The organism is Pseudomonas sp. EA_65y_Pfl2_P78 (assembly GCF_963970495.1).
In the GTDB taxonomy this organism is placed as follows: domain Bacteria; phylum Pseudomonadota; class Gammaproteobacteria; order Pseudomonadales; family Pseudomonadaceae; genus Aquipseudomonas; species Aquipseudomonas baetica_A.
Genome location: NZ_CAXAON010000017.1, coordinates 57,672 through 107,495 on the forward strand (window position 1 = coordinate 57,672; position 49,824 = coordinate 107,495).

A 49,824-nucleotide genomic window follows, 5' to 3' on the forward strand; every position below is an offset into this window, starting at 1 on the left:
GACGATCTCGTCGAGGGTGGTGCCCGGGCCGAACTTGAACATTGGCTTGGCTTCTTGCTGGGCATTGACCCGCGAGCGCGGCACAACGGCAGTCTGGCCGTTGGACAACGGGCCCGGCTGGCTGACGATCGGGTCTTCGGTGATGGTCACGGTCAGGCTGCCGTGGGTGACGGCGGCTGGCGAGACTTTCACGTTCTGACCGATGACGATGGTGCCGGTACGCGAGTTGATGATGACTTTGGCCACCGCCTGACCGGGGTCGACTTCAAGGTTTTCCAGAATCGACAGATAGTCGACACGCTGGCTCGGGTCGAGCGGTGCGGTGACGCGAACCGATCCACCATCAACGGCCTGCGCCACACCAGGGCCGAGCATGTCGTTGATCTTGTCGACGATGCGCTTGGCAGTGGTGAAGTCAGAACGATTGAGGTTCAGCGTCAGGCTGTTGCCCTGGTTGAAACCACTCGGCACCGAACGCTCCACCGACGCACCGCCAGGAATACGACCGGCCGACGGAACGTTGACAGTGATCTTCGAACCGTCGCGACCTTCGGCATCAAAACCGCCCACCACCAGGTTGCCCTGAGCGATGGCGTAGACGTTACCGTCGATACCCTTGAGCGGCGTCAGCAGCAACGTGCCGCCGCGCAGGCTCTTGGAGTTACCGATGGACGAAACGGTGATGTCGACTTGTTGACCCGGTTTGGCAAACGCAGGCAAATCGGCACTCACCGACACCGCCGCGACGTTTTTCAACTGCACGTTGCCCGACCCTGCCGGCACCTTGATACCGAACTGCGAGAGCATGTTGTTGAAGGTCTGCAGGGTGAACGGCGTTTGCGTCGTCTGGTCACCGGTGCCATTCAGCCCGACCACTAGGCCATAGCCGATCAACTGGTTGGAACGCACGCCCGAAATACTGGCGATGTCCTTCAACCGTTCGGCTTGTGCATTGAAGGCCGCCGACAACAAAAACGCGGCCACCATAAAGCTTCTGAAATTCAACGTAGCCACCTAGAAAGGGAACAGCGGGCTGAGGAAGAAACGGTCGAACCAGCCTGGCTGACTCGCATCGGCAAACGAGCCAGTGCCCGAGTAGGTGATGCGCGCATCGGCGACACGGGTCGACGACACGGTGTTGTCAGTGGCGATGTCATCGGCACGTACCAGACCGGCGATCCGCACCAGCTCATCGCCGGTATTGAGGGTCATCCACTTCTCGCCGCGCACAGCGATGATGCCATTGGGCAGCACGTCGGCCACGGTCACGGTAATCGAACCGGTCAGGCTGTTGCTCTGGCCGGACTTGCTGTCGCCCTTGGTTGCGCGGTCGCCGCTGTAGCCGACGTCCAGGCTCAGATCAGTACTGCCCAACGGGTTGTTGAGGGTACCGCTGCCGCCAAACAACGAAGTCAGGCCGATGCCGGTCTTGCTGTTCTTGGCCACTTGCGAGTTGGCGTTTTTGCTCGCCTGGGTTCTCTCGTTCAGGGTGATGGTGATGATGTCACCGACCCGGAACGCCTTGCGGTCGCTGTACAGGTTCTGCTCGAAGCCGGCCTGATAGATCGAGCCGTTGTTGGCAGCCGCTGGCAACGGCGTGCGCGGCAACACCGGAGCGTAGTAAGGGTCATTGGGCTTGGGCGTCGGAGCGACGCAGCCCGCGAGCGAGACGACTCCACTCAATGCCAGAACAGATACGAAGCGATTCATGACCCTACCTCACGGTGTTGCAGGCGACCTCATGGCCGCCTCATAGACTTGATTACAGATTCTGCGTTACGAACGAGAGCATCTGGTCGGCGGTGGAGATCACCTTGGAGTTCATCTCGTAAGCGCGCTGAGTGGTGATCATGTTGACCATCTCTTCAACGGTGCTGACGTTGGAGGTTTCCAGGGTGTTCTGCAGCGTGGTGCCGAAACCGTTCAGGCCCGGCGTACCGACTTGCGGTGCACCCGACGCAGCGGTTTCCAGGAACAGGTTGTTACCCACCGCTTGCAGACCGGCCGGGTTGATGAAGTCGGCGGTTTGCAGGTTGCCGATCACCTGGGATGCCGGGTTACCGGCAACGGTGATCGAGACGGTGCCATCACGACCGACAGTGAAGGTCTGCGCATCGTTCGGGATGACGATGGCGGGTTCCAGGGCGAAACCGCTGGCATTGACGACCTGGCCATTGGAATCGAGGTGGAAAGTACCGTCACGGGTGTAGGACGTGGTGCCGTCCGGCTGCAGAATCTGGAAAAAACCGCGACCATCAACGGCCAGATCCAGCGGCTGCTCGGTGGTTTGCAGGCTACCGGCGGTGAAGTTTTTCTGCGTACCGACGATACGCACACCCGTACCCACTTGCAGACCCGACGGCAGCTCGCTGTCCTGAGTCGACTGGGCGCCTGGCTGACGCTTGATCTGATACAGCAAGTCCTGGAACTCGGCGCGATCACGTTTGAAACCCGTGGTCGAGACGTTCGCCAGGTTGTTGGAAATGGTCGTCAGGTTGGTGTCCTGGGCGGACAGACCTGTTTTGGCAACCCATAGAGCCGGAAGCATTCGATTCTCCTCGTGCGCCTGTTTTACGGCGCGACGTTCTGATAATTAGCTGATCTGCAAGACCCGAGCCATGGCCTGGTCGTCGTCTTTGGCGGTGTTCATCATCTTGACGTGCAACTCGAACTGCTTGGCCAGGGCCAGCACCGATGTCATCTCTTCCACGGCATTGACGTTGCTCGACTCCAGGAAACCCGACACCAGTTTGACATTGGCATCGGCCGGCGCAGGCTTGCCGTCCTTGGTGTAAATCGAGCCATCGAGGCCCTTATTCATGTTCTTGATGTCCGGGTTGACCAGTTTGATCCGGTCCACCTCTGCCATGACGCGCGGGCCTTCGCCCATCGCACGAATACTGATGGTGCCGTCTTCACCGACTTCGATCTTCTGCTCGGGCGGCACGGCGATCGGACCGCCATTGCCCATCACCGGCATGCCGTTGCCGGCGCGCAGTACGCCGAGGGCATCGACATTGAGGCTGCCGGTGCGCACGTAGCTTTCGCCACCGTTCGGGTTCTGCACGGCGATCCAGCCATTGCCGGCCACGGCGACGTCGAGGTCACGGCCGGTCTGCACCAGCGAGCCTGGGGTGAAATCAGTGGCGGGACGTTCGCTCATGGCATACGCACGCGCCGGAAAGCTGTCACCGAACACCGGCATCGAACGCGCCTGCTCCAGGTCGCGCTGAAAACCGTTGGTGGAGATGTTCGCCAGGTTGTTGGCATGCGCCTTTTGCGCCAGTGCGTTCTGGCTGGCGCCGGTCATTGCCACATAAAGGTACTTGTCCACACTCTTTCCTCTGCATGCCGGACGTTTGCCGCCCACCGCTGTACTGCTGAGCCATAAGCAATTTGCAGACCAACTTTTTTCTGGCGGCTTCAGGCCCGGCAAACAAAGGACTTGAGGGGTTTTGCGCGAACGGGAGAAATGTATCGAAGTCGAAAAACCGGCGGTGTTATGCCGGTAGGTGGCAAAGCCTGGCGCTGAGGTTGTCGGTACCAACGCCTTCGCGAGCAAGCTCGCGCCCACAGCGATTGCATTGCAAATGTGCAAGCAGGCTTGCTCGCGAAGAGGCCATCATTACCCACACATGTTTGGGCTATGAATCGGTTTTACCGACTTCATACTCCCGCAACTTATTGGCAATGGTCGTATGCGAAACCCCCAACCGCTTGCCTAATTGCCGACTGCTCGGATGCTCGGAATACAACCGCTCCAGCACTGCTTTCTCAAAGCGCCCGACAATCTCGTCCAAACCACCCTCCAGCGAAAAATCGCCAAGCGGCTGACGCACGCCGTAATCCGGCAGACGAATATGCTCAGCCTTGACCGTACCGCCATCACACAGCGAAACAGCCTGGAACAGCACGTTTTCCAACTGCCGCACATTGCCCGGCCAATGGTAATGACTGAGCCGGTCCATCGCCGCCGGTGCCAGTTTGGGCAGCGAACACCCGATCTGCCGACTGGCCTGATCGAGGAAGTGCTCCACCAGCGGCGTCAAGCCATCGAGGCATTCACGCAACGGTGGAATGTGCAGCGAAAGCACGTTCAAGCGGTGATACAAATCCTGGCGAAACTCACCGCGCGCGCACAGCTCCGACAAGTCGACCTGCGTGGCGCAGATCACCCGCACATCCAGATAAACCTCTTCGTCGCTGCCGACCCGACGGAAACAGCCATCCTGCAGAAAACGCAGCAACTTCACCTGCAAACGCGGGCTCATCTCACCGACGCCATCGAGAAACAAGGTGCCGCCCGCCGTCAGCTCCAGCAGCCCGAGTTTGCCTTCGGCGCGCGCACCTTCGAAAGCACCCGGGCCATAGCCAAACAGCTCGGTCTCAGCCATCGACTCCGGCAGCCCCGCACAATTGAGCGCCATCAACGGCGACTGCCCACGCGGACTGGCGAGGTGGCAGGCGCGCGCCAGCAACTCCTTGCCCGTGCCGGTCTCACCCTCTATCAATAAAGGTGCGTCCAATGGCGCCATGCGTCGCGCCTCGCGCACCACCGCGGCCATGACTTTCGAGCTTTGGAAGATGCTGTCGAACCCGCGCAACTCTTGTTTGCGCACGTTATAGATGCGCTCGCCGACGCGGTCGGCGCGATGCAACGTCAACACCGCACCAGCCATGGCTTCGCTGTCGTCGTGCTCTGATTGCAGCGGTGCGATGTCGGCCAGAAAGACGTCACCCTTGACCTTGACCCGCATACCGTTGATTCGCGATTTGTTGGCGCGCACCAGTTCCGGCAAATCGAAATCCTCGGCATAGCGCGAGAGCGGAATCCCCGGCACCTCATCAACCCGTACGCCCAGCAACTGTGCCGCCGCCCGGTTCGCCGCGACAATCGAGCCGCCCATGTCGATCGACAGCACCGGGAATTCCAAGGCGCCGAGCAAGGCATTCAACTCCATGTGCCGTCGCTCGCTGGGCATCAGCCCTACTCGCTTGACCCCGAACACCCCGGCAATCGCCTCGAACTTCGGCCGCAGCGCCTGGAACTGGATATTGATCAGGTTGGGACAATGCAGATAGATCGCGTTGCCGTGCTCACCACCGACCTCGCCGCGCGCGACGTTGATTCCGTAAGCCACCAGCAGGTTGAGGATGTCGCGCAAGATACCGATGCGGTTCTGGCAGTGGACTTTGATGCGCATAGAAAAGGCCTGACAAGGATGAGGTTGAACACAACCCCTGTGCAAGCAAGCGGCTCCCACAGGGTTTTGCGGCGCACCCTGGTCTCACTTTTCTGTCGAGGCGCGCAGATAGTCGTCAAGATTATGTGACACCCAATAGCCTTTTCAAACCTGAAAATCGCAGCAAACGCGAAGCAGACTACAATCCGTAACGAATACTTTACGAAAATCGACGATCTTTCCTACAAGGACGCCATTCAACCCGCTGCAAATCAACACGCTCTCGAGTCATTCTGAGTCCATCGCTGGACATAACAAGAACGAATTCCCCTAGCAGGAGAGCAGCATGAAGCAGACGCAATACGTGGCCCGCGAGCCCGATGCGCAAGGTTTTATCGACTACCCCGCCGAAGAACACGCGGTGTGGAACACGCTGATCACTCGCCAACTGAAAGTGATCGAAGGCCGTGCGTGCCAGGAATATCTGGACGGTATCGAACAACTCGGCCTGCCCCACGACCGCATTCCGCAACTGAGCGAAATCAACAAGGTGCTCGGTGAAACCACTGGCTGGCAGGTCGCTCGCGTCCCGGCACTGATTCCCTTCCAGACGTTCTTTGAACTGCTCGCCAGCAAGCAATTTCCGGTGGCCACGTTTATTCGTACCCGCGAAGAACTCGACTACCTGCAAGAGCCGGACATTTTCCACGAGATTTTTGGTCACTGCCCGCTGCTGACCAACCCGTGGTTCGCTGAATTCACCCACACCTACGGCAAACTCGGCCTGCAAGCGACCAAGGAAGAGCGCGTGTACCTGGCGCGCCTGTACTGGATGACCATCGAGTTCGGCCTGGTCGACACCCCGCAAGGCAAGCGGATCTACGGCGGCGGCATCCTGTCCTCACCGAAAGAAACCGTTTACTGCCTGTCGGACGAACCTGAGCATCAGACATTCGATCCGCTGGAAGCCATGCGCACGCCGTACCGCATCGACATTCTGCAACCACTGTACTTTGTCCTGCCAAACCTCAAGCGCCTGTTCGACGTGGCCCATGAAGACATCATGGCCATGGTCAGACAAGGCATGCAGTTGGGTCTGCATGCACCAAAATTTCCGCCGAAACCAAAAGCGGCGTGAACCGTGGCTTTTGCTTACAAGTGAGTCTGTCCGTTAGCGCCACTTTGGTTTAGCGTGGCGCAATTGACGACCGTTATAAAAAAAACACTCGATTCAGGAATCCAACCATGTCCACTTTGAACCAAGCCCACTGCGAAGCCTGCCGCGCCGATGCGCCACAAGTCAGCGACGAAGAACTGCCGATCCTGATCAAGCAGATCCCTGACTGGAACATCGAAGTACGCGACAGCATCATGCAGCTGGAGAAAGTCTTCCTGTTCAAGAACTTCAAACATGCACTGGCCTTCACCAACGCCGTCGGCGAAATCTCCGAGGCCGAAGGTCACCACCCGGGCCTGTTGACCGAGTGGGGCAAAGTCACCGTGACCTGGTGGAGCCACTCGATCAAAGGCCTGCACCGCAACGACTTCATCATGGCCGCACGCACCGACGAAGTGGCCAAGACCGCAGAAGGACGCAAGTAATGCACTTCGACGCCATTGGCCGGGTACCCGGCGACCCGATCCTCGGTTTGATGGAGGCGTATGCGCAGGACAGCAACCCGCGCAAATTCGACCTGGGTGTTGGCGTCTACAAGGATGCCCAAGGCCTCACGCCAATCCCCGAGGCAGTGAAGATCGCCGAGGCACGGCTGGTCGAAAGCCAGGACACCAAAACCTACATCGGCGGCCACGGCAATCCGTTGTTTGGCAAAGTCATCAATGAGCTGGTACTGGGTGCTGACTCGAAGTTGATCGCCGAACAACGCACCGGCGCTACTCAGACCCCGGGCGGCACCGGTGCCCTGCGTCTGGCCGCCGACTTCATCGCGCAGTGCTTGCCGGGCAAAGGCGTATGGCTGAGCAACCCGACCTGGCCGATCCACGAAACCATTTTCGCGGCGGCCGGCGTCAAGATCAGTCACTACCCGTATGTGGGCAGCGATAACCGTCTCGACGTCGAAGCCATGCTCGCAGTGCTCAATGAAGCACCGAAGGGCGATGTGGTGCTGTTGCATGCGTGCTGCCACAACCCGACCGGTTTCGACCTGAACCACGACGACTGGCAGCGCGTGCTGGACGTCGTGCGCCGTCGCGATTTGCTGCCGCTGATCGACTTTGCCTACCAGGGCTTTGGCGATGGTCTGGAGCAAGACGCGTGGTCGACCCGCTTGTTCGCCGCGCAACTGCCGGAGTTGCTGATCACCAGTTCCTGCTCGAAGAACTTCGGCCTGTATCGCGACCGCACCGGCGCGCTGATCGTCTGCGCGAACACCGCCGACAAGCTCCTCGACATTCGCAGCCAACTGGCCAACATCGCCCGCAACCTGTGGTCGACCCCACCGGATCACGGCGCAGCCGTTGTAGCGACCATCCTTGCCGATCCGGAGCTGAAAAGCCGCTGGGCCGACGAAGTGGAGGCCATGCGTTTGCGTATCGCGCAATTACGCAGTGGTTTGGTCGAGGCGCTGGAGCCCCATGGTCTGCGTGAGCGTTTTGCGCACATTGGCGTGCAGCGCGGGATGTTCTCTTACACCGGCCTGTCACCCGAGCAAGTGAAACAACTGCGCGAGCAACACAGCGTTTACATGGTCAGCTCAGGCCGGGCGAACGTGGCCGGTATCGACGCCACACGCCTCGCCTTGCTGGCACAAGCGATCGCTGACGTCAGCAAATAGATCCAGCCACACAAACCGCTGTGGGAGCGGGCTTGCTCGCGAAGGCGCAGTGTCAGTCGACAATTAAGTTGCCTGATACACCGCCTTCGCGAGCAAGCCCGCTCCCACATTTACGTTGCGGTGATCTTTGTTTTTGCTCCCCCTGCGGCCATTTGTCGCAATAATTCGAATTAAAAGTCTGATTGTCATTTTTCCTGCTGTATCCTGCTCAGGCTTTCAAAAAGCGCGGATCTACCAGATCTATCAACAGACTTAGCGAGGAGCGCAACCATGCACGAGATTCCTAATCTCCCCTTCCCAAGCCTGCACGTACCTGAGCAGACGACCACGCAACAAGCCGGCGCGGGGCAGCCCGAACCGAAAGAAGCCGTTGAGAGCCGTCCGGCCGACAGCGAAGAGTAACCCCGCCGTACAGACCGTGTGGAAAGCGCTAACATGCGCTTTCCACACTGCCTGAAACCCCGAGCCCGCCATGACCGACGAATTCTCCGAAAGCCAAGCCGCCGTTCTGATCGGTGCCACCGAGAAAATGATCGAGATCTGGAGTCGGCTCTCCCCCGAGAAGCAAGCCGCCCTGCTCGCCCGTTTCGGCAGCGAAGAGAACGCACTTGCCGCACTGGTCACCACGCAACTGGTCGCCCCCCGCCAAACCCTGAAACCGTCGACCGGCAAATAGTTTTACTTTTCCCCGCCCCTGAAACGTTCGCGCCGGTATCATGAGCAGCCTATCTAATCTGCTGCTCCCGTGGACCTTTACCCATGTCGTTCTCTATGTCAGAGCCCCAGCGCCCCCTGGCGGTCACGCTGCAAGTCGTTTCCATCGTCCTCTTCACCTTTATCGGCTATCTGAACATCGGCATTCCACTCGCTGTACTGCCGGGCTACGTCCACAGCGACCTCGGTTTCGGCGCGGTAATCGCTGGCCTGGTGATCAGCGTACAGTATCTGGCCACCCTGCTCAGCCGTCCGTATGCAGGCAAGATCATCGACAACAAGGGCAGCAAGCTGGCAGTGATGTATGGCTTGGCGGGCTGTGGTTTGAGCGGTGTGTTCATGCTGATTTCGGCATGGACACCGAACATGCCGATGCTCAGCCTGATCAGCCTGTTGATCGGCCGACTGGTGCTGGGCAGCGCGGAAAGTCTGGTCGGTTCCGGCTCGATCGGCTGGGGCATTGGTCGGGTTGGCGCGGCGAACACCGCCAAAGTGATCTCGTGGAACGGCATCGCCAGCTATGGCGCGCTGGCAATTGGCGCACCGTTCGGCGTGTGGCTGGTCAGCCGTCTGGGCTTGTGGAGCATGGGGGTGAGCATCATTCTGCTGGCCGCGTTGGGCCTGTTACTGGCCTGGCCAAAAACCGCCGCGCCGATTGTCGTCGGTGAACGTCTACCATTCATGCATGTGCTGGGCCGCGTTCTCCCTCACGGCTGCGGCCTGGCGCTGGGTTCAATCGGCTTCGGTACCATCGCCACCTTCATCACCCTCTATTACGCCACTCAGCACTGGGACAACGCGGTGCTCTGCCTGAGTCTGTTCGGCGCCAGTTTCATCGGTGCGCGCCTGCTGTTCGGCAACCTGATCAATCGTCTTGGAGGCTTTCGCGTGGCGATTGCCTGCCTGTCGGTGGAAACCCTTGGCCTATTGCTGTTGTGGCTGGCACCGGATGCCCATTGGGCATTGGCCGGCGCAGCGTTGAGCGGTTTTGGTTTCTCGCTGGTATTCCCGGCGCTGGGTGTGGAAGCGGTGAATCTGGTGCCCGCGTCCAGTCGCGGCGCGGCCGTCGGCGCTTACTCGCTGTTCATCGATTTGTCGCTGGGGATCACCGGGCCATTGGCCGGCGCGATTGCGGCAGGCTTCGGTTTTGCCTCGATCTTCCTGTTTGCCGCCCTCGCCTCTCTGAGTGGATTGGCGTTGAGCGTCTATCTGTACCGTCACACCGCCAAGTATCGCGAAGACTAGAAATCCACCTTGCCACGCCCGGCCTTGATGCTGCCGCGTTTGGTTTTCGACTCAAGCCGACGCTTCTTCGAGCCAAGGGTCGGCTTGGTCGGGCGGCGTTTCTTTTCGACTTTGGTGGCGCTCAGGATCAACTCGACCAGACGCTCCAGCGCATCGGCGCGGTTGGCTTCCTGCGTACGATATTGCTGGGCCTTGATGATCAACACGCCGTCGCTGGTGATGCGACTGTCCCGCAACGCGAGCAATCGCTCCTTGTAGAAATCAGGCAAGGACGAGGCCGGAATATCGAAGCGAAGGTGCATAGCGCTGGAGACTTTGTTGACATTCTGCCCGCCGGCGCCTTGGGCACGGATGGCCGTCAATTCGATCTCGGCATCCGGCAGATGCACGTTGTTGGAAATCACCAGCATGGAAAAGCGTCCGTATTCAGAGTGCGCAGGATACCGCGAAACAGATGCCGGGCCTGAGCGAGATACATGGACGAAGGCCTGCGCACTGGAGATAGCGCCAGCCAGCAGACACCAACATGCTTTTCAGAAACGCCCTACAGAACACCTCAAGTCCTTGTAATACAATTTCAGGTCGACTAAAGGAGTGTCAAGAAATGGCCAACCACGGATATATGTCCATCACCGGTAGAACTCAAGGTTTGATTTCAGCGGGCTGCTCAAGCCCAGACTCTATTGGCAATAAATATCAGGCAGGACATACAGACGAAGTTATGGTGTTGTCTTACAGCCACAACATGGCCAATATCGAAAACATTAATAAGCCGACACACAGCCCTCTCATCATAACTAAAAACGTCGACAATTCCTCACCACTTCTCGCTCATGCACTATCAACCAGAGAAAAAATAGACTGCACGATCAACTTTTATCGCGCGTCCTCCTTTGGCATACAGGAAAAGTTTTATTCCATCTCGATTACTGGCGGTGTTATTGCCGATCTGACGCTTGAGATGCCTCACTCTATTTTGCAAAACGATGCAGAGCCGCAGGAACACCTGGCTATTCGCTATAGGGAGATCACCTGGGTACACCACTCAGCTGGAACCAGCGGCCACAGCACCTGGGGAAACGAGGCGTGAAACCAATAAGTGAATGCAAACCCGGTAGTTGCGATTATTGGCTTGTCAGTGAAGCCGCAAGAAGACTTGGAAGCCAAGCCCGCACATTAGGTGCCAGGCACATTAAGGACGGCACGCTACGCTTGCAATTTGGTCGAGAGGTTTCTTACTACGCCAAAAGCATTGTTGATGCAGTTGCACAGGGTGAAAAAAATCCCGAGCAGGCTCTAAAGGATCTCAAGAATGAACAGAGCAGCCTTCTAAGCCAGTCACTGGAGGTTGCTCAAAAAGGCGTGGGAGCAATTGCTGGAGCGCTCCAATTTGCAGCAGGCGCGGGGATCTGTTACGGCTCCGCGGGCACACTTTGTCTACTCGCAGGTACCCCTTTGATGCTTCATGGGGCGAATAACGTATATGAGAATGGGCGAAATTTGTGGGAAGATCGCTCAGATACGCAGGGGCCAGTCAGAAAAGGTTACCAAGAGGCTGCAAAACTGGTAGGCACCGGAGAGCCTGAAGGAAATATGGCATATGGAGTCGTTGATTTAGGGCTTTCCGTATATGGAGTTGCCGGTCAAGTGTTAAAGCCTGATGCATGGCGATTGTTTAGATATGTACGAGCTGATTACGTGCGCGGGTATGAAAAAGCAAGTAAATCAGCACTGTCTTTTGAGGCCATCTCAAACTCAATAACAATAAACTCAATATACAAGGAGAAAAAAAATAGTGATGAGTAGCCAACCACTTACAACAACACTATACTCACTTGTTTCTTTAGTAGCATTTTGGCTTTTTTACTCAACAGCAAAAAAAATTTCAGGACCTAATCTTAAAGCCGGAATGTTTTGGTTTTTTTTTGCATTACTCATGCTTTGGGGGGCAATACAACTTAACGTTGCTCGCTATGGCTACATCTTGTTTATCCCTTCGTCCAAAGACACTATTGAAAACAACTACATGATTCGATGGATTGCCTTTGTAAGCGCCATACTTCAAACGCTTTGCACACCGAGCAAAAAAAATCAAAACCACTGATTCTCAAGCAGTTACATTAGAAACTAATCAATCTCGTCGATCATAATTCGACAACGCTCAGGCACCACCAGTGACAATCCATACCAAGAGACCAAGACCTGCCAGAAACACAGGCCCCCTCATTGGACCAGCCGCGGCGCTCCCACAGGATCTGGTTTCACTTCAGAGCCACACTTCCAAACGACAAACCCGGCACTTGGCCGGGTTTGTCGCCTCTGCGTCTTGCTTACTTCGCGGCCGAACCCGCCGCGTGCAACGCGTGCTGAGCACTGCGCTTGTTCTTGATCACATAGCAGACCCACATGAACACGACCCACACCGGAATCGCGTACACCGAGATCTGGATACCCGGGATCAGCAGCATCACGCCGAGGATGAACGCGACGAACGCCAGGCAGATGTAGTTGCCGTACGGATACCACAGTGCCTTGAACAGCGGCGTTTGCTTCGTCTTGTTCATGTGCTGACGGAACTTGAAGTGCGAGAAGCTGATCATTGCCCAGTTGATCACCAGCGTTGCCACAACGAGCGACATCAGCAGTTCCAGCGCATGCTGCGGGATCAGGTAGTTGAGCAACACCGCCACCAGCGTCACCGCCGCCGAGGCCAGGATCGAACGCACTGGCACGCCGCGCTTGTCGATCTTCGCCAGGGCTTTGGGCGCATCACCCTGCTCGGCCATGCCCAGGAGCATGCGGCTGTTGCAGTAGGTACCACTGTTGTAAACCGACAGCGCAGCGGTCAGCACGACAAAATTGAGGATGTGGGCGGCGGTGTTGCTGCCGAGCATCGAGAACACTTGTACGAACGGGCTTCCACTGTAGGAATCGCCGTTTGCGTTGAGGGTTTCCAGCAGGCTGTCCCACGGGGTCAGCGACAGCAGGATCACCAGAGCGCCGATGTAGAAAATCAGGATCCGGTAGATCACTTGGTTGATTGCTTTCGGGATCACGGTTTTCGGTTTATCGGCCTCGGCTGCGGTGAAACCGAGCATTTCCAGGCCGCCAAACGAGAACATGATGATCGCCATGGCCATCACCAGACCACTGACACCGTTGGCAAAGAAACCACCGTGGGACCACAGGTTGCTGACCGAGGCTTGCGGGCCGCCATTACCGCTGACCAGCAGGTAGCTGCCCAACGCAATCATGCCGACGATCGCCACGACCTTGATGATCGCGAACCAGAATTCGGCCTCCCCGAATACTTTGACGTTGGCCAGGTTGATGGCGTTGATCAGCACAAAGAATGCAGCAGCAGAAACCCACGTCGGGATGTCGGGCGCCCAGTAGTGGATGTACTTGCCGACCGCCGTCAGCTCCGACATGCCCACCAGAATGTACAGAATCCAGCAGTTCCAGCCCGACAGGAAACCGGCGAAACCGCCCCAGTATTTATGCGCGAAATGGCTGAAGGAACCGGCCACCGGCTCTTCGACAATCATCTCGCCAAGCTGGCGCATGATCATGAAGGCGATGAAGCCGCAGATGGCGTAGCCGAGGATCATCGACGGCCCGGCGGATTTCAGCACCCCGGCCGAGCCGAGGAACAATCCGGTACCGATCGCGCCACCGAGGGCGATCAGTTGAATGTGGCGATTTTTCAGGCCGCGTTTCAGCTCGCCTGATTGTGAGGGTTGTCCACTCATGAAAAAGGTCTCACGCAAGGTTTGATGATGTTCAGTAGACGTTGCTGCAAGGTTGCGATTTCAAGCAGCCCCGATCAAACCCCAGCGCAGGCACCAGGAGTTCAGCTTTTTTACAACGGTCATGCGTCACCTGTTTGTTTTTATCTGTGACGAAATCGAACCCGACACGCTTGTGACGCGGCGGAGTGAACAAGGCAGATAGCCTTGAGATTTGCGCGATTACGCAGAGGGTCACAGTTAAAACGCGGCGCATTGTACACCGCTAACCCCCTGCTGCCAGACTCCGCTGGATCAGCGTGTCGGTTGCCGGGATTGCACGTGTCCGCCTCGAGTCGCAAGGGCGGCTGCAAAAAATGAGTCAGGCCGTTGCAGGCCATCGACGGGGACGAGTGGAAAACCGTCCCACGGTGAGAGGTGGAAATCAGTCACGGCGTTCATTGCGCCTCCTTGTTGTTATGCGCCTGCACGACAGGCATGGAGCGCATCTCACCCTTCAAACGCCGCTGAAACAAGCGGGCCAGAGCCTTGTGCAACACCTGACCGGGCAACGTCCGGCAGCTTTTCCTTACACGAGCGACGTGGGGGGACTTTCACTGGGTTTGGGCGCCCTTTTCGTAAATATTTCCTTACAAGGCGTAACGTAAAATTTCCAATTCAGACAATTCCGTAGGTCGCCTGCAAATTGACGGTGGCTCGCTCACTCTTGAAAAAAGCCATCTAGTTTTTTGTTTTGAAATAAGAAAAACCTCATTCAAAAACAGAATAAAAAGTTTATTTAAAAATTAAATAGATGATTTTTTGCATTACAAAAAACCCTGAACTAGGTTCTTCACGTCTTGTCGGCCAACTTGACCGGCCAGTCACAACCATGAAAGTCATCTAGGAGATCGACCATGCAAGCACTGGAAAAAGACTTGGATACCGAACTGCAACTGGACGAATGGTTTGAAGCCCCCACTCACGAAGCGGCCGTGGAAATGATGCAAGCCGACGCGGTCGTGCCGTTCGGCACGGCGATGTGGCCTCTGTAACACATCATTGGGCAGACACGATCCGGCCGATCGTGCCTGCCGCTTTTTTCACGGTCAGTCAGGGAGGACTCATGGATAAGCCACGCGCGATCTCGCATTTCCTTTACTACCTAGAACATCACCCGGCCCTCGCCGACCTCGACTCGGCGCAGATTCTGCTCGGGCACACTGCCGATTACCAAGCCCTCACCGGCGCCATCGCCGAACAGGCCGGCGAACATTCACGCTTCAGGTTCAGCGCCCGACGTCTGGACCTGGAAAGTAGCGCAGCGCTGAGTTCGGCGATTGCCGACAGCGATCTGTACATTTTCTTCTACGACTCTTCCACCCTGCCCAACCCGCGCCCCGACGGTCCGGAGTTTGTTCGCGCCCTGCAAGCGGTGATGGCGCAGAACTGGAAGAAGTCGCTGCTGTTCAAGGATTACGGCGATTATTTCTACGACACATTCAGTGTCACGCCACGGCGCATTGCCGGGCTCAATAGCCACTTGATCCAACGCATGTCCCAAGCGACGACGCTGAGTTTCAAAGACGATGAAGGCTCATGGTTCGAAGCGCCCATGAGCAGTATCAAGAAGTGGACCGACATCAACGGCGTCGGCAACTTCGATCTGGCGCCTGGCGAGATCGCCACCCACAGCGAAGCCATTAACGGTCATGTGAAGTTCAAGGGCACCTTCCTCAGCACCATTCCGTTTGCGCGCAAGTACGGGGTACTGGAATCACCGCTGGAACTGTGGATCGAGAATTCGACCATCAGCCGCATCGCCACCGATGTGCCGGGGCTGGAGCATGATTTCAACAAGTACCTGGACGCGAACCCGTCGAACCGGCGCATCGAGGAGCTGGGGATTGGCACCAACGAAGGCGTGAAAACACTGTATGCGCGCAATGCCGGGTTTGAAGAACGGCATTGTGGATTGCACCTTGGGCTTGGGGGTGGAGCCAAGGGCAGTCATCACCTGGACCTGATCTTCTCCGGTGGCGTGTTGGCGCTGGATGACAAGCCAGTGTTTGATGGACGGTTTGTGTTTTAGCCTGAAATTGATGGCACTGCTAGCGGTCTCTTCGCGGGGCAGGCACCACAACACTTTCGCCAGACAAAAAAAAACGCCAACCCTGCGGTTGGCGTTTTTCATTCAGGCGCTAAACCCGGTCACTCAGGCTTCTTGCGCCCGAAACCCGGACGCTGGCCAGAGCCGGCCGGTGCGCCGCGACGCTTGCCCGACGGCTTGTCACCGTCGACCAGTTTGATCCCTGGGCGCTTCGGCGCAGGCTTGGCCGGACGCTTGTTGGTGGTGTCCGCCGGACGATCCGCTACCGGTGTACCGCGACCGGCCGGTGCGCCACGCTCACCACGCTCGGTGCGACCGTTGGCCGGACGCGGAGCGCGCTCGCCGTCACGGGCGACTGGCTTGCGCCCCGGACGCTCGCCTTCGATCTGCGGCTCGCGGCCTGGACGCGGGCCGGTCGGCGCGCCAGCGGCTGGACGCAGGGTACGCACGCGCTCGGTCTTGGCCATCGGCCGCGACGATTTGCGCTGCATGCGTTCCAGCTTGTCTTTGCTCTTGGCATTGAGCTGTGGCATCGCTACCGGCGTCAGACCCACTTCAGCACTCAGAATGTCGACTTCGTACTGGCTCATTTCGCGCCAGCGGCCCATCGGCAGGTCGGAGTTGAGGAACACCGGGCCGAAACGCACGCGCTTCAGACGGCTGACCACCAGACCTTGCGATTCCCACAGACGACGAACCTCACGGTTACGACCTTCCATCACCACGCAGTGATACCAGTGGTTGAAGCCTTCGCCGCCTGGTGCCTGCTTGATGTCGGTGAACTTGGCAGGACCGTCTTCCAGCACCACGCCGGCCTTCAGGCGCTCGATCATTTCGTCATCGACTTCACCGCGTACACGCACGGCGTACTCACGGTCCATCTCATAGGATGGGTGCATCAGGCGGTTGGCCAGCTCACCGTCAGTGGTGAACATCAGCAGCCCGGTGGTGTTGATGTCGAGACGACCGATGTTGATCCAGCGACCTTCTTTCGGACGCGGCAGCTTGTCGAACACGGTCGGACGGCCTTCCGGGTCGTCACGGGTGCAGATCTCGCCATCGGGTTTGTTGTACATGATCACGCGGCGTACCGATTCGGCAGCCTCTTCACGCTTGATCACCTTGCCATCAATGGTGATGGCGTCGTGCATGTCGACGCGCAGGCCGAGGGTGGCGTCTTTGCCATTGACCTTGATCCGGCCCTGGCTGATCCAGGCTTCCACGTCACGGCGCGAGCCGACGCCGATACGGGCGAGGACTTTCTGCAGCTTTTCGCCTGCTGGGCCGATTTCCTGGTCGTCTTTCTGATTGATGTCACTCATCTGGGCACCTCCCGGTGTGGTCTGTTCAGGCGGCGCCTGAAGCATTGAAATCTGGGTACTTGGCCGAAGGGATCGGCGAAGGGTCGCGAATCATACGCGGATGTGGGCCATCGCGCATCAGAGACTAGCTGATCAATGCACAGTTATTTCTTTTTCCGCCGACCGGCTCCGCCAAGCTTGATCAGCCGCAGCGCGGCTTCGGCCAGGACAGCGCGTTTGTCGTCCTTGTCGAGTTTCTTCCAGGCTTTGATTTCGCGCTTGCTGCGACCGCACCCCTGACAAACATCATCGGTGAACTTGCAGAGGCTGATGCACGGGTCTTTGGTTGAGCTCATCAATCTCTCCGGGCTGAACATAGAGCCAATGGGGGAGCGGCCGTGTTCAATCCTCAAATTCGCGGCGTTCGGCTTCGATGGCTTCAGCCAAGGCTCGGGCTTCGGCTTCCTCTTCGCTCAACTCGGGTGGCGGTGCGCACTGCTCAAGGGCTGCAACGGCAGCGAGAAGTTTTTCCCGTGCTTGCGCAACACCCAGCACGTCCTCTTCAGGTACGGCTTCAGGCTCGGCTTCAAGTTCAACCTCGATAACCGGCTCGGTGATTTGCGTCTCAGGCTCAACCGGCGGCGCTTCGAAATCGGCGCCATCACGCAACAAATCATCGAAATCGGTCTTGATCCCCTCCTCCATACCGTCCAGCTCCAGCAGCAAGGTGTGGAAACTGGTTTCCTCCTTCTCCTCTTCGGGCTCGGCACTGGCGTCGGCCAGCTCCTGCAAACCCTGAGGCACCGGCGCGTCGTCAAAATCGAGTACCGGGTCGGCCTCCATCTCGCGCAGTTCGGCCAGCGGCGGCAAGTCTTCGAGGTTTTTCAGATTGAAGTGATCGAGAAACGCCTTGGTAGTGGCGAACATCGCCGGTTTGCCCGGCACGTCGCGGTAACCGACGATGCGGATCCACTCGCGTTCGATCAGGGTTTTGACGATGTTGCTGTTGACCGCCACACCGCGCACATCCTCGATCTCGCCCCGGGTGATCGGCTGGCGATAGGCAATCAGCGCGATGGTTTCCAGCAAGGCACGGGAATAACGCTGCGGGCGCTCCTCCCACAGACGGCCAACCCATGGCGAAAACTTCTCGCGGATCTGCAAGCGATAGCCCGAGGAGACTTCTTTGAGTTCGAAGGCTCGGCCATCGCAGGACTTGGCGAGCAACGCCAGGGCTTTCTTGAAGACCGGCGGCTCGGGCCGTTCGCCGTCTTCGAACAGTTCGTAGAGACGTTCAAGCGATTGCGGCTTTCCCGAGGCCAGCAGAAAGGCTTCAAGCAGGGGGGCCAGCTCGCGGGGTTCAGTCAGGTTCATGTTTGGACTCGTTATTCGGCTCGGGCTCGCACGTGGATCGCGGCGAACGGCTCATTCTGCACCAGCTCGACCAAGGATTCCTTGACCAGTTCAAGGATCGCCATAAAGGTCACCACCACACCGAGGCGACCCTCTTCGGCGGTGAACAGCTCGACAAACGGCACAAAACCGCCGCCCTTGAGCCGCTCAAGCACATCACTCATGCGTTCGCGGGTCGACAGGGCCTCGCGGCTGACCTGATGGCTTTCAAACATGTCGCCACGGCGCAAGACTTCGGCCATGCACATGAGAATTTCTTCCAGCGCCACATCAGGCAACAGCTTGCGCGCCCGAGCCTGCGGGGCGTCGAGCTTGGGCACCACAACATCACGGCCAACCCGGCTCAAGCCGTCGATGCCTTCGGCGGCAGCCTTGAAGCGCTCGTACTCCTGCAAGCGGCGGATCAGTTCGGCACGCGGATCGTCTTCTTCGTCTTCGACGGTCTCGGCCCGCGGCAGGAGCATGCGCGACTTGATCTCGGCGAGCATCGCGGCCATCACCAGATACTCGGCGGCCAGTTCCAGGCGCACCGACTGCATCAGCTCGACATAGCCCATGTACTGCCGGGTGATTTCCGCCACCGGGATGTCGAGGATGTTGATGTTCTGTTTGCGGATCAGGTACAGCAGCAGGTCGAGTGGGCCTTCAAAGGCTTCAAGGAACACTTCCAGCGCATCTGGCGGGATGTAAAGGTCCAGCGGCATTTCCATGACCGCCTGGCCATAGACCATCGCAAACGGCAGTTCCTGCTGGGCGCCGGCCTGGGGATCGACAACGGTTTGCACTGCGGACATTCAGGCCTCGACCATGAACGGCGCGGGATCGCCGCAACCGACGCGGATCACTTCCGGATCGTCGCCGGTCAGGTCGATCACGGTGGAGGCCTTGATGCCGCCGAAACCACCGTCGATGATCAGGTCCACTTGATGTTCGAGTAACTGGCGCATTTCGTAAGGATCGCTGAGCGGATCTTCATCGCCCGGCATGATCAGGGTCACGCTCATCAACGGCTCGCCCAGTTCGGCCAGCAGTGCCAACGCAATCGGTTGGCTCGGTACGCGCAGGCCGATGGTGCGTTTCTTCGGATGCAGCAGCAGCCGGGGCACTTCCCGGGTGGCGTTGAGAATAAAGGTGTAGGGGCCCGGCAGGTGCGCCTTGAGAATACGGAAAATGCCAGTGTCGATCTTGGCATAGTTGCCCAATTGCGACAGATCGCTGCAGATCAGTGCGAAGTTGTGCTTTTCGTCAAGCTGGCGCAGGCGTCGAACGCGCTCAATGGCGGTTTTGTCGCCAATTCGGCAACCGATCGCGTAGGAAGAATCCGTGGGATAAATCACCACCCCGCCTTTGCGGATGATCTCGACCGCCTGTTTGATCAGGCGCGCTTGCGGGTTTTCCGGATGTATCTGGAAAAATTGACTCACATTCTCTACCTGTTCAGACGGCGGCAATAGCTGTGTCATGTTTGAACCGACACCACAGGGGTGGAAGGTCCTCGGGAACCGGCCGGTACTGGCCGATCTCGGACCAGCCACCAGGGCCATGGAAGTCACTGCCAGCGCTGACCAGCAGACCGAACTCACGGGCAAGGATTGCCAGGCTGCCCACCTGTTCCGCAGGCTGATGGCCATTGACCACCTCGATCGCATGCCCGCCTGCTTGAATATAGTCGGCAATCAGCTTTCGGCGCTTGCTGCGGGTGAAATCGTAGTGCCACGGATGCGCCAGGCTGACCCAGGCATTGGCGGCGCGCAACGTGTCGACAGTGTCTTCCAGCGTCGGCCAGTGCAACTTGACGTCACCCAACTTGCCAGCGCCGAGCCACTTGCGAAATGCTTCGGCGCGATCCTTTACAAACCCTTCACGCACCATCCAGTCAGCAAAATGCGGACGAGCCGGCGCGTTCCCGCTATCGCCCAGCTCCTGCTGGATCTGTCGGGCACCATCGAGGGCGCCAGGCATCCCCTTGAGCGCGAGCTTGCGGCTTATTTCTTCCGACCGCAGCCAGCGGCCATCGTGCAATTTGGCGATGGCCTCGACCAGTGGAGCGGCGTTGACGTCGAAACCGTAGCCCAACACATGGATGGTCGCGCCGCCCCAGGTGCAGGAGAGTTCGACGCCGTTGACCAGTTGCATGCCCAATTCATTGGCGGCCGCGCGCGCTTCGGCGAGGCCTTCAAGGGTGTCGTGGTCGGTCAACGCCAGGACTCGCACGCCGTTTTCGAACGCACGTGCAACCAGAACCGCTGGCGCCAATGCGCCATCGGAGGCCGTGCTATGGCAGTGCAAATCAACATTCACGGGGAGTTGTAACCTCAAATCAGCTGGCGCTATCGCGCGCCCATATGTTTGTTATTATGCCGCCACATCCAGCTTCTGGCTCTCACTGTGAAACAATTCATCGATTTCATCCCGCTTCTGCTGTTCTTCATCGTTTACAAACTCGATCCGCGGGTCGTCGACCTCGCTGGCCATGAAGTGACTGTAGGCGGTATTTACAGCGCCACCGCCATGCTGATCATCAGCTCCCTGGTGGTATACGGTGTGCTTTTCATCAAACAGCGCAAGCTGGAAAAGAGCCAATGGCTGACCCTGATCGCCTGCCTCGTGTTCGGCAGCCTGACCCTGGCCTTCCACAGCGAAACCGTCCTCAAATGGAAAGCCCCGGTGGTCAACTGGCTGTTCGCCGCGGCCTTCATCGGTAGCCATTTCATCGGCGACCGTTTGCTGATCAAACGCATCATGGGTCACGCGCTGACCTTGCCGGAACCGATCTGGACCCGCCTGAACATCGCATGGATCGTCTTTTTACTGTTCTGCGGGGCCGCCAACCTGTTCGTCGCCTTTACCTTCCAGAGCATCTGGGTGGACTTCAAGGTGTTCGGCAGCCTGGGCATGACCTTGGTGTTCCTGCTCGCACAATTTATTTACCTGTCCCGTCATATGCACGACGCCGATACCAAAACACCAAAAACCGAGGACTGACATGCTCTACGCAATCATTGCCACCGACGTCGCCAACTCTCTTGAAGCTCGCCTGGCCGCGCGCCCTGCACACCTGGAGCGCCTGCAAGTGCTCAAGGGCGAAGGCCGTATCGTACTGGCCGGCCCGCACCCGGCCGTCGACAGCAATGATCCGGGCGCAGCGGGTTTCACTGGCAGCCTGATCGTCGCGGAATTCGACTCCCTGAGCGCCGCGCAAGCCTGGGCCGATGCCGATCCGTATATCGCCGCCGGCGTCTACGCCAGTGTGATCGTCAAGCCGTTCAAGCAAGTCCTCCCGTAGTTCTTCCCCCCCACGCGATGAACCTTGTCGGTTCATCGCGTTCTCAATCGCTCATTATTCTCGTTCGTCTGCCGACAACCTGCCCAATATCCATTTGGAAACAGGTGTCGCGATGCGCAAGGGTCCGTTGTGTCTGATGTGGGTCACGTTGTCGATCATGGCGCCCGCCCACGGTGAGGAAACCACCGAAGGCGGCAGCTCCACGCCATTGTCGTTAAGTGCTGGCAGCCAGATCACCGAGTTGCAACAGCGCCTCAAGGCCAGCGAGCAACAGCGAGAAATACTGAGCAAACAACTGCAAAATGCCGACAACGAACGCGAAAGCGCTCAGCTCGCCCGGTTGCGCCAGGAGAATCAGCGTCTCAAGCTGCAACTCAGGGAAGCCCAGGCCAGTCCGCTGCCGCGGATGCTGACCGAGCAGCAGCAGTGGTTCATTACCGGAGGTGGGGTAGCGCTATTGGCACTGCTCTGCGGTATCTTTGCCAGTGGTGCAAGCCGAAAACGTCGGCAATGGCTAAATTGAGTGAGTCATGAGCGAGCTGTTACTTATTGATGATGATCAGGAGCTGTGCGAGCTCCTGAGCAGTTGGCTGAGCCAGGAAGGCTTCCAGGTGCGTGCCTGCCACGATGGCCAGAGCGCTCGCAAGGCCTTGGCCGAAACCGCCCCGGCGGCGGTAGTGCTGGACGTGATGTTGCCCGATGGCAGCGGTCTGGAATTGCTCAAGCAACTGCGCAACGATCACGCTGATCTACCGGTCTTGATGCTCTCGGCAAGGGGCGAGCCGCTGGATCGCATCCTCGGCCTGGAACTGGGCGCCGACGATTACCTGGCCAAACCCTGCGATCCGCGCGAACTGACTGCCCGCTTGCGCGCCGTGTTGCGGCGCAGTCACCCGGCCGCCGTGTCGACTCAGCTTGAGCTGGGCGACCTGAGCTTTAGCCCGGTACGTGGCGTGGTCAGCATCGACGAGAAAGAACTGACCCTCACCGTCTCCGAAAGCCGCTTGCTCGAAGCCTTGCTCAAGCAGCCCGGTGAACCGCTGGACAAACAGGAACTGGCGCAACTGGCCCTCGGCCGCAAGCTGACCCTGTATGACCGCAGCCTCGACATGCACGTCAGCAACCTGCGCAGAAAGATCGGCCCGCACCCCGACGGCCGCCCGCGCATCGTGGCCCTGCGTAGCCGCGGTTATTACTACAGCCTGTAGGATTTGTCAGGTCAGCGCGAGAGCGTCTTTACCCAAGCTTTACGTAGCGCTGACCGCCGCTGACCTTGATCTCCGTAATCTGAACTCATCCGGAACGTACCGGGAACGAGACAAGGAGATACACCATGCGCAAGACTCTTATCGCTCTGATGTTCGCTGCCGCTCTGCCAACTGTCGCCATGGCCATGCCGCAAGACGGTGGCCCGATGGGTGGTCCGCTCGATGGCCCACGCCACGGCGGTCAGATGCACGGCATGCACGGCAAAGGCCCGTACAGCCAACTCGACCTGTCCCGCGAACAGCGCGAACAGATCCGCAAGATCATGGGCGAGCAGATGCACGAGCGTAAGCAAGTGGTCGACAAATACCTGGAAAAACTCTCGCCGGCTGACCAGAAAGCCATGAAAGACGAGATGGCGGCCAACCACAAGAAAGCCGAATCCGACGTCCGCGCCGTGTTGAAACCGGATCAACAGAAGAAATTCGACGAAATCCAGAAAAAACAAGCCGAACGTCGCGCAGAATGGGCTGAATTCAAGGCCTGGAAAGCGCAACAGCCGCAAAAGGCGCAATAATGCAGTAACCCACGATCCGACGGCCAACACCGTCGGGTCTGTTGCCACTCAATTCAAATGTGGGAGCGGGCTTGCTCGCGAAGAGGGATTATCAGTCGACATCCTCAGTGACTGATCCACCGTATTCGCGAGCAAGCCCGCTCCCACATGGGCATTGCGTCTGTTCTGAGGATTTTCTGTGCGTTCATTGTTCTGGCGTATTCTCGCGAGCTTCTGGCTGGCCATCGCTCTGGTTGCCGGGCTGTCCATTCTGCTGGGGCACATGCTCAATCAGGACGCGTGGATCCTCAGTCGTCATCCCGGGCTTAACACCCTCGCCGCTGAATGGACGCAGCGCTACGAAGCCCAAGGCGAAGACGCCGCCCAGAAGATCCTCGAACAACGCAAACGTCAGTACCACATCGACGTTCAGGTGCTGAACGAGACCGGCGACCCGGTAGTGCGCGGCACCTTCCCCCGCCGCGCGGCCGCTTTCGAAGCCCGGCAAAATAGCGATGACCGACGCCTGCCGTGGCGGCGTCTGACCGACGAATTCACCAGTGACAAAACCGGTGACACGTACCTGTTCATCTACCGTATTCCACACCCGGAACTCGATGCCTGGCACCGCGAAAGCCTGCTCTGGCCCCTGAGCGCGCTGGGTATCGCGCTGGTAGTGCTGACCCTGTTCAGCCTGTTGGTGACCTTCTCCATCACCCGTCCGCTCAGCCGTTTGCGCGTCGCGGTACACGATCTGGGGCAGACCACCTATCAACAGAACAGCCTTGCCAAACTGGCCAACCGTCGTGACGAGTTCGGCGTACTCGCCAATGACTTCAACCGCATGGGCGCCCGCCTGCAAAGCTTGATCGGCAGCCAGCGCCAATTGCTGCGCGATGTGTCCCACGAACTGCGCTCACCGCTGGCACGGCTACGCATTGCGCTGGCACTGGCTGAGCGGGCCAATCCTGAAGAACGGGAAAAACTCTGGCCACGCCTGACCCGCGAGTGTGATCGGCTGGAAGCGTTGATCAGTGAAATCCTGGTACTGGCGCGGGTCGATGCCGACAACGCCAGCGCTGAAGACGTCGACCTGAATGCTCTGCTTGGCGCCCTGCACAAAGATGCGCAACTCAGCTCGCCAGAGCAGGCCGTACGCCTTGACGCCGAACCACAACTCCACCTCAAAGGTTGGCCAACCATGATCGAACGCGCCGTCGATAACCTGCTGCGTAACGCGCAACGGTTCAACCCGGTGGGTCAGCCGATCGAGATCCAGGCCTCGCGTCAGGGCGAGCGGATGGTGGTGAGTGTGCGTGATCACGGGCCGGGGGTGCAGGCCGAGCATTTGACTCAATTGGGTGAGCCGTTTTATCGAGCGCCGGGACAGACGGCGGCGGGACATGGATTAGGGTTGGCGATTGCCAAACGTGCAGCGGAGCGCCATGGCGGGAATCTGACCCTGGCCAACCATCCTGAGGGCGGGTTTATTGCCAGTCTGGAATTGCCGTTGGTGCCGGGAGCCGTGGTGCAACCCTGATCAAAACGGTGGAAGCGGGCGTGCTCGCGAAGGCGTCAGGCCATTCAACAACGATGTTGAATGACACGCCGCTTTCGCGAGCAAGCCCGCTCACCTATTGGCGTTCGGGGTATCAGGCCTTGCCCGGCCAGGCGCTGACAAACTGCGCAAGATCAACCTTCTCCGCTACACGCGGCTCTTTCTGCGGCGTGCCAAGGTACAGGAACGCGATCACCTCTTCCCCCTCAGCCAGACCCAGGCCTTGGGCGACGTGTTTCGAATACGCCAGATCGCCCGTACGCCACACCGCACCAATCCCCTGCGCGTAAGCCGCCAGCAAAATCCCGTGAGCCGCGCACCCCGCCGCCAGCATCTGCTCGGCCTTGGGATACTTGATGTGCGCCTGCAACTTCGCGATCACCACAACCACCAGCGGCGCACGCAGCGGGCCATTGCGCGCCTTGTCGATCATCGCGTCAGTGACTTCGCCTTCCTGCATTTGCGCAGCCTCGGCCAGCAACTCGCCCATCTGCTCGCGCGCCGGGCCTTCGACCGTCAAAAAGCGATACGGCTGCAAGTGCCCGTGATCCGGTGCACGCAGAGCGGCGCCAAACAGGGCTTCTCGCTGCTGCGCCGTCGGGGCCGGTTCGACCAGTCGTGGAACGGAAACACGGTTGAGCAAAGCGTCGAGAGCCTGCATCGGCCACCTCCTGAAAAAAATGTGCGGCTATTCTAGCTTCATCTGCCATCGGGATGCCGGTTTACATGCCCTGCCCCGCAGGTAGAATGGCGCCCTTCACACTACAGCCCGAGCGGACTTCATGGCGTTGCCGACCTTACGGATCATTGGTTTCATCATCGGCATCTTCCTGATCACGCTGGCCGTTGCCATGGTCGTGCCCATGGCCACCCTGATGATTTTCGAACGCACCAGCGACCTGCCGTCGTTCCTCTGGGCGAGCATGATCACCTTCGTCTCCGGCCTTGCGCTGGTGATTCCCGGCAGGCCGGAACACATTCATCTGCGTCCAAGGGACATGTACCTGCTGACCGTCAGCAGTTGGCTGGTGGTGTGCATCTTCGCTGCGCTGCCGTTTCTGCTGACGCAGCACATCAGCTATACCGACTCGTTTTTCGAAAGCATGTCCGGCATCACCGCCACCGGCGCGACCGTGCTTAGCGGTCTGGACACCATGTCTCCCGGCATCCTGATCTGGCGCTCACTGCTGCACTGGCTCGGCGGTATCGGTTTCATTGGTATGGCGGTAGCGATTCTGCCGCTGCTGCGCATCGGTGGCATGCGGCTGTTCCAGACCGAATCCTCGGACCGCTCGGAAAAGGTCATGCCCCGCTCGCACATGGTGGCGCGGTTGATCGTGGCCGCCTACGTCGGCATCACCGTTCTCGGTAGTCTGGCGTTATGGTGGGCCGGCATGAGCCCGTTCGATGCGATCAACCATGCCATGTCGGCGATCTCGACAGGCGGGTTCTCGACCTCCGATCAATCCCTGGCGAAATGGACGCAACCCGCCGTTCATTGGGTCGTGGTGGTGATCATGATCCTCGGCAGTCTGCCGTTCACGCTGTATGTGGCGACATTGCGCGGCAACCGCCGGGCACTGATCAAGGATCAGCAGGTGCAAGGTTTGCTCGGGATGTTGCTGGTGACCTGGCTGGTGCTCGCGACCTGGTACTGGTGGACCACCAACCTGCACTGGCTGGAAGCATTGCGGCATGTGGCGCTGAACGTGACGTCGGTGGTGACCACCACCGGTTTTGCCCTCGGCGACTACAGCCTGTGGGGCAATTTCTCGCTGATGCTGTTTTTCTATCTGGGTTTTGTCGGCGGTTGTTCCGGGTCGACGGCGGGCGGGATCAAGATTTTCCGTTTCCAGGTCGCCTACATTCTGCTCAAGGCCAACCTTAACCAGTTGATTCACCCGCGTGCGGTGATCAAGCAGAAGTACAACGGTCACCGCCTCGACGAAGAAATCGTGCGTTCGATTCTGACCTTTTCGTTCTTCTTCGCCATCACCATCTGCGTGATCGCCCTGCTGCTGTCGCTGCTGGGTGTCGACTGGATGACAGCGTTGACCGGCGCGGCCAGTACCGTGTCCGGCGTTGGCCCCGGCCTTGGCGAAACCATCGGCCCGGCGGGCAACTTTGCGACGCTGCCGGATGCGGCCAAGTGGATTCTTTCGTTCGGCATGCTGCTCGGCCGACTGGAGATCATCACGGTGTTTGTGCTGTGTATTCCGGCTTTTTGGCGTCACTGACCGCATTCGGCGCTTGCAACAGCCGCGCCCGGTAATCGCCGGGCGTAGTGTCGAACCAGCGGCGGAACGCGCGGAAGAAGTTGCTCGGATCGGCGAACCCCAACAGGTAGGCGATTTCCAGCAGGGTCATGCTCGGCTGCGCCAGATACTGCTCGGCCAGTTCGCGGCGGGTATCGTCGAGCAATTGCTGAAAACTCGTGCCCTCCTCCTGCAACCGACGCTGCAAAGTGCGCTGCGACAAGTGCAAGGTCTGTGCGACGGTATCGCGCTTGGGTTCGCCCTGAGGCAGCAAACGGCACAGCACCTGGCGCGCCTTGTGGGTCACGCGGCTTTCGGAAAAGCGTGCCAGATATTCCCCGGCAAACCGGTCGTGCAACAGCGCCATCGCCTCGTTGGCGGTGGGCAGTGGCGCCTCCATGTCGGCACGTTCGAAGATCAGCGCATCGTACGGCGCGTTGAACATCAGCGGCGCATGGAAGGCTTGTTTGTAGGGTTGCAGATCAGCCGGTTGATCGCCCTGCACCAGTACTTTGACCGGGTGCAGCGTGCGCCCGCTCAGCCAGCCACACAGGGCCAAGGCACAGGCCAGCGAAGCTTCGGCGCTTTGCCGGGTCGGCGGCAGATGATCGCCGTGCACGGTCAGAATCAGCGCATAACCGTCTTCAAGCAAACGAAAACTCAGGTCGGCACTTTCGGCGATGATGCGCTGATAACGCACCAATCGCTGAAAACCTTCGGCCAGGGTATTACTCGACATCAGCGCATAACCGGCGACATGAAACGAGGCCGGCCGCACCACTTTGCCCATGTTCAGGCCAATCGCCGGGTTACCGGACAGCTCGACTGCCCGTTGCCAGAGTCGAGTCATGGAATCTTGCGGGAAGCGCGCATCCGGATCATCCAGGGCGGTGTAATCAAGCCCCAGTTGCTTGAACAGAACCCGGCAATCCAGGCCGTCCATCTCCAATGCTTTGACAATCCCCATCGCCCAGCTTGCAGAAGTCGTTCGTTCGCTCATGGCGTTTTTCTTTTACATGATGGGCCGCCTGTTACGGCCTGATTTGCGAAGGATACTAAAGTGGCGCCGATTGTCACTGGCCCCCCTCCATGATCACTCTAGACTCAAATAGGCTACCCGCAGAACAACTCGTCGCCAGAACAATAACCACAGAGATAGCGGTCGTGGAAAACATCAAACGTTTCAACAACTTCGCCGAGTTCTATCCGTACTACCTCAGCGAACACAACAACAGCACCTGTCGTCGCCTGCATTTCATCGGCACGACACTGGTGATTTTTATTCTCGCGCTGACCATCGCCAAAGGTGCATGGCTACTGTTACTGGCCCTGCCGCTGGCTGGATACGGCTTTGCCTGGGCCGGGCATTTCTTCTTTGAAAAGAACCGCCCGGCGACGTTTCAACATCCGTTCTACAGCCTGCTTGGCGATTTCGTCATGTACCGCGACATGATTCTGGGGCGCGTGGCGTTCTGAAAAAAAGAAACATTGAGGATGGCCGATGAACGACAACGCGCGCTTCACCCATATGAAGGACGGCACGCAGGAAGACTGGGCGATCATCGCTGCGGATTTCAGTGCCTACGCCAGACAGTTGCCGTCACGGATCATGACGCACCTGAAATTGCTCGAAGGTGACTTCGGCGGTTTTCCGGTGGATCGCCTGACGCATTCGCTGCAAACCGCGACCCGCGCCTTTCGTGACGGATGTGAGGAGGAATACGTGGTGTGCGCGTTGTTACATGACATCGGTGACACCCTCGGCTCTTACAACCATCCGGACATTGCGGCAGCGATTCTCAAGCCGTTCGTCAGTGCCGAGAACCTGTGGATGGTCGAAAAGCACGGGGTGTTCCAGGGCTACTACTTCTTTCATCACCTGGGCATGGATCGACACCTGCGCGAGCAGTTCAAGGAGCATCCGCAGTTTCAGGCAACCGCCGAATTCTGCGCCAAGTACGATGCGCCTGCATTCGACCCTGCGTATGACACCCTGCCGCTCAGCTTCTTCGAACCGATGATGGCGCGGTTGTTCGCCGAGCCGAAGCACTCGATTTACAAGGCCGCGATGCAAGAACAGGCATCAGTCTGAGAACACCACAAACCGGTGTGGGAGCACACTCGCTCCCACATGGTTCTCTGTCGTTCAGGCGACCTCAGCGACGTTGGCAGCCTTGAGCTGCGCCTCTCGCGCCTGCGCATCCGCCAAACGATACAACTCGATCGTGCCATCCCAGTGCTCGATCAGCGCCGTGCATGACTCCACCCAATCGCCGCAATTGAGGTAATCCACGTCCCCCACCTTGCGGATCTCGGCATGGTGAATGTGCCCACAGACCACACCATGCAACTCGCGCTTCACACATTCATGGGCGATTGCTTCTTCAAAGTCACTGATGAAACTCACCGCCGTCTTCACCTTGTGCTTCAGATACGCCGACAACGACCAGTAACCATAGCCATACCGGGCGCGCCAGTGATTGAGCCAGCGATTGAGCGTGAGGGTGAATTCGTAGGCAGAGTCGCCAAGAAAGGCCAGCCAGCGGTGGTAACGGGTAATCACATCGAACTGGTCGCCGTGAATCACCAGCAAATGCCGACCATCGGCCGTGACATGCACCGCCTCATCGACCAACTGGATGTTGCCCAGAATCAGCTTGGAATAGCGGCGCAAGAACTCATCGTGGTTACCGGTGACGTAGATCACTTCCGTGCCGCGTTTGCTCATGGTCAGCAAGCGGCGAATCACGTTGGTGTGCGCCTGTGGCCAGTACATGCCGCCGCGCAGTTTCCAGCCATCGATGATGTCGCCGACCAGATAGATCTTGTCAGCATGGTAGCCCTTGAGAAATTGCGACAGGTGTTCGGCCTGGCAATCGCGCGTGCCTAGATGCACGTCGGAAATCCACAGGGTTCGTACCCGTTGTTTACGGCTGGGTTTGGCGAGCTCGGCGCTGGTCATGGGCAACCCTCTGGGATGTTTTGGCCAGAGTGCGCTCGCCCGGTTAATCGACCATGACAGGTGTGAGTCAGTCCTGTGACAGCGCACCCTGAGTGCGACGGTGTAGACTGACGCCCTGCCCGGAGACCTGCCATGCGTCCGATCCTCACCCTGCGTCAGTACACCCGCGACCTGATCGTCCACAGCCACGACCACGCTCAATTGGTCTTCGGGTTGTCCGGCGCGCTGGATTTCGAGGTCGAGGGCTGCGGAAGCCAAGTGCGTCAGCAAAGTTTTGTGGTGGTCCCCTCTGGGGCCCATCACGCCTGCGACAGTCCGGGCGGCAGTCGTTGTCTGGTGATGGACATTCCTGACGGGCAATGGCTGACCGATTCGCTGGGCGAACATGCCGAAGCCAGTCGCCGTTTGCTCGACCAGACTGCGCGGTTATCGCTCAACTCGGGGCAAAGCCAACTGGTCAGTTGGCTGGCCAACAGTCCGGTCAGCGATCCACTGATCGCTCAGCAAGGCGCGGTGTTGCTGCTGGCCAGCCTGAATCACGCGCAACCCGCCGAACTCACAGCCCGCCGCCTGCCTTATGCAGCCCTGGACAGGCACATCGAGCAATACGCCGCCTACCCACTTCAAGTCGCCGATCTGGCGCGAGTCGCCGGGTTGTCCAGCGCACGTCTGCATGCACGCTTCATGGCCGAATGCGGGCAGACACCGATGGATTACATCCGCAGTCGTCGACTGCACCTGGCAGTGCAGATGCTGCGTGACACGGGACTGCCCATCGGCGAAATCGCCAGTCGCGTCGGCTACAGCTCGCAGAGTGCTTTCTCGGCCGTCGTCCTGCGAGAGTTCGGCTCATCTCCCGGCCAACTGCGGCGCGACTCCTACAACAAAAGACGCTAGTTTGCCGACAGACTTGTTGGCCGAGACACGGTTCAATAGGTCAATGAATTTGTGTTTGGATCAAGGATTGCAATGACTCCGCGTACCGCCCTCGGCGCTCTGCATGTTGGTGCTTTGATGTTCGGCCTGACCGGCGTGTTCGGCAAGCTCGCCGCCGCATCGCCCGCCGTTATCGTCTTCGGACGTGCTGCATTCGCCGTGCTCGCGCTGGCGTTTTTCGCCCGCTTCGCCAGCCAGAGCGGCTGGCAGAAACTTCAAGCCGTCGACTGGCGCCGTCTCGCGCTTGGCGGCGTGTTGCTGGCCGGGCACTGGGTGAGTTTTTTCATCGCGGTAAAAGTCGCCGGCGTTGCGATCGCCACGTTGGGCTTCGCGAGTTTTCCGGCATTCACGGTGATTCTTGAGGGACTGATCTTCCGCGAACGCATCCGCGCCAACGAAATAGTGTTGGTGGTGCTGGTCAGCATTGGTTTGGTGCTCGTGACCCCAGCGTTCGATCTGGCGAGCGGCGCGACCACCGGTTTGCTTTGGGCGGTGCTATCGGGGCTGTTGTTTTCCCTGCTGTCGCTGACCAACCGGGCCAGCTCCGGGCGTATCCCGGCGGTGCAAGCGGCGCTGTGTCAGAACGTGGTGGTGGCACTGTGTTTGCTGCCGGTCGCGGCACCGCAACTGAGCGAAGTCAGCGCGCTGGACTGGCTATGGATCGCACTGCTTGGGGTGTTCTGCACCGGTGTCGCCCACAGCCTGTTCGTCGCCAGTCTGGCCGTGATCAAGGCGCGCACGGCGGCTGTGGTCTTTGCGATGGAACCGGTTTACGGCATCACCATGGCCTGGCTGCTGTTCAATGAAACCCCGACGCTACGCATGCTCATCGGCGGCGCGCTGATCATCGTGGCTATCGTGGTGTCTGCTCGCATGTCCGGCCATGCCGACAAAAAAACCGTGGCTGCCGAAGCGGCCTCTCACTGAGTACGGTCGTTGTGGCCGAGGTCGCGGTCAGGATCAATCTGATCGCGAACGCGTTGCTTGAGCACCTTGGCTTCGGGGAAACCGCCGTCCGCCTTGCGCTCCCAGATCTGAACGCCGTCGCAAGTGATGTGAAACACCCCGCCGGTGCCCGGCACCAGTGACACTTTGCCCAGATCATCACCGAAGGTGCTGAGCAGCTCTTGCGCCAGCCACGCGGCGCGCAGAAGCCACTGGCATTGGGTGCAATAGGTGATGACAACTTCTGCTTTTACGACAGTCATGTTCGTTGAAACTCCTGAAACGAGGGCGCCGCTATAATAGCCGGCTTTATTGCTTGCCCAGAGACTCACAATGCGCCGTCTGCTGTTCTGCCTGCTGCTTGGTTTCCTGCCCCTGTTCGTCCTCGCCAGCGTCCATGCCAGTGAGTCACCACGACCAAAAGTCGGCCTGGTGCTGTCTGGCGGCGCCGCTCGCGGTCTCGCGCACATCGGCGTGCTCAAGGCACTTGAAGAGCAAGGCATCAAGATCGATGCGATTGCCGGCACCAGCATGGGCGCAGTGGTCGGCGGGCTGTACGCCTCTGGCTACAAGATCGACGAGTTGGAAAAACTCGCGCTGCAGATCGACTGGCAGCAGGCACTCTCCGATGCGCCCCCCCGGGAAGATGTACCGTTTCGGCGAAAACAGGATGACCGCGATTTTCTGGTGAAACAGAAACTCAGCTTCCGCGACGACGGCAGCCTCGGTCTGCCCCTGGGCGTGATTCAGGGCCAGAATCTGTCGCTGCTGCTGGAAAGCCTGTTGGCCCACACCAGCGATACCCGCGACTTCGACAAACTGCCGATCCCGTTCCGCGCCGTGGCCACCGACATCGCCAATGGCGAAAAAGTAGTGTTCCGCAAAGGCCACCTGCCTCAGGTGATCCGCGCCAGCATGTCGATCCCGGCCGTGTTCGCACCGGTCGAACTGGATGGTCGTCTGTTGGTGGACGGCGGCATGACTGACAATATCCCGCTCGATGTGGCACGGGAAATGGGGGTCGACGTGGCCATCGTGGTCGACATCGGTACGCCGCTGCGCAGCCGCAAGCAACTGAACACCGTGGTCGACGTACTCAACCAGTCGATCACCCTGATGACCCGACGCAACTCGGAAGAGCAACTGGCAGTGCTTAAACCTTCAGATGTGCTGATTCAGCCTTCGCTGGCTGCGTTTGGCGTCACTGATTTCGGCAAAGCCCAAGAGATGATCGACGCAGGCTACCGCGCGACCAGAATTCTCGACGCGCGCCTTGCCGTGCTCAAACCCGACGAACCGCAGGACGCCGAACTCAACGCCGCACGCTCGCCGGGTCAACGCACGCCGATCATCACCGCGATCAAAGTCGAGAACAACTCGAAAGTCGACGACGATGTGATCCGCTACTACATCCGCCAACATATCGGCGAGCCTCTGGATCTGGGGCGATTGCATTCGGACATGGGCACCCTGTACGGCCTCGACTACTTCGAGCAAGTGCAATACCGCGTGGTACACAAGGGCCAGGATCACACCTTGGTGATCAGCGCCCGTGGCAAACGCAGCGGCACCGATTACCTCAGGGTCGGCCTGAACCTGTCGGACGACATGCGCGGCGACAGCGCCTTCAACCTCGGTGCCAGTTATCGCATCAACGGTATCAACCGCCTCGGCGCCGAATGGCTGACCCGCGCGCAGTTCGGCGATAAACAGGAACTGTACAGCGAGTTCTATCAGCCACTGGACGTCGGCTCGCGCTACTTCATCGCCCCCTCGGTGGTGTTCGAAGCACAGAACGTCGATGCGGTGCTCGACAATGATCCGATCGCCCAGTACCGCGTCGAGCGCTACGGCATGGCCTTGAACGTCGGTCGACAGATCGGTAACAACGGTGAAGTGCGTTTCGGCGTCGGCGAGGCCTGGGGCAAGGCCGACGTGCGCATTGGCGATCAGGACCTGCCGAGTGAAAGTTTCAATGAGGGCTTTTATTCGCTCAAGTATTCCTATGATTCGCTGGACAACGTTTACTACCCCCATGAGGGCAAGGACGTCAGCCTGACGCTGCTGCAATTCGAACCAAGCCTGGGCTCGGATACACGTTACCGGCAGTGGGAATTCAAACTCGACAAAGCCATGAGTCGTGGGCCCGATACGCTGATTCTCGGAGGTCGCTACGGCCGCACCCTCGACGACACCAGCGTCGTGACGTCGAGCTTCCTGCTCGGCGGGGCGCGGCAACTGTCGGGGTTCCGCGAAGACTCGATTTCCGGGCAAAACGTCAGTCTGATGCGCGCGGTGTACTACCGCCGGTTGACACCGCGCTCGTATCTGCCGCTGGACTTCCCGCTGTATGCCGGGGCTTCGCTGGAACGCGGACGGGCATGGAACAACGACAACGAATTCGACAGCGGCTACATCAATGCGGCAAGTGTGTTCATCGGTTTCGATACGCCGCTGGGACCGTTGAATTTCAGCTATGGATTGAATGATGCGAATGAGCAGGCGGTGTATTTGAATCTGGGGCAGACGTTCTGATTCTCAACGATTGATGGCGCCTGAAGGACCGAATTGGCGAACAAGCCGCTCCCACACAGGTTTTGTGAACACGAGCCCAATGTGGGAAGCGGGCTTGCTCGCGAAGGCGTCAAAACAATTACCCCCGTCAACACACTTGGCCTCAGATCAACGAATCCCCGCCAACAACGTCCGGGCCGTTTGTTTCAACGGTTCATCCCCGTCCTTGAGCAAATCGCTGAGCAACGCGATCGCACTGTCAATGTCACCGTCATCGATGCAGGTCTGCGCCTGTTCGAGTTTCCCGGCACTGGCGGCCTCGACGGGCTGCGACATGTGCAAATCCAACGGCTCCAGTGACGGTTCCAGATCGCCAAACTCATCGAGAAAGTCATCGTCCAGCGGCTGCGCATCCGGCTCGGGGATCCACTCAAGCTCCGCTTCCTCGGCGGTTTCAGTCTCTGGCAACTCGAAATCCTGCGGCAACACTTGCAGGCTGGAGCCCAAAGCCGATTCATTAACTGATGGCTGCGGTGGCACCGAACGGGTGTCCTCAAGATCCCAACTGGAATCCATCGACAACTGATCCAGATTCAACTGGAAATCATCCTCCAGCACCGCAGATTCGGGCGCGGCGCTGGCAACCAACGGATCGGCTGCCGAGGCCGGCGCAGGGCTCTCCAGCGCCGGGTAGCGGGCACGGACATCCTGCAACTGTCGAGTATCCACGCCTAGCTCGCGCAAATTGCTTTCGTGCTGCCCGTACGCGGTACTGTCGCCCTGCTGCCCCAGCACTTCCAGCAACTGCAAACCGAGATCGATGCGATCCGGCTCCTTGTTCAAAGCGTCGCGCAGCAGTCCAACGGCTTCGCCGAGTCGGCCATAGGCCAGGTAAATGCCCACCGCCTCCAGCACATTATCCGCAGCTGGCTCATTACGATGCTCGGCACCGACATGAGCCCTGAAAGGTTCGGTGTTTGCGGGTGCGTCCTGAACAGGCTCATGGCTCAAAGGCGCCAGAGGCACCAGAGGCACCAGCGGCAGCGCAACATCGCCCTGTTGCTGTTGCTGTCTTCGACGCAGGATGAACAACACAGCCAACGCACCCAGCAATAGCAGCAGCCCACCCAGCAATGGCCAGTTCAAACCGTCATCTGTGGATTCGACCGGTGCTGCAACCAGAGCCGGGGACACGACAGGTGCAGGCGCAGCCTTTTGCAACTCGGCCATGCGGGTTTGCAGATCACTGATCTGCTTCTTGCCTTCGGCAATTTGCACATCTTGTGTTTGCAGTCTGGCGTTCAATTCGTCGAGGGTCTTTTGCGACTGCTGGTTCTGCAGCACGCTCGCCGCCAGTTGCTCGGCCAGTGCATCGTTGACCGGCGCCGATGCCGTTGCTGGCACAGGCGCACTTTCGCGCTTGCCCTGGGCTGCCTGCGTCGGTGCGGTGACCGGTTCGACAGTGGGAAATGCAGAGGATTGCGCGCGCGGATCCGGCTCATCAGTGGCCGGGACAATACCGGGCGAGCCCGGCGGATCGATCAGCACCGTGTACTCGCGCAGCAAGCGGCCATTGGGCTGATTGAGCTGTACCAGAAAATCCAGAAACGGCTCATTGACCGGTTTGCTGGAGGTCACACGGATCATCTGGCGGTTGCCATGCAGGATCGGCGTGAACTTGAGGTTGTTGAGAAAGAACACCCGCTCAACCCCGGCACGACCGAATTCGTCTGCCGAGGCCAGACTCACTGAAAGATCGCTCTGGGTCAGACCGCCGACATCAACCAAGGCGATATCCGCCTTGAGCGGCTGATTGAGGGCTGAATGAACGGTGATATCACCCAGCCCCAAGGCCTGCGACCAGGTCGAATAGCCGAACACGCCTGCGACCAAAAGCCCTTTGGCGCAAACGCGCAGTACCATGTGCCAACTTGCGAGCATGAGCATCCCTTAAATAAGCAAAACCGACTTCTATGCGTTCGCACATCCGGTACGAACACGATATTGCCCAGTAGTTCTTATAGTCTGCTCAGCGCGTTCTCTCAAAAAAACGGCACAAGGTTATGCCTCAAGATTTTTCCAGGTTGGCCAGAATGTGCCCGTGCACGCGCATGCACACCTTCAAATCCGCCTCGTCGACGCCTTCGAACAATTCGTGACGCAGTTGGGTGGCAATGGTTTCGATTTGTTCGATCAACGGCAGGGCTGGTGCGCAGAGGACAATTTTTTTCGCTCGGCGGTCTTCCATCACGGACTGGCGTTGCACCAGCCCCTGGCTTTCCAGACTATCGAGCAAGCGTGCGAGGGTCGGCCCTTCGACGCCCACGCTTTGCGCCAGCTCACGTTGGGTCGGGGCATCTTCGAAGCGCGCCAGATGCAGCAGCACCAGCCAGCGCGCCTGAGACAGACCGAGGCCCGCCAGCCGGCGGTCCAGTTCGGCACGCCAGCCACGAGACATCTGGGCCAGTTGCATGCCAAAGCGGTGTTGATCGGTTAACGGCATAAAACACTCATGATTAGACTGAAGTAATAGAGAAAAACTAATTATTAGTCAGCTAAGCATGAGCTGCAGCTATAGGCAAGTGGCGCTCTGAACTGAATCGTTACAACTGTATGGCGCTTGGCGTAATCGCCGTCTTACATTTCAAACTCAGATTGCAGCGCAGCCCGCACGCAGTAAAGGACGCCTTCCGGTACGCGACCGGCAAACAACTCGGCGATCTCGGCGACCGACGGCAACTCGCCCTCGCCGTCAAGGAACGCATCCTGCACTTCGCCCATCAGATCTTCGGGCAAGTCCAGCGCCTGCTCCAGCGACAACTGTTGCTTGCCAATGGCCTCGGCCAGCATGGCGTACACGTTCTTTTCCGAGCACTGCAACTGACCGGCAATCTGCATCGGCGTCATGCCGGCGCGGGCCAGAGTGATCAGTTCGTGGCGCACGTCGGCCACCGCTTTCGGCGCCTCGACCTCGCCGCCGAGCACCTCGAGGAAGGCCTCGCCATAACGTTCCAGCTTGCGTGCACCGACGCCACTGACCCGGGCCATTTCCGCCAGCGAAGTGGGTTGGCTGCGCAGCATTTCCAACAGTGTCGAGTCGGGGAAAATGACGTAAGGCGGCACACCATGCTCTTCGGCCAGTTTGCGCCGCAGGGCGCGCAGGGCTTCCCACTGTTCGCGCTCTTCGCCGCGCACCAGTTGGCTGGCAGGGCTCTTGCTGACGGTTTTGGCGGTGACTTGCGGTTTCAGGTCGCGGCGCAGCTCCAGGGTGACTTCGCCCTTGAGCAGCGGTCGGCAACTGTCGTTCAGACGCAGACCGCCATAGCCTTCGTGGTCGACATCGGCCAGACCACGCGCCACCAATTGCCGGAACAACGAGCGCCACTCACTTTCGCTCAGCGCCTTGCCGACGCCGTACACCGACAGATGCTGATGGCCGAAGCTACGGATTTTTTCGTTGTCCTTGCCCAGCAACACATCGACCAGATGCCCCACGCCATAACGCTGACCTGTGCGAAAAATTGCCGACAACGCCTGACGTGCAGGTTCAGTGGCATCCCAGGTCTGCACACCGTCGACACAGTTGTCGCAGTGACCGCAAGGCTGCGGCATGTCTTCATCGAAATACGCCAGCAGTGTCTGACGCCGGCAGCGGGTTTCTTCGCAAAGCGAGAGCATTGCGTCGAGTTTGTGCTGCTCAAGACGCTTGTGGCGCTCATCGCCTTCGGAGTTCTGCAGCATCTGCTTGAGCATCACCACGTCTTGCAGACCGTAGGCCATCCACGCATCCGCCGGCAGACCATCACGGCCGCCGCGACCGGTTTCCTGGTAGTACGCCTCAAGGGACTTCGGTAGATCGAGGTGGGCGACGAAGCGCACGTTGGGCTTGTCGATACCCATGCCGAACGCCACCGTGGCGACCATGATCAACCCCTCCTCATTGAGGAAGCGCTTCTGGTTGAAGGCACGCAGATCATTGGGTAGACCGGCGTGATACGGCAGCGCCGGGAAGCCCTGCTCGCTCAAAAACGCCGCGACCTCCTCGACCTTCTTGCGCGACAGGCAATAGACGATGCCGGCATCGCTGCGCCGTTCGGCCAGGAACGCCAGCAACTGCTTGCGCGGCTGCTCTTTGGGCACAATGCGGTAAAAGATGTTCGGGCGGTCGAAGCTCGACAGGAAGCGCTCGGCGTTCTGCAGATGCAGACGCGTGACGATCTCTTCGCGGGTACGCTTGTCGGCAGTGGCCGTCAGGGCGATGCGCGGTACGTCGGGGAACATCTCGGCCAATTGACCCAGCTGCAGGTATTCCGGGCGGAAGTCGTGGCCCCATTGCGATACGCAGTGCGCTTCGTCGATGGCGAACAGGGCAATATTCAAGCCTTGCAAGAACGACAACATGCGCGGCTGCACCAGACGCTCGGGCGCCAGGTACAACATCTTCACTTCGCCGCGCTTGATCCGCGCCGCCAGATCGCGCTGTTGCTCGGCGCTCAAGGTGGAGTTCAACGCAGCGGCGGCCACACCCAGTTCGTCAAGGGTGGCGACCTGATCGTCCATCAAGGCGATCAGCGGCGAGACCACCACCGCCAGGCCATCGCGCAACAGCGCGGGCACCTGGAAGCACAAGGACTTGCCGCCACCGGTAGGCATCAGCACCAGCGCATCACCGCCGCTGGCCACGCGCTCAATGATTGCACCCTGACGGCCACGGAAACTGTCGTAGCCGAAGATGTCCTTGAGGACGCGTTGAGCCTGTTCGAGCATAAAAACTCCAAAAATCTACCGAAACATCCCTGCGCAGGCTGGTTCAAGACAGCCAGGGCTGCTTAAACAAAACGTAAGGGCTCGTTGCATGACGGCCGCAATACGGACAGGGATCGCAAAACGCGGCAGTATACCCGAGCACTCCCTCGCACAGGGCGCCGCTGATAAGACTCCACCAATTAGGGCAAATCTGCCTTGTGGCTGGCTTGAGCGCGCAAGAAGGCCTAGAATTCCCGCATTGTTTATTCCCCCAAGGTAGCCCCGTAATGTCCTTCGCTGAGCAACTGACCCGCCTGCAAGTATTCCTCGACGCCGACGAACTGCATGACGAGGCGCTGGATTACGTGGCCGCCCACGGTTACCTGACCGCCCTGTCGATTTGTTCGGAAGAAGTGCCGGAGCGTGAATGGATCGACGCCCTGTTCGCCGAAGAGCCGCATTACAGCAGCGAAGCTCAGCGCGAAGAGATCGAAGCCACGCTGATCGGCCTCAAGGCCCACATCGCCCGTCAACTGGCGTCCGACGAAGAGTTCGAGCTGCCATGTGAACTGGATCTGGGCGAAGAGCCGGACGACTCCGAACTGCGCGGCTGGTGCATTGGCTTCATGGAAGGCGTGTTCCTGCGTGAAGCGGCCTGGTTCGAAACCGCCGAAGAAGAAGTCAGCGAAATGCTCCTGCCGATCATGGTCGGTTCGGGCCTGTTCGACGAACAGCCAGAGTTCGAAGACATCGCCAAGGACGCCAACCTGATGGACGACATGATCGTGCAGATCCCGGAAGCCCTGACCGCGCTGTACCTGCTGTGCCAGGCGCCCGACGAAAAACCGGCGATCCTCAAGCCACGTCACCACTAAGATCCGGCCTATGGACAACCCCATAGGCAACCGCCCCCTGATGTTGCGCTACTTCCTGCTGGCCATCGGCTGGCTCAGCGTGGCATTGGGGGTGATCGGGATTTTCCTGCCCGTCCTGCCCACCACCCCTTTCCTTCTGCTCGCCGCGGCCTGCTTCGCGCGCAGCTCTCCGCGTTTTTATCGCTGGCTGGTCGAGCATCCGCGGCTCGGGCCGTGGATCCGCGATTACCTCGATGGCAACGGCATTCCGCTCAAAGGCAAGGTCTACGCGATCGGGCTGATGTGGGCGAGCATTCTGTTTTCCTGCTACCTGGTGCCGTTGCCGTGGGCGCGTGGGTTCATGTTGACGAGCGCGGTGTTGGTGACGGTTTATATTTTGCGGCAGAAAACACTGCGCAAACCTTGATGCACTACTGGATAGAGGACAGGTATGCACCTGTTTCCAATCACAGTAGAATTTGCGCCAAATCTGATCCTTGGACACACCACCACTGCCGCAGCCTGGCATCGGTCTACATGGAGGAAAGTCTGTGAAACTGATCAGGCTGGAGCTGGAAAACTACCGTTGTTTCCCATTGCTGACACTTGAACTCGATACTCAGCTGACTTTGTTGGTCGCGCGCAACGGTCAAGGCAAGACAAGTCTGTTGGATGCTATCAAGGTGGCGTTGTGGCCTTACGTTCGCGGGTTTGACCTCGGCAGCACTACCAATGACATCACCGGAATTCATCCGGAAGACGTTTTTTTGCGCCCCCTAAAAGCGCATCAAATGGAACCATCTCTTCCTGCTCGACTGTCTGCTCAAGCAACTCTGCATGGACAAAACTGGGAGTGGACTCGGCGCCGTGAAAGCATTCGTAAAGGCACACAGACCCGCGGTGATGACGCTGCCAACAAGCTTGAGGCAGCAGCCGAAGCCCTAGAGGTACAGATTTTCAACCGCGCAGTTTCGGACCAGCCTCCATTCGATTTACCCGTTCTGGCCTACTACGGCACCGGTCGGCTCTGGAGTCAGAAAAAGCTGACCGCTGCATTCGAGAAGGCGGAAAACGCCGAATTTTCCAGGACGTACGCCTACCGCGATTGTCTGGATCCGGCATCCAGTTATAAGCACTTCGCTAAGTGGTACACGCGAATTTTCCGCAGTTACCGCGATGAGCAAATTCGCAACATTGAACGCGGACATCTGAGTATTGATGTCAAGGATGAGTTCGCGCATCCGATACTGGCTGTCCAGAATGCAGTAAATGCTGTCCTCGCGACTCAAACTGGCTGGAGAAATCTGGCTTACAGTAGTGAGTTTTCCGATCTCGTACTTGAACATCCAATTCATGGGACGCTGAAAGTCAGCCAACTCAGCGATGGTATCCGCAACATCGTTGCCTTGGCGGCAGATATCGCCTATCGCTGTATAAAGCTAAATCCTCACTTGGGTATTACCGCGCCTCGCCAATGCACGGGTGTGATATTGATCGATGAGGTCGACATGCACCTTCATCCTGCGTGGCAACAAACGGTCATACCTGATCTGCTCGGTGCCTTTCCAAATATTCAGTTCATCGTCACGACACATAGCCCGCAAGTAATCACCTCGGTGAGGGCAAAGTGTATCCGTGTCCTGCACACCGTAACTGAAGACAAATTGCTGCAAGTAAAAATCAGCAATGTCGATCAACAGACTCAAGGGGTCGCCAGTTCACAAGTCTTGGCATACGTGATGGGCATTGACCCCACACCTGACAATGAGCCTTCTCGCAAATTAAGCGAGTACATGGCGCTGATTCAGCAAGATCTGCATAAATCACAACAAGGTTTGGTGCTACGCGAATACCTGAACTTGCATTTTGGTACCCAGCATCCGGACATGCTTGATTGTGATCGGTTGATTCGCCTCGAAACATTCAAACGCAAACAACTGACACAAAAAAAATAAGGAAGTCGGGCGGATGCGAAAACTGATTCGAGGTACGGTTCCAAACTGTCTTGCTCGTTATAGGCATGGAATAAATAAATGGGCTGATGTGACACATGCAGACAAAGAGCAGATCCGCCAGTGTCTTCAAGCTATGCAAGATACTCGTTGCGCCTACTGTGAAGCGGATATCAGCACGATAGGACATTCGCATATCGAGCACTTTCGACAAAGGCACGGATATGCCCAAGGTACATTCGAATGGACCAATCTCTTCAATTCATGTTGTCGGGAAGAGGCCTGCGGAAAATTCAAAGACAATTGCCCACCCTACGATCACAAAAACTTGCTTAAACCTGACGAGGATGATCCGGACGGTTTTTTGCTTTTTATCAGTGACGGCACAATCAGCCCACTCGTTAATCTGGATGACCGGGCACTGACGCGCGCCGTCGAGACGCTGCGCATATTCAATCTGGACGCGCAAAACGGGGCCTTGCGCGCCATGAGACGAGAGGCAATTCGCCCTCACCAGAAAACGGTTGAGGATCTGATGGCGATAGCCGAAGAACTGTCGCCAAACGATCTTCAGGAGTTTCTGCAAGACGAGATTCAGAGCATCGCCCATTTGCCATTCTCTACAGCCATACGACACACCCTGTCGAAATCTCGGACTGTTTGAGAGACACCTCCAGACACGCCTTCCAGGCTACGAATCCTTGCGCCTTTGCCTACAGCTACGCCAGAATCCGCCGGCTTGTGCGCCTTGGGGGCGGGTTCTATTGTGGCGCGGTCGCTGACGAATCGGTGATCGGATTTGACCGTCCGCCCAACATCAAGGCGCAGCAGCGTCCTGCACGTGTTCAGGCATTGCCTGAAATCATGTCGCGGTGGCTGTGCGTGGGACACCTTCGGGTGTGCCGGAATCCTTGATGTCCGGTCGGTCAACCCGCGTACAGCTGCCACCCTGTTTGTTTGACCGCGAACGTTGGCAGCTCCATTCATCAAGGAGCTTGACCATGATCAAACCCACACCCAACCCACCCGAAACCGACGCCACCTCTCCCTACGAATCCCTCGACTCGAAAAAGCTCAACAAAGCCGCCGACCGCGCCCTCGATCATTACCTCTGCCCGCCTGGATCCACGCCGCCGCCCCGTAAAAACCGCGGGATGTATGCCGCGACTGCCGACACCAAAAACGAGGAATTGCTGCTCGATGCCTGCGAAACACTCGCTTCGGCCAAGACCATCGCACATGACTTCGCCCGCCTGTTGCCCGCGCCGCAACGCAGAACAGTGCTGGGCATTGCGCAATTGATCATGCTCGGGGAGCTGGCGGTGAATCGGGTGCTGGATAATCTGGAGCTGCCGCAGTAGCAGGCATCAGTGACAAGCCTTTATTGATGTGTTGTGGTGGCTGACGCCTTCGGGAGCAAGCCCCCTCCTACAGGTTTCGAGTCGTTCGCAAAACTGGTGCACCACACAAATCACTGTGCGAGCGGGCTTGCCCGCGAAGGCCGACTCACAGGCGATACATCGCTGCTGCCAGAAAAAACCCGCCGCCCCGTTCAACCGGGGCGGCGGGTTTTGTCGTTTCAGGGCTTTTATCAAATGCCGATCACACCGTATCCACCTTCAACGAATGATCATTCAGCATCCCGCTGATGATCGTCGCGGTGTCGTGCCCGCTGGCAATCATCCCACCCGCGCCCGGTGTCACGCCGTAGTGGCTGGCGAGGTTGACGCCGGCCAGATCAATCGTCTGGTTCGGCGTGGCGCCGGCCAGGGCGCTGACGTCGATGGTGGTGAGTACCGAGGCGCCGCTGCCGGTGACGGTGAAGTGCAGGTAATCGTCCAGCGACGCGGTGGTGCCGTTTTCGCCTTGCAGCAGTTGCGACAGGTCGAGCTTGTCGGTGCCGGGGGTGAAGTCGGTGATCAGGTCGTGGCCGCTGTTGCCCTTGAGCCACTGGAAGGTGTCGGCCCCTGCGCCACCGGTCATGGTGTTGTTGCCCATGCCGCCGATCAGCAGGTCATCGCCGCCACCACCGTTGAGGATGTCGTTACCCAGGCCGCCGTTGATCACGTTGTTATTGTTGTCGCCGGTCAGGGTGTCGTTGAAGTTCGAACCGACGAGGTTTTCGATGCCGGTCAGCGTGTCCGTGCCGGCACCGAGGGTGTTTTGCGCACCGAGCAGTCCGAGGTTGACCGTGACCCCGGCGGTGGCATGGGCGTAGCTGGCGGTGTCGATGCCAGTTCCGCCGTCGAGCAGGTCGTTGCCCGGGCCGCTGTAGAGCAAGTCATTGCCCGCGCCGCCATGCAGTTCGTTGTTGCCGGAACCGGCGGTGAGCACGTCGTTGCCGTCGCCCGCGTTGAGGATGTTGTTGCCGGTGCCGGCCACCAGAATGTCATCGCCCGATGTACCGGTGAGGGTGTGGCCATCCTGATAGCTGATGGTCACGGCGGCGGTGTCGCTGCCGCCGTGGTTGTCGTTGGCGGTGTAGGTGCCGTGGTAGTCCGGGGTGAGGTCGTGGGCCCCGGCGTAGTTGACCGTCATGGTCAGTTGGTAGTTTTCCGCGGCGTTGGTGTTGCCACCGCTGGTGTTGGTGATGTTGGTGATGTGGATCTGGTAGGTGCCATCGGCGCTGGCGGTGATGGTGCCGCCGTCGGCGATGGTCACGAACGCGCCGCCATTGAGCGAGTACTCCATGGTGATGTGCCCGGCCGCCAGGTTGTGATCCAGATTAAGGGTCTCGCCCTGTTTCAGTTTGACGGTGATCAGGTCTTCATCGTTGGCATTGGCGTTGGTCACCGCGCCGAGGTAGCCGCTGACCACCAGTACAGCGGTCATCGCGGCGGTGTTGGCCGCGAACGAGTTGCGCACGTCGGCCAGGTTCTGGTTGGCGGCGCTGTTGCTGGTGCCATTGAAGGTGATCGCCCCCGTGCCGGTGAAGTCCGCGCCCTTGGCGACCCAACCGGTGTTGAAGGTGGTCGGTGTGGCATTGAGGGTGTCGCCGTTCGGATCGGTGTCGTTGGCCAGTAGCAGTTCGCCCGGCACCACGATGTTGCTCGACAGCACGTTGGTGATGACGTGATCGTCCGCCGCCACCGGAGGCGCGTTGGGGATCACTTTCACGGTCAACGTTGAGCTGGCGAGGTCGCCGTCGTTATCGCTGAGGGTGAAGCCGATGTTCTCGGTGATCACAGTGGTGGTGGTTTTCTGCGAGGTGTAGGTGTAGTCGCCGGTGTCGAGGTTGATCACCAGCGTGCCGCTGTTGTTGGTGGCGATGCTCAGCGTGTTGTTCACGGTGTTGAAGGTGCCGTGGTTGACGCCACCGGTGGCAGTCAGTGACCCCTGGCCGCTGAGGGCTTTGGGATCGTAGGTGTACGTGGTGCCGTCGACCACGATGGATTTGATGAAACCGCCATCGGCGCCGAAGCTGCCGCCCTCACCCAGTAACGAACCGGTAACCGGCGCGCCTTCGACGGTGCCGGACAGCACCGAGTTGAGTTGATTGAGATCAGTGACCACTACCGCATTGGTGTTGGTGTGGCTGATGCCGTCATAGGCCAGCGGATCGAGGTTGGCGTTGCTCACGCCACTGCCCAGGCCGATCGCGTAGTTCTTGATGTTGTTGGCATCAAGGAAAGCCTTGAGTGCGGTCTCGTCAGCCGTGCCGATGTCCTGACCGTTGGTGGGTTTGCCGTCGGAGAAGAAGTAGCCGACGTTCTGCGCCCCGGTGAGTTTGCCTGCGGTGTTGAACGCCGTTTGCATGGTCGCCACGGCGGCGTCGTAGTTGGTGCCGCCACCGGCGCTGAGGCCCGCCAGGAGCGTCTTGGCCGTCGCCACATCAACCCACACCGTGGTGCGGTCAGTGGCGCTGCTGCTGAAGGTCACGAGTTGGACTTTCACATCACCGAGGTCATCGTATTTGTCGAGCAAGGCGCTGATCGCTTGCTTGGCCAGGTCCAGCCGCGACAGGCCCGGCACACCGGAGGCGTCGGCCATGCTGCCGGAGATGTCGAGCACGATGAGGATGTTGGAATCGATCTCCACCGCCGCCACCGAGCGATCCGACGCCACCGCTTTGGGCACGTCATCGACGATGTTGACCACGATGGTGCTGGTGGTGCTGTTGCCCAGCGCGTCAGTGGCTTTGTAGGTGAAACTTTCGCTCAGGGTGTTGGCCCCGTCGTTGGCGTTCGGCGAGGTTTTCGGTGCCGACGTCAGCGTGTAGGTGTAGGTGCCGTTGGCATTGAGCTGGATCTGCCCGTAGGTGCCGGTGGCGCTGCCAACCAAGGTGTAAGTGAGCGCGCCGCTGCCGCCAGTCACCGCGCCGACCAGCGTGCCAGTTGCGGTTTCGCCGGTGTTGGTCGGATCGCTGCCGGTGACCGTACCCGGGGCCAGGTCCTGGCCGTCCTGGGTCAGGTCGAGGGCTTTCTCAAAGACCGTCACGTCCTGATCGACCGAGGCCACGAGTTTGCTGTCGGCAACGTTGATGGTGAGGGTTGTGGTGCTTTCGTCGCCGTCGGTGTCGCGGATGGTGTAGGTAAAGGTGTCGGTGGCGCCGGGTGGGCTGACCGAGTTCGGATTGCTGTGGTAAACGGCGTTGCCCGCCGCATCCAGGGTCAGGTAACCGTAGGCGCCGTTGATGTTGCTGTTGAGCCCGCCAACGGCCGAAGTGCCGGTGTTGCTGCCGGCGCGCACGCCAACCACGGTGGCCGCACCATCGGCCCCGCTGATGTCATTGCCCAGCACGCTGACGTTGACCGTGCCGCCCTCCGCCACCGACCCCGTGTCGGGTGTGGCAGTTGGCAGGTCATCGATGATGTTGACGTTGATCTGGCCCGTGGCGGTGCTGCCATCGGTGTCGGTGGCCACCACGTTGAAGTTTTCGGTGAGGCTGTTGGCACCGTTGCCGCTCGGATGGGTTTCGTTATCCACCAAGGTGTAGCTGTAGCTGACCACACCGGTCGCCGGGTTGTAACCGGTGATGGTGAACGTGCTGCCCAGGGGCGAGACGGCCGATTGCGGGAAGCCTGCAGCCACACCGTTGGTGACCACGGCGATGCCGCCGACCGTGAGGGTTTGCAGACCATCAAGCGCGGTGACGATGAAGGTGCCGCTTTGGGTCAGCGCCGCAGTGTTGGGGTTGGTGCCGTCGCTGAGGTTTTTCTCGTAGACGGTGAGTTCGCCGCCATAGACATCGAGCCCGTTGAGCACCACCGGATCATCATTGTTGTGGATGTTCAGCATCAGGTTGGCGGTGCTGGTGTCGCCGTCGGCATCGGTCAGCGTGTAGGTGAACGTTTCGGTGCCGTTGCCTCCGCCGTGCAGGTTTTTGAAATCGGCATCATTGGTGTCCAGGGTATAGGTGTAAGTGCCGTTGGCGTTGAGCACCAAGGTGCCGTAAGTGCCGACGATGGTGGCGGGCGTGATCGGCCCGGCATTCGGCCCGGTCGCCACCACGTCCGCCCCTTGCACATCGTTGGTCAATACGTTGCCGGTCAGCGTCAATTGGGTTTCCGATGCGGTGTTCGCGTTGCTGTCGTTCATCGCTTTGGGCACGTCATCGACGATGCTGACGACGATGGTGCTGGTGACGATGTTGCCCAGCGAATCGGTGGCCTGATAGGTAAAGCTTTCGGTCAGGGTGTTGGCACCGTCGTCGGCATGCGGCGTGGTGGTTGCCGGCGATGTCAGGGTGTAGGTGTAGGTGCCGTTGGGGTTGAGCACGATCTGTCCGTAGCTGCCGATGGCGCTGCCAACCAGCGCATAGCTGATCGCACCGACGGCGCCCGTGACCGAGCCGACCAACGTGCCAGACGCGGTTTCACCGGTGCTGGTCGGATCGCTGCCAGTCACCGTACCGGCGGCCAGGTCGGCGCCATCCTTGGTCAGGTCCAGGGCTTTCTCGTACACGGTGACGTCGGTATCGCTGGCCGCACACAGTTTGCTGTTGGAGACATCGATGGTGATGGTCGTGGTGCTTTCATCACCGTCGGAATCACGCACGGTGTAGGTGAACACATCGAACGCGCCAGGCCCATTCACCGCATTGGGCGCGCTGTGGTAAACCGCGTTGCCGTTGGCATCCAGCGTCAGGTAACCGTAAGTGCCGTTGATCTGGGTGTTCAAACCACCGAGGGCCGAGGTCGAGGTATCTGAACCGGCGCGCACGCCAACCACGGCGCCCGTAACGGCCGGGCCATCGGCGCCACCAATGTCGTTGTCCAGCACATTGCCGCTGACGGTGCCGCCCTCCGCCACCGACGCCGAATCGGGGTGAGCGCTGGGCAAGTCATCGATGATGTTGACGTTGATCTGGCCGCTGGCAGTGCTGCCGTCGGTGTCGGTCGCCACCACATTGAAGTTCTCGGTGATGCTGTTGGCGCCGTTGCCATTGGGATGGGTTTCGTTATCCACCAAGGTGTAGCTGTAGCTGACCACGCCGGTCGTCGCGTTGTAGCCGGTGATGGTCAGCGTGCTGCCGAGCGGCGTGACCACCGATTGCGGGAAACCTGCGGCGACGCCACCAGTCACCACGGCGATGCCACCGACGGTGAGGGTTTGCAAACCGTCGAGTGCGGTGACGGTGAAGGTGCCGCTCTGGGTCAGCGCTGGCGCGTCAGGGCTGGTGCCGTCGCTGAGGTTTTTCTCGTAAACGGTGAGTTCACCGCCATAGACGTCGAGGCCGTTGATGATCACCGGGTCGTCATTGTTGTGGATCTGCAAAACCAGATTCGCGGTGCTGGTGTCACCGTCCGAATCGGTGATGGTGTAGGCGAAGGTTTCGGTGCCGTTGCCGCCGCCGTGCAGCGCTTTGAAATCCGCATCGCTGGTGTTCAGCGTGTAGGTGTAAGTGCCGTTGGCGTTCAATACCAACGTGCCGTAGGTGCCGGTGAATGTACCGGCCGTCACGGGCCCGGTGGGTACACGGTCGGCGCCTTGCACGTCGTTGGTCAGGACGTTGCCGGTCAGGGTCAGTTGGGTTTCCGAAGCCGTGGTTGCGTTGCTGTCATCGAACGCTTTTGGCAGGTCGTCGATGATGTTGATGTCGAGGGTCGCGTTGGCGGTGGTGCCGTTGTCATCGACCACGGTCACGGCGAACTGCTCAGGCAGGTTGTTCGCGCCATTGGCGGTGGGATGCGCTTCGTTATCGACCAGGGTGTAGCTGTAACTGACCACGCCGGTTGCCGCATTGAAACCGGTAATCGTCAGCGTGCTGCCCAAAGGCGTAGTGACCGATTGCGGGAAACCGGCGGCCACGCCATTGGTGACCACGGCGATGCCGCCGACGGTCAGCGTGGTGACGCCGTCCAAAGCCGTGATGCTGAAGGTGCCGCTTTGGGTCAGTGCCGTGGAATCCGGTGCACTGCCGTCGCCGAGGTTTTTCTCGTAAACCGTCAACTCCCCGCCCTCAACGTTCAAGCCGTTGATGATCACCGGGTCGTCGTTGTTGTGGATCTGCAAAACCAGATTCGCGGTGCTGGTGTCACCGTCCGAATCGGTGATGGTGTAGGCGAAGGTTTCGGTGCCGTTGCCGCCGCCGTGCAGCGCTTTGAAATCCGCATCGCTGGTGT

General features: G+C 59.2%; 49 protein-coding genes (1 of these 49 cut by a window edge). 28 read left to right on the forward strand and 21 right to left on the reverse strand.

What is annotated here, in order from left to right:
- The 5 genes from AACY02_RS15020 to AACY02_RS15040 all read right to left on the reverse strand — a co-directional run.
- Nucleotides 1–987 carry the 5' portion of a flagellar basal body P-ring protein FlgI gene (locus tag AACY02_RS15020; protein WP_221732045.1) on the reverse strand. Its footprint begins 102 nt before the window's first position, so 987 of the gene's 1,089 nt are visible here — the first part of the coding sequence; the start codon lies at nucleotides 985–987; the stop codon falls past the left edge of the window.
- Between the two features lie 27 nt (nucleotides 988–1,014).
- The gene (flgH, locus tag AACY02_RS15025; protein WP_339432636.1) at nucleotides 1,015–1,710 is read right to left on the reverse strand and encodes a flagellar basal body L-ring protein FlgH; all 696 of its coding nucleotides are present in this window, start codon (nucleotides 1,708–1,710) and stop codon (nucleotides 1,015–1,017) included.
- Between the two features lie 52 nt (nucleotides 1,711–1,762).
- Nucleotides 1,763–2,548 (reverse strand): flagellar basal-body rod protein FlgG, encoded by a 786-nt coding sequence (gene flgG / locus AACY02_RS15030; protein WP_187677348.1) that lies wholly within the window; start codon nucleotides 2,546–2,548, stop codon nucleotides 1,763–1,765.
- A 45-nt stretch (nucleotides 2,549–2,593) separates the two neighbouring features.
- A complete protein-coding gene (locus AACY02_RS15035) occupies nucleotides 2,594–3,334 on the reverse strand; it encodes a flagellar basal body rod protein FlgF (protein ID WP_221732009.1) in 741 nt (246 codons plus the stop codon).
- Between the two features lie 310 nt (nucleotides 3,335–3,644).
- On the reverse strand, nucleotides 3,645–5,204 hold the full coding sequence (locus AACY02_RS15040) for a sigma-54-dependent transcriptional regulator (protein WP_221732010.1): 1,560 nt from the start codon (nucleotides 5,202–5,204) through the stop codon (nucleotides 3,645–3,647).
- 325 nt (nucleotides 5,205–5,529) lie between these two features.
- Here AACY02_RS15040 and phhA point away from each other — a divergent pair, with 325 nt between their 5' ends.
- The 6 genes from phhA to AACY02_RS15070 all read left to right on the forward strand — a co-directional run bounded on the left by phhA (nucleotide 5,530) and on the right by AACY02_RS15070 (nucleotide 9,937).
- Nucleotides 5,530–6,321 carry a phenylalanine 4-monooxygenase gene (phhA, locus tag AACY02_RS15045; RefSeq protein WP_339432637.1) on the forward strand — a complete coding sequence of 264 codons (792 nt, stop codon included), beginning with the start codon at nucleotides 5,530–5,532 and terminating at the stop codon, nucleotides 6,319–6,321.
- Between the two features lie 107 nt (nucleotides 6,322–6,428).
- Nucleotides 6,429–6,785: a 4a-hydroxytetrahydrobiopterin dehydratase gene (locus tag AACY02_RS15050; RefSeq protein ID WP_003222798.1), complete on the forward strand. Its 357-nt coding sequence runs from the start codon at nucleotides 6,429–6,431 to the stop codon at nucleotides 6,783–6,785.
- Nucleotides 6,785–7,978 carry an amino acid aminotransferase gene (locus AACY02_RS15055; protein WP_339432638.1) on the forward strand — a complete coding sequence of 398 codons (1,194 nt, stop codon included), beginning with the start codon at nucleotides 6,785–6,787 and terminating at the stop codon, nucleotides 7,976–7,978. Before AACY02_RS15050 ends, AACY02_RS15055 begins: the two co-directional genes overlap by 1 nt.
- Nucleotides 7,979–8,248: 270 nt before the next feature.
- Complete coding sequence (locus AACY02_RS15060) at nucleotides 8,249–8,380, forward strand: hypothetical protein (RefSeq protein WP_260455831.1); 132 nt, start codon at nucleotides 8,249–8,251, stop codon at nucleotides 8,378–8,380.
- Nucleotides 8,381–8,450: 70 nt separating this feature from the next.
- Complete coding sequence (locus AACY02_RS15065) at nucleotides 8,451–8,654, forward strand: hypothetical protein (RefSeq protein WP_339432639.1); 204 nt, start codon at nucleotides 8,451–8,453, stop codon at nucleotides 8,652–8,654.
- Nucleotides 8,655–8,737: 83 nt separating this feature from the next.
- Nucleotides 8,738–9,937, forward strand: coding sequence for an MFS transporter (locus AACY02_RS15070; RefSeq protein ID WP_339432640.1), 1,200 nt, complete (start codon nucleotides 8,738–8,740; stop codon nucleotides 9,935–9,937).
- On the opposite strand, the gene arfB is transcribed toward AACY02_RS15070, so the two are convergent.
- Nucleotides 9,934–10,347, reverse strand: coding sequence for an alternative ribosome rescue aminoacyl-tRNA hydrolase ArfB (arfB, locus tag AACY02_RS15075; RefSeq protein WP_221732015.1), 414 nt, complete (start codon nucleotides 10,345–10,347; stop codon nucleotides 9,934–9,936). The two genes, AACY02_RS15070 and arfB, sit on opposite strands and share 4 nt — an antisense overlap.
- A gap of 194 nt (nucleotides 10,348–10,541) precedes the next feature.
- Between arfB and AACY02_RS15080 the strand changes: the two genes are divergently transcribed.
- From AACY02_RS15080 to AACY02_RS15090, 3 genes are read left to right on the forward strand one after another with little or no spacing between them, the layout of a single operon-like run.
- The gene (locus AACY02_RS15080) at nucleotides 10,542–11,027 is read left to right on the forward strand and encodes an Hcp family type VI secretion system effector (protein WP_339432641.1); all 486 of its coding nucleotides are present in this window, start codon (nucleotides 10,542–10,544) and stop codon (nucleotides 11,025–11,027) included.
- Nucleotides 11,024–11,743 carry a DUF4225 domain-containing protein gene (locus tag AACY02_RS15085; protein WP_339432642.1) on the forward strand — a complete coding sequence of 240 codons (720 nt, stop codon included), beginning with the start codon at nucleotides 11,024–11,026 and terminating at the stop codon, nucleotides 11,741–11,743. The genes AACY02_RS15080 and AACY02_RS15085 overlap by 4 nt, the downstream gene beginning before the upstream one ends.
- Entirely contained in the window at nucleotides 11,736–12,041 is a 306-nt protein-coding gene (locus tag AACY02_RS15090; RefSeq protein WP_339432643.1) for a hypothetical protein, read from the forward strand. The genes AACY02_RS15085 and AACY02_RS15090 overlap by 8 nt, the downstream gene beginning before the upstream one ends.
- A 226-nt stretch (nucleotides 12,042–12,267) precedes the next feature.
- On the opposite strand, the gene AACY02_RS15095 is transcribed toward AACY02_RS15090, so the two are convergent.
- Nucleotides 12,268–13,689 (reverse strand): amino acid permease, encoded by a 1,422-nt coding sequence (locus AACY02_RS15095; RefSeq protein ID WP_339432644.1) that lies wholly within the window; start codon nucleotides 13,687–13,689, stop codon nucleotides 12,268–12,270.
- A gap of 893 nt (nucleotides 13,690–14,582) precedes the next feature.
- Between AACY02_RS15095 and AACY02_RS15100 the strand changes: the two genes are divergently transcribed.
- Entirely contained in the window at nucleotides 14,583–14,720 is a 138-nt protein-coding gene (locus AACY02_RS15100; protein ID WP_003222780.1) for a hypothetical protein, read from the forward strand.
- Nucleotides 14,721–14,791: 71 nt separating this feature from the next.
- A complete protein-coding gene (locus tag AACY02_RS15105) occupies nucleotides 14,792–15,757 on the forward strand; it encodes a leucyl aminopeptidase (protein ID WP_339432645.1) in 966 nt (321 codons plus the stop codon).
- Between the two features lie 119 nt (nucleotides 15,758–15,876).
- Here AACY02_RS15105 and rluB read toward each other — a convergent pair whose 3' ends face one another.
- From rluB to AACY02_RS15135, 6 genes are all read right to left on the reverse strand, one after another.
- Entirely contained in the window at nucleotides 15,877–17,097 is a 1,221-nt protein-coding gene (rluB, locus tag AACY02_RS15110) for a 23S rRNA pseudouridine(2605) synthase RluB (protein ID WP_186550794.1), read from the reverse strand.
- A gap of 143 nt (nucleotides 17,098–17,240) precedes the next feature.
- The gene (locus AACY02_RS15115; protein ID WP_339432646.1) at nucleotides 17,241–17,432 is read right to left on the reverse strand and encodes a DUF1289 domain-containing protein; all 192 of its coding nucleotides are present in this window, start codon (nucleotides 17,430–17,432) and stop codon (nucleotides 17,241–17,243) included.
- Nucleotides 17,433–17,478: 46 nt separating this feature from the next.
- The gene (scpB, locus tag AACY02_RS15120) at nucleotides 17,479–18,450 is read right to left on the reverse strand and encodes an SMC-Scp complex subunit ScpB (RefSeq protein WP_339432647.1); all 972 of its coding nucleotides are present in this window, start codon (nucleotides 18,448–18,450) and stop codon (nucleotides 17,479–17,481) included.
- Nucleotides 18,451–18,461: 11 nt separating this feature from the next.
- A complete protein-coding gene (locus AACY02_RS15125) occupies nucleotides 18,462–19,160 on the reverse strand; it encodes a segregation and condensation protein A (protein WP_221732046.1) in 699 nt (232 codons plus the stop codon).
- Nucleotides 19,161–19,283: 123 nt separating this feature from the next.
- A complete protein-coding gene (locus tag AACY02_RS15130; RefSeq protein ID WP_221732024.1) occupies nucleotides 19,284–19,913 on the reverse strand; it encodes an L-threonylcarbamoyladenylate synthase in 630 nt (209 codons plus the stop codon).
- 13 nt (nucleotides 19,914–19,926) lie between these two features.
- Complete coding sequence (locus AACY02_RS15135) at nucleotides 19,927–20,790, reverse strand: PHP domain-containing protein (RefSeq protein ID WP_339432648.1); 864 nt, start codon at nucleotides 20,788–20,790, stop codon at nucleotides 19,927–19,929.
- A gap of 87 nt (nucleotides 20,791–20,877) precedes the next feature.
- Here AACY02_RS15135 and AACY02_RS15140 point away from each other — a divergent pair, with 87 nt between their 5' ends.
- From AACY02_RS15140 to AACY02_RS15165, 6 genes are all read left to right on the forward strand, one after another.
- Complete coding sequence (locus AACY02_RS15140) at nucleotides 20,878–21,474, forward strand: septation protein A (protein ID WP_339432649.1); 597 nt, start codon at nucleotides 20,878–20,880, stop codon at nucleotides 21,472–21,474.
- Between the two features lies 1 nt (nucleotide 21,475).
- Nucleotides 21,476–21,775 (forward strand): YciI family protein, encoded by a 300-nt coding sequence (locus tag AACY02_RS15145; protein WP_025110562.1) that lies wholly within the window; start codon nucleotides 21,476–21,478, stop codon nucleotides 21,773–21,775.
- 112 nt (nucleotides 21,776–21,887) lie between these two features.
- Nucleotides 21,888–22,298, forward strand: a complete 411-nt coding sequence (locus tag AACY02_RS15150; RefSeq protein ID WP_221732027.1) for a translation initiation factor 2 — start codon at nucleotides 21,888–21,890, stop codon at nucleotides 22,296–22,298.
- Between the two features lie 7 nt (nucleotides 22,299–22,305).
- Entirely contained in the window at nucleotides 22,306–22,983 is a 678-nt protein-coding gene (locus tag AACY02_RS15155) for a response regulator transcription factor (protein ID WP_339432650.1), read from the forward strand.
- A gap of 125 nt (nucleotides 22,984–23,108) precedes the next feature.
- Nucleotides 23,109–23,558 carry a Spy/CpxP family protein refolding chaperone gene (locus AACY02_RS15160; protein ID WP_095187815.1) on the forward strand — a complete coding sequence of 150 codons (450 nt, stop codon included), beginning with the start codon at nucleotides 23,109–23,111 and terminating at the stop codon, nucleotides 23,556–23,558.
- Between the two features lie 178 nt (nucleotides 23,559–23,736).
- The gene (locus AACY02_RS15165) at nucleotides 23,737–25,077 is read left to right on the forward strand and encodes a sensor histidine kinase (RefSeq protein WP_339432651.1); all 1,341 of its coding nucleotides are present in this window, start codon (nucleotides 23,737–23,739) and stop codon (nucleotides 25,075–25,077) included.
- Between the two features lie 112 nt (nucleotides 25,078–25,189).
- Here AACY02_RS15165 and AACY02_RS15170 read toward each other — a convergent pair whose 3' ends face one another.
- Nucleotides 25,190–25,756 carry a nitroreductase family protein gene (locus AACY02_RS15170; RefSeq protein ID WP_339432652.1) on the reverse strand — a complete coding sequence of 189 codons (567 nt, stop codon included), beginning with the start codon at nucleotides 25,754–25,756 and terminating at the stop codon, nucleotides 25,190–25,192.
- A gap of 121 nt (nucleotides 25,757–25,877) precedes the next feature.
- On the opposite strand from AACY02_RS15170, the gene AACY02_RS15175 reads away from it, so the two are divergent.
- A complete protein-coding gene (locus tag AACY02_RS15175) occupies nucleotides 25,878–27,332 on the forward strand; it encodes a TrkH family potassium uptake protein (protein WP_339432653.1) in 1,455 nt (484 codons plus the stop codon).
- Here AACY02_RS15175 and AACY02_RS15180 read toward each other — a convergent pair.
- Nucleotides 27,289–28,350: an AraC family transcriptional regulator gene (locus tag AACY02_RS15180; RefSeq protein ID WP_339432654.1), complete on the reverse strand. Its 1,062-nt coding sequence runs from the start codon at nucleotides 28,348–28,350 to the stop codon at nucleotides 27,289–27,291. The two genes, AACY02_RS15175 and AACY02_RS15180, sit on opposite strands and share 44 nt — an antisense overlap.
- 164 nt (nucleotides 28,351–28,514) lie before the next feature.
- Between AACY02_RS15180 and AACY02_RS15185 the strand changes: the two genes are divergently transcribed.
- Nucleotides 28,515–28,826 (forward strand): DUF962 domain-containing protein, encoded by a 312-nt coding sequence (locus tag AACY02_RS15185; protein ID WP_339432655.1) that lies wholly within the window; start codon nucleotides 28,515–28,517, stop codon nucleotides 28,824–28,826.
- Nucleotides 28,827–28,851: 25 nt separating this feature from the next.
- Nucleotides 28,852–29,442, forward strand: a complete 591-nt coding sequence (locus AACY02_RS15190) for an HD domain-containing protein (protein WP_339432656.1) — start codon at nucleotides 28,852–28,854, stop codon at nucleotides 29,440–29,442.
- Nucleotides 29,443–29,496: 54 nt separating this feature from the next.
- Here the strand turns inward: AACY02_RS15190 and AACY02_RS15195 are convergent, their stop codons facing one another.
- A complete protein-coding gene (locus AACY02_RS15195; protein ID WP_339432657.1) occupies nucleotides 29,497–30,312 on the reverse strand; it encodes a UDP-2,3-diacylglucosamine diphosphatase in 816 nt (271 codons plus the stop codon).
- Between the two features lie 132 nt (nucleotides 30,313–30,444).
- Between AACY02_RS15195 and AACY02_RS15200 the strand changes: the two genes are divergently transcribed.
- Both AACY02_RS15200 and AACY02_RS15205 read left to right on the forward strand, forming a co-directional pair.
- The gene (locus AACY02_RS15200; protein WP_339432658.1) at nucleotides 30,445–31,209 is read left to right on the forward strand and encodes an AraC family transcriptional regulator; all 765 of its coding nucleotides are present in this window, start codon (nucleotides 30,445–30,447) and stop codon (nucleotides 31,207–31,209) included.
- A 72-nt stretch (nucleotides 31,210–31,281) separates the two neighbouring features.
- Nucleotides 31,282–32,175, forward strand: a complete 894-nt coding sequence (locus AACY02_RS15205; RefSeq protein WP_339432659.1) for a DMT family transporter — start codon at nucleotides 31,282–31,284, stop codon at nucleotides 32,173–32,175.
- Here the strand turns inward: AACY02_RS15205 and AACY02_RS15210 are convergent.
- Nucleotides 32,169–32,456 carry a SelT/SelW/SelH family protein gene (locus AACY02_RS15210; RefSeq protein WP_339432660.1) on the reverse strand — a complete coding sequence of 96 codons (288 nt, stop codon included), beginning with the start codon at nucleotides 32,454–32,456 and terminating at the stop codon, nucleotides 32,169–32,171. The genes AACY02_RS15205 and AACY02_RS15210 overlap by 7 nt on opposite strands.
- A 70-nt stretch (nucleotides 32,457–32,526) precedes the next feature.
- Here AACY02_RS15210 and AACY02_RS15215 point away from each other — a divergent pair, with 70 nt between their 5' ends.
- On the forward strand, nucleotides 32,527–34,728 hold the full coding sequence (locus AACY02_RS15215) for a patatin-like phospholipase family protein (protein WP_339432661.1): 2,202 nt from the start codon (nucleotides 32,527–32,529) through the stop codon (nucleotides 34,726–34,728).
- A 147-nt stretch (nucleotides 34,729–34,875) separates the two neighbouring features.
- Here the strand turns inward: AACY02_RS15215 and AACY02_RS15220 are convergent, their stop codons facing one another.
- The 3 genes from AACY02_RS15220 to recQ all read right to left on the reverse strand — a co-directional run bounded on the left by AACY02_RS15220 (nucleotide 34,876) and on the right by recQ (nucleotide 39,474).
- Nucleotides 34,876–36,648: a FimV/HubP family polar landmark protein gene (locus tag AACY02_RS15220; RefSeq protein ID WP_339432662.1), complete on the reverse strand. Its 1,773-nt coding sequence runs from the start codon at nucleotides 36,646–36,648 to the stop codon at nucleotides 34,876–34,878.
- Between the two features lie 127 nt (nucleotides 36,649–36,775).
- Nucleotides 36,776–37,210, reverse strand: coding sequence for a MarR family transcriptional regulator (locus AACY02_RS15225; protein ID WP_007962151.1), 435 nt, complete (start codon nucleotides 37,208–37,210; stop codon nucleotides 36,776–36,778).
- Nucleotides 37,211–37,344: 134 nt separating this feature from the next.
- Nucleotides 37,345–39,474, reverse strand: a complete 2,130-nt coding sequence (gene recQ, locus AACY02_RS15230; RefSeq protein WP_339432663.1) for a DNA helicase RecQ — start codon at nucleotides 39,472–39,474, stop codon at nucleotides 37,345–37,347.
- Between the two features lie 266 nt (nucleotides 39,475–39,740).
- Between recQ and AACY02_RS15235 the strand changes: the two genes are divergently transcribed.
- The 5 genes from AACY02_RS15235 (at nucleotide 39,741) to AACY02_RS15255 (ending at nucleotide 43,620) form a co-directional block, all read left to right on the forward strand.
- The gene (locus AACY02_RS15235) at nucleotides 39,741–40,328 is read left to right on the forward strand and encodes a YecA family protein (RefSeq protein ID WP_339432664.1); all 588 of its coding nucleotides are present in this window, start codon (nucleotides 39,741–39,743) and stop codon (nucleotides 40,326–40,328) included.
- A 10-nt stretch (nucleotides 40,329–40,338) separates the two neighbouring features.
- Nucleotides 40,339–40,734 carry a YbaN family protein gene (locus tag AACY02_RS15240; RefSeq protein WP_339432665.1) on the forward strand — a complete coding sequence of 132 codons (396 nt, stop codon included), beginning with the start codon at nucleotides 40,339–40,341 and terminating at the stop codon, nucleotides 40,732–40,734.
- Nucleotides 40,735–40,858: 124 nt separating this feature from the next.
- Complete coding sequence (locus tag AACY02_RS15245; RefSeq protein WP_339432666.1) at nucleotides 40,859–42,262, forward strand: AAA family ATPase; 1,404 nt, start codon at nucleotides 40,859–40,861, stop codon at nucleotides 42,260–42,262.
- A gap of 13 nt (nucleotides 42,263–42,275) precedes the next feature.
- The gene (ptuB, locus tag AACY02_RS15250; protein ID WP_339432667.1) at nucleotides 42,276–42,923 is read left to right on the forward strand and encodes a retron Ec78 anti-phage system effector HNH endonuclease PtuB; all 648 of its coding nucleotides are present in this window, start codon (nucleotides 42,276–42,278) and stop codon (nucleotides 42,921–42,923) included.
- Nucleotides 42,924–43,260: 337 nt separating this feature from the next.
- Nucleotides 43,261–43,620 (forward strand): DUF6124 family protein, encoded by a 360-nt coding sequence (locus tag AACY02_RS15255; protein WP_339432668.1) that lies wholly within the window; start codon nucleotides 43,261–43,263, stop codon nucleotides 43,618–43,620.
- Between the two features lie 241 nt (nucleotides 43,621–43,861).
- On the opposite strand, the gene AACY02_RS15260 is transcribed toward AACY02_RS15255, so the two are convergent.
- On the reverse strand, nucleotides 43,862–49,824 hold a 5,963-nt coding region (locus tag AACY02_RS15260; RefSeq protein ID WP_339432669.1), incomplete at its 5' end, for an Ig-like domain-containing protein.

Bases quoted from the DNA above. Each gene is read 5' to 3' on its own strand.
- AACY02_RS15040 (WP_221732010.1), bottom strand. From the start codon at position 5,204: ATGCGCATCAAAGTCCACTGCCAGAACCGCATCGGTATCTTGCGCGAC.
- AACY02_RS15170 (WP_339432652.1), bottom strand. From the start codon at position 25,756: ATGCAGGCTCTCGACGCTTTGCTCAACCGTGTTTCCGTTCCACGACTG.
- AACY02_RS15055 (WP_339432638.1), top strand. From the start codon at position 6,785: ATGCACTTCGACGCCATTGGCCGGGTACCCGGCGACCCGATCCTCGGT.
- AACY02_RS15070 (WP_339432640.1), top strand. From the start codon at position 8,738: ATGTCGTTCTCTATGTCAGAGCCCCAGCGCCCCCTGGCGGTCACGCTG.
- AACY02_RS15255 (WP_339432668.1), top strand. From the start codon at position 43,261: ATGATCAAACCCACACCCAACCCACCCGAAACCGACGCCACCTCTCCC.
- AACY02_RS15195 (WP_339432657.1), bottom strand. From the start codon at position 30,312: ATGACCAGCGCCGAGCTCGCCAAACCCAGCCGTAAACAACGGGTACGA.
- recQ (WP_339432663.1), bottom strand. From the start codon at position 39,474: ATGCTCGAACAGGCTCAACGCGTCCTCAAGGACATCTTCGGCTACGAC.
- AACY02_RS15145 (WP_025110562.1), top strand. From the start codon at position 21,476: ATGCTCTACGCAATCATTGCCACCGACGTCGCCAACTCTCTTGAAGCT.
- AACY02_RS15095 (WP_339432644.1), bottom strand. From the start codon at position 13,689: ATGAGTGGACAACCCTCACAATCAGGCGAGCTGAAACGCGGCCTGAAA.
- AACY02_RS15225 (WP_007962151.1), bottom strand. From the start codon at position 37,210: ATGCCGTTAACCGATCAACACCGCTTTGGCATGCAACTGGCCCAGATG.
- rluB (WP_186550794.1), bottom strand. From the start codon at position 17,097: ATGAGTGACATCAATCAGAAAGACGACCAGGAAATCGGCCCAGCAGGC.
- AACY02_RS15150 (WP_221732027.1), top strand. From the start codon at position 21,888: ATGCGCAAGGGTCCGTTGTGTCTGATGTGGGTCACGTTGTCGATCATG.
- AACY02_RS15090 (WP_339432643.1), top strand. From the start codon at position 11,736: ATGAGTAGCCAACCACTTACAACAACACTATACTCACTTGTTTCTTTA.
- AACY02_RS15205 (WP_339432659.1), top strand. From the start codon at position 31,282: ATGACTCCGCGTACCGCCCTCGGCGCTCTGCATGTTGGTGCTTTGATG.
- phhA (WP_339432637.1), top strand. From the start codon at position 5,530: ATGAAGCAGACGCAATACGTGGCCCGCGAGCCCGATGCGCAAGGTTTT.
- AACY02_RS15235 (WP_339432664.1), top strand. From the start codon at position 39,741: ATGTCCTTCGCTGAGCAACTGACCCGCCTGCAAGTATTCCTCGACGCC.
- AACY02_RS15200 (WP_339432658.1), top strand. From the start codon at position 30,445: ATGCGTCCGATCCTCACCCTGCGTCAGTACACCCGCGACCTGATCGTC.
- AACY02_RS15160 (WP_095187815.1), top strand. From the start codon at position 23,109: ATGCGCAAGACTCTTATCGCTCTGATGTTCGCTGCCGCTCTGCCAACT.
- AACY02_RS15180 (WP_339432654.1), bottom strand. From the start codon at position 28,350: ATGAGCGAACGAACGACTTCTGCAAGCTGGGCGATGGGGATTGTCAAA.
- AACY02_RS15210 (WP_339432660.1), bottom strand. From the start codon at position 32,456: ATGACTGTCGTAAAAGCAGAAGTTGTCATCACCTATTGCACCCAATGC.
- AACY02_RS15050 (WP_003222798.1), top strand. From the start codon at position 6,429: ATGTCCACTTTGAACCAAGCCCACTGCGAAGCCTGCCGCGCCGATGCG.
- flgG (WP_187677348.1), bottom strand. From the start codon at position 2,548: ATGCTTCCGGCTCTATGGGTTGCCAAAACAGGTCTGTCCGCCCAGGAC.
- AACY02_RS15215 (WP_339432661.1), top strand. From the start codon at position 32,527: ATGCGCCGTCTGCTGTTCTGCCTGCTGCTTGGTTTCCTGCCCCTGTTC.
- AACY02_RS15155 (WP_339432650.1), top strand. From the start codon at position 22,306: ATGAGCGAGCTGTTACTTATTGATGATGATCAGGAGCTGTGCGAGCTC.
- flgH (WP_339432636.1), bottom strand. From the start codon at position 1,710: ATGAATCGCTTCGTATCTGTTCTGGCATTGAGTGGAGTCGTCTCGCTC.
- ptuB (WP_339432667.1), top strand. From the start codon at position 42,276: ATGCGAAAACTGATTCGAGGTACGGTTCCAAACTGTCTTGCTCGTTAT.
- arfB (WP_221732015.1), bottom strand. From the start codon at position 10,347: ATGCTGGTGATTTCCAACAACGTGCATCTGCCGGATGCCGAGATCGAA.
- AACY02_RS15100 (WP_003222780.1), top strand. From the start codon at position 14,583: ATGCAAGCACTGGAAAAAGACTTGGATACCGAACTGCAACTGGACGAA.
- AACY02_RS15060 (WP_260455831.1), top strand. From the start codon at position 8,249: ATGCACGAGATTCCTAATCTCCCCTTCCCAAGCCTGCACGTACCTGAG.
- AACY02_RS15105 (WP_339432645.1), top strand. From the start codon at position 14,792: ATGGATAAGCCACGCGCGATCTCGCATTTCCTTTACTACCTAGAACAT.
- AACY02_RS15175 (WP_339432653.1), top strand. From the start codon at position 25,878: ATGGCGTTGCCGACCTTACGGATCATTGGTTTCATCATCGGCATCTTC.
- AACY02_RS15240 (WP_339432665.1), top strand. From the start codon at position 40,339: ATGGACAACCCCATAGGCAACCGCCCCCTGATGTTGCGCTACTTCCTG.
- AACY02_RS15080 (WP_339432641.1), top strand. From the start codon at position 10,542: ATGGCCAACCACGGATATATGTCCATCACCGGTAGAACTCAAGGTTTG.
- scpB (WP_339432647.1), bottom strand. From the start codon at position 18,450: ATGAACCTGACTGAACCCCGCGAGCTGGCCCCCCTGCTTGAAGCCTTT.
- AACY02_RS15065 (WP_339432639.1), top strand. From the start codon at position 8,451: ATGACCGACGAATTCTCCGAAAGCCAAGCCGCCGTTCTGATCGGTGCC.
- AACY02_RS15220 (WP_339432662.1), bottom strand. From the start codon at position 36,648: ATGCTCGCAAGTTGGCACATGGTACTGCGCGTTTGCGCCAAAGGGCTT.
- AACY02_RS15190 (WP_339432656.1), top strand. From the start codon at position 28,852: ATGAACGACAACGCGCGCTTCACCCATATGAAGGACGGCACGCAGGAA.
- AACY02_RS15115 (WP_339432646.1), bottom strand. From the start codon at position 17,432: ATGAGCTCAACCAAAGACCCGTGCATCAGCCTCTGCAAGTTCACCGAT.